The organism is Nostoc sp. (assembly GCF_036917615.1).
Taxonomy (GTDB): domain Bacteria; phylum Cyanobacteriota; class Cyanobacteriia; order Cyanobacteriales; family Nostocaceae; genus Nostoc.
The window spans coordinates 1-57671 of the sequence record NZ_JBALCZ010000057.1 but is presented as its reverse complement, the minus strand read 5'-3'; the positions used below and the strand labels follow the sequence as shown (position 1 = coordinate 57671).

Genomic DNA, 57671 nt, shown 5'->3' with positions numbered 1-57671 from the left:
TTGGGTTTATTGGAAACTGGTGCTTGGCTAAAAAATGCCAGACATGCCAATCAATGTGCTGATTACTTAGAAAATCAACTATTAAACATAGAAGGTGTTGACTTGATGTTTCCTAGAGAAGCCAACGCCGTGTTTGTTAAATTACCAGAACAAGTCATTCACGCCTTAAAAGCAAAGAATTGGCAGTTTTATACATTTATTGGTGTGGGAGGAGTACGTTTTATGTGTTCTTGGAATACAACCAAATCAAGGATTGATGAATTGATTAGTGATATTAAAAACGCAAATATTTACAAAGATTAAAGTATGATAAACCAAAACTCTATTGAATAATTACAGGTAATTTAACACTCACGGTAGTACCTGTTAAGAGGTCAGAAGAAATTAACAGTTCCCCATTGTGAGCATTGACGATGCGTTTGGTAATGGCAAGCCCTAGCCCAGTGCCACAAGGTTTTGTGGAGAAGAATGGCACAGAAAGTTTGGCGAGAACTTCCGATGGAATTGGTTCGCCACCATTGTGGACATTAATGCAGACTTTATCTGGATGCGAACAGTCCACTTTCCACTTCACAACATCTCCTGGTGCAACTGCCTCACAAGCATTGCGGAGAATGTTGATAAATACTTGTTTAAGTTTGTCTTTATCCCCCAAAGTTTTTACCGTAGGCAACACCGGAATAAATTCAATTTGTCGTTCCAAAGCTTCTGGCATTTCACGAATGTATACCAGCAACTCATCAATGAATTCATTTACATCTAATTCACAAAGCTGCAATACTTGGGGCTTGGCGTAGAGCAAAATTTCACTCAGCAGACGTTCCAGACGACTAGCTTCGCTCAGTGCCAATGCTAATCGCTCTTGAGCAGATTCAGTCAGAATGGTTTTTCGGAAATATTTTAATCCCATAATCATTGTAGTCAAGGGATTACGAATTTCATGCACAATAATGGCAGCAAATTCACCAATAGCTGCCAGTCGTTCTTGTTCTAAAAGCTTGGCTTGGGCTGCTTGTAATTCTGCGGTACGTTTTTCAACCTCAGCTTCCAAAATATGATTAAATTGGCATTGTTGTTGATAAAGATGATAGTTGTCAATTGCTGTTGCAGCTCGTTCAGCAAACAATTTCACAATTTGAATGTCTTCTTTTTTAAAATCACGTGGTTGGTGATTAAATGAACAGATAGTACCAATCACTTCACTTTCAGCAGTCCGCAATGGTATCCCTAAATATGCACAATAACCTTCTGGAGCCTGTCCATACTCTGGGTGTTTTTGAGCATCTTCTACTGCTAATGAGTGATCCATTTGGATAACAGTGCCAGTTAGTAAACCATGTAGTGAATAAACATGTTCGCCCTCACACATTTCAACACTACTCGCTAGAACAGTTTCAAACCCCTCTTGGCAAAAGGTAACAACTGTCCAATCAACTCCAATAAGTTCGCTGACTCCGCAGGCAATATTGTGCAAATAGTTACCCAGTTCGCCAGTTCGATAGTTCAAAGAAGACAAACGTGCTATAATTTGCCGCTCACGCTGCCAAGTTTGGTTGTGCAACAATATTTCGTCATCACTGGTTTTGCTCATGGATGCCTATTGCATGGGTTATAAAAATAATTTTAAAAATCAACTGGATAGTTATTTGGGCTACGCTGCACTAGTTTGATAGAAAGATTTTACTAGAGACATATGCTATTTGCATACAACAAACTGATGAATTTTTACTTGATTAAATGTAAATTTATACAACAATTAGATAGGCAAGAATAAGTTGTGTGATTGTGAGTAAAGTCAAACAATCTCAGAGCATTACGTAGGCATAGCCTGTTGTAGATATGGCTTGACTTCAGTCTGCTCTATTTACGATGATATTGGCAGCTGCTCCAAGATACGGTCTTGAGATTATTCTGCCGTCTGCTGAATCTTCACAGGTATAAATATAACTTGCGTGCGATCGCACTTATACACCAAACAACAGTGCTGGAAAGTCTGAGAAGAATCAAGAAATTCCTATTGCTGAAGTTATAGAATTTGCCAAATTATCTGAGTAGCTTCTCCCCAGGCTTTTCAGCATTATAATAATGCTTAGAATAAATCAGGTATGTCAAAATTATAGATCTGCAATCAAGCAAAACCATTAAAAGAAAAATTCTCTCTTTTGAAATTTAAAAAGGGCTTTTTGGTAAGAGATGCTGATAATCACACAATGCGGATTATGGAGAAATGATATTAAGTGTTATCTCAGAACTATTCCGTTCAATAAATACAGCTAGACTAAATTACTTCTCCATATATAGCTACAGGGTCAATCATTAAATCAACTTGCCCTAAAAAAGCTTGAAACAATTCCTTTGGGTCAAACTGCCCAACAATGCCAGGAAAATTAGTTGATTTCAATGACCGTTTAGCAGTAAATCCTACTATGGTGACTTCTACATCGCCTGAGAGTACATATCTTGCTCTCAGTTGATTAAGTGTCATACAAAGATGATTAGGCTCAAGAGATGCACATAGGTTTAAACCATTAACTTGCATACTAATAGTTAACGGACCCATATAAAAGGTTCGAGTCAGTTGAGCGATTCCCTTCAGCCTATTTTTATCGTTACCCCAAGCCAGACGCGCTTGCTGGTCAAAGGTACTCCACAAAATATCAGGTTGTTCCAACATTTTAATTACTGACTCCCAATCAAAGAAGCGTGCTACTCCTGTAATTTTGATTAAATGGGGGCAGGGTTGCGGAAATAAGTTTCCTTTTACGACTTCGTGTAATAAACCAGCATCAATTAAATCTTTTTCTAACACTAAATAAAGATTATCGTGTTCTGCTTTATCTTGAGATAAGGTTTGTAAAGACTCAAATTTTACAGTCGAGCCTCCTTCTTTAAGGCTTTTCTTTTGACTATTTTTATTATTTCTTTTACCAGTAACAGCACCAACAAACCCTTTAGCTCCTAAACTCCCCTCCGCTTCGTTTGAAGATTCTCGAACTTCTTCTGTATAATTTTCAATTGGGTTATCTATATTAGTCTCATTAATACTTTCTAAGAGATGTCGCACTTGTGGCAGTCCATCAGAAACTTGAGCAGTATAAGAGAAAAGACGATTTCTATCTAAGTAAATGAAGTGCCTTAGATTAGTAACGTTTCCACCTCCGAGCAAGTTGTTGCCGTTTTCTGTCATTTTCAGCCTCTAACGTCTTTCTTCGTTCTACTTGGTCTTTTTCAGCTTGTTGACTATGAGAATCTAGATTATCAGATTCTAATTTTTCAAATTCTGTACTGTTACTGAGGATGTTTATAACCTTATTAGTAACCTCAGCGATTTGACAGATTGCTTCGTCAATCTGTTGTTCTGAATTGCTCGAATCTGTAGACTTAGAGTCAGCCACGGAAGCTACTTATTTTACAACCTACTCTTAGTCTATACCTATTTCTTATATACCTCACTCACTGTTGTAACTTATATAGATTTTCACTTTGGCTTAAGCCATTTATGAAAAATTATAGTACATTTGCACTTCTTGGCTGTACTTTCCTTTACACTGTGTCATATTTTACAGGATATTTTCAGCTTCTCTTTAGTAAACCCTTGTGAATATCTGTCTAGCTTGGTTTTGTAAAGTTCATCAACTATTGTTAAACATTATATTAAGGTATAAAAAAACAGCAAATACGAGAAAAATGTTGAATATGCGATCGCACTTGTGTTTAATTTAAGGTGAGTGCGATCGCTATGGTGTTGTAAAGCCTGGCTTTGGGATTAACGGAAAATTGCGCTATTATCAACTCTTAATACCACTCTTAGCACAGTAGAGGATTCATAATCGATAATCCAGATATTGATCGCCAAAAAAAGTGTTGATTTATGTGTATAGAATTTGGGCGGGAAATCTGTGGCAATCTTGACACCGCAGAATCGCGGGAGTGGTTAGTTACTAACGGTATTGGTGGTTACGCCTCTGGAACTGTGGCAGGTTTATTGACCCGCCGCTATCACGGACTACTGGTAGCAGCATTGAACCCACCTCTAGGTCGCACCTTACTGCTGGCAAAACTAGATGAAACTGTGCTGTATGACACTCGCTCTTATTCTCTACAGACCAATCGTTGGGCTGATGGTACTATCAGTCCCCACGGTTATCAACATATTGAACGTTTTTCTTTGGAAAACACAATACCCGTATGGCGGTTTGCTGTTGCCGATGCTTTATTAGAAAAACGGGTGTGGATGCAACAAGGCGCTAACACAACTTATGTCCAATATACTCTGCGTCGTGCCACCCAACCGCTTAAGTTAACGTTCAAAGCAATGGTCAACTACCGTGATTATCACGGCGACACTCAAAGTAACGGTTGGCAGATGTCTGTTGAGCAGGTGGAACAGGGGATTTGTGTAACTGCTTATCCGGGCGCTGTACCACTGTATCTGTTGAGCGATGCCTACGGCGGTAAACTACATGGTAGTGCATCTGTTGCCCACAATTGGTATTATGGCTTTGACTTAGCAGTTGAACGCTATCGGGGATTGAGAGATAAAGAAGACCATCTCCACGCCGCCACCTTTGAAGTTACACTGAATCCTGGGGAAGCGATCGCATTTGTAGCCAGCACAGAAAAACAACCAAATCTTAATGGCGAAGCTGCACTTAAGTTACGTCGCGCTCAAGAGCAGAAGCTAACAGGACTTTGGAATAGTAACCGACCCCTCAACACTAAGGAATCACCGAGCTGGATCAACCACCTAATACTAGCTGCTGACCAGTTTATTGTTAACCGCCCAGTACCAGAAGACCCTCACGGTAAAACCATCATTGCTGGTTATCACTGGTTTAGCGACTGGGGACGCGACACAATGATTAGTCTCCCTGGTTTGACAATTTCAACTGGTCGCCCAGAGGTAGCACGCTCAATTCTTCGCACCTTTGCCAGATACGTAGACCAGGGAATGTTGCCGAATCGCTTTCCCGATGCAGGTGAGCAACCAGAATATAATACTGTCGATGCCACTCTCTGGTACTTTGAAGCAGTCCGCGCCTACTACAGCGCTACGGACGATGATAATTTGCTTGGTGAACTCTTTCCAATACTTGCAGACATCATTAATTGGCACTGTCGCGGTACACGCTACAACATCCACCTCGATCCAGCCGATGGCTTACTTTATGCAGGCGTTACAGGTGTACAACTGACCTGGATGGATGCCAAAGTTGACGATTGGGTAGTTACGCCCCGAATTGGCAAACCGATTGAAGTTAATGCCCTGTGGTATAATGCTCTACGGACAATGGCAAAGTTTGCCCGTCAGCTTGGTAAACCACACCAAGAATATGAGGCGATCGCAGACCGGGCTAAGTATAGATTTTCTCGCTTCTGGAATGACCAGACAGGTTATTGCTATGACGTTATAGACAGTCCTGATGGTGATGATGCGGCGTTGCGTCCTAACCAAATATTTGCTGTTTCATTACCAGAAAGTCCGCTAACACCTGCCCAGCAAAAGAGTGTGGTGGAAGCTTGCGGACGAGTGCTGCTGACCTCTCATGGATTGCGATCGCTTGCCCCCAATCATCCCCAATTTCAGGGTAAATACGGAGGCAATCAGTATCAACGTGATGGAGCTTATCACCAAGGGACAGTTTGGGGTTGGTTGTTGGGGCCGTTCGTCTTAGCACACCTGCGCGTCTACAAAAATCCTGAACAGGCTCGTCAATTTTTGGAACCAATGGCTAATCATCTCACTGCACACGGTCTTGGTAGTCTCAGTGAAATTTTTGATGGTGATGCTCCGATGACTCCACGGGGATGTATTGCCCAAGCATGGACAGTGGCAGAGGTTTTGCGTGCTTGGTTGGCGACGGAGAGTTGATGCAATGTTGGTATCAATCAAAACTCTCACTAAAAATACTTCTCCACCTGAGGTTCTTCTAATATTGCTTCTACAAACTGCGATTCTAGAAACAGTTCTGAAACTAACTTTATGCGGCTATTGTACTGCAAGATTAACGAGTTTTTTAGCTCTATGAGACCAACCAGAAAACTGTAGATCCGTGTAGGAAAGACGCGAAAGACCGTTTGCCCATTGGAGTGGAGCAGGCAAGCGACTAGGTTGGTAGGAGAGTGTGGCTGAATGGCAAAGGGTGGTGAGAAGTAAAGCTATATCTGATGAGCTATGCCCGTTAGGATTGATTGGTGTGCGAAATTTTACTGGTGTTGTTAGTACGCCGTGCTGTGGCGAGGTACAAGGATATAGAGCAGTAAAGTCCAATGATTCTTCAAGAATAATTGTTGTACCTGGTTGGGGTTCAACAGGAGCGCAGTGAATTAGAGGAGAGCCAGATTTTGAGTATTCAATAAGCGTAAAATCATGGTTGGACAAAGCTTTATAGTAAGAGTCTAAGAATTCTTTATGTGGTCTAAGTCCATCACGAATCAGGTAGAGATGACGATCGGCTTCAAGCGATTCCGCTTTGGAAGTAATCCATGATAAACCCTCACGCAGCACCTCTAAGGGAAGAGTTTCATCCTTGTCCTTTATGGCCCGCCAGTAAGCTTGTAAACTGCCCTCTGGATTGGTAAGTGCGATCGCTAAGATTTTTCCCTTATTTAGTCCACCTCTGCCGAGATCAAGTCCGACAAACCAGCTACGGCGAAAGTTTGGGAAGCTATCGGGTTCTGTGATAAAGATGCTCCCGTTAGCTTTTGCAAGAATGGCAATAGCGAGTCCATGCCTTGAGTAAAGAGGATTAGATGCGATCGAGCATAGTTGGAAAGCTGCTTTCTCTGAGTCAAGATACTTTAGCCAATTGATAGCTGCGTCGGGGGGACGAACTCCCTTTCTGCCGTCAAGAGGTACTAAAACAACAGGTTGCCCTTGTGAGGAGTTAGCTAAGAAAGCTTCAATTCCATCGCCACTTTTCAAGTCTTCAAGGGAAGCATTACAGTGCCAGTCATGAAGGACACCGACTACCAGTCTTCCAATTTCAAGAGCTTTAATAGAGTCGTGGACACTAGACGAAAGAACCCCAAGCCTCACTGATGCTGGTACTGCGGCTTTACCATATCTTACTGCATTCAACAAATTCTTTGATAGCCCTGGATTCTGTACAATTTGAGCTAGGGAGTGGGAACAGTTACCAAAGTGGTAGGATACGTTGGTGGCGTGATGGACTACTTTGTAGTCGCTGTGGCGCTTAAGTTGCGTCCCAACAAGAGAACGGTTCAAAAACTCAGTCAGCCTTTCTATGCCGCCAATCATCGCCTGGTGGCGCAAGACATCAGGATACTTACCTTTAGAGAAAAGCTCATCAGTGGAAAAAAAAGTTGGGAATTTTGACCCAGGCTCAAAGACTAAACGAGTGAAAGTGATACCAACCAATGTCTCTTCTTCGCTTGTTTAAAGGCTACCTTTTGGAGTTCGTAACCATTGCGGCAGGTATAGTTCGAGTCTGGAACTTTGATCTCTGGTTCAGTAGGATTCCAAACTCGTAACGAAGTGTTACGAATATCGTAGCGGTAAGGACATTCAACTTTTTCAAGGCATCTCTCAAGAACTTCCCTCCACTCATCTGGTTTAGAGATTCCGGGCAGTCGGTAACATTCCCAAACGGGGACATGTTCATTCATTGCAGTCCTCCACTTCCATAACAACTTTTGACCAAACTAGAGCAAGGTTCATTAGGTAGAGGATTGATTTGCTCTTTTTTTCCCATTGGCTGAAAAGAATAGGAGGATGTGCAAAGCGATTTCGGATATCATTCAGACTGAAAAGAATTGATATGGGTCTGATTGTTGGGTCGAAAATCACGTTTTCATCCCTTGCCCTTTTAATAAGGTTATAGAAGTCTGTGTGAGGATCTTCATCCCCAACGATTTTGATAAGCTGGTTTTTTAGAAATTCGTGAGTCTCGTTGACAAAATCCGCCGGACGACTAAGGGGTTTGTGTTTGTTTAACCAATCGCAAAATGACTTCTTCTCACCAGTTGTTGAGCAAGCTATTATAACTAGTGCTTTTTCAAGTAACTCAACCTCTTTCTGTTTAGTCAGGAGGTTAAGGAATTCAGGAAGAACCTCAACTGGCTCAGTCTTTGCTGTTTGTTGAGTAGATGACTCAAGGTTGTTAAGTAATTTAGTTGCTTCTTCCTGAGTTCCGCGCAATTCTTCAAGTGTCCGATTTTGGTTGGCTGCATCATCTCTAAGGGACTCAAGCATCACCCGAATTTCTTCAAGTTCGCTGTGAATCTTGCCTTGACTTTCGCCAATATCGCCAAAAGAACGAATCTCTTCTAAAAGGTGATCCTCCAACTCGTCATTATCTAGTTTTTTCTCAGGCGGCTTAATACCAGGGGGACGTTGAGTCTTTGACCGGCGGATATCGAATTTATCGGCATCACTCTCAAACTCTTCGAGGAGGGCTTCGTAGGTGGGTTGATCTTTAGGGTAAACCCATAGCTTTCGATTTCCGTCCCATTGTCGTCCAGGAATTTTCTTAGCCCGATCGCGGTTTTCAGGGTGAATACGGACAAGGAAATGTGTATCATCCTCAAAAACCTCAATTGGACTTTGCTGTCCAGGGTTCGTGTTGAAAGGCATAATTATATTAATAGAAGCAAGCTACCCTCAAGTATTCCCAAATTAATGCAGAGTTTAACAGGCAAGTTAAGAGCTAACTATTTTACCAAGAGCCTAAAGACAGCAGAATAATTACCGAAAATTTGAAAATTTCTGGATATCAAAACTTAATAGAGATTTTACCTGAATCTATCCTGTATTTTATTTACCAATTTTCCTATAAATTTTTCATCAAAAACTCACCCCTATCTTGAGTAAAAACGGGATACTTAAGATAGCAAATTAACTAAAGTGCCATTCTACACAGGGTGATATCATGACAAATCTAACTCAAGAAGAAATCAGATTAGCAGAAGCCCTAACTCACAAAGCTCATTGGCGTAGATGGGGGCCATATTTAAGCGATCGCCAATGGGGAACGGTGCGCGAAGACTACAGCGCCAATGGTACAGCCTGGGACTACTTCACCCATGATCAGGCTCGTTCTCGCGCCTACCGTTGGGGTGAAGATGGGATTGCTGGTATTTCTGACAATCATCAACGGCTTTGTTTTGCGATCGCCCTTTGGAATGGCGAAGATTCTATTCTCAAAGAAAGAATTTTTGGTCTAAGTGGTAGTGAAGGTAATCATGGAGAAGATGTTAAGGAATATTACTTTTATCTAGACAATACCCCTACCCATTCCTACATGAAAGCACTTTATAAATATCCCCAAAAAGCCTTTCCCTACTCCCAATTAGTTGCAGAAAATCAACGGAGAAATCATCAAGATCCAGAATTTGAATTACTAGATACAGGTGTATTTGATGAAAATCGCTACTTTGATGTATTCATTGAATATGCTAAGGATTCTGCTGAAGATATTCTCATTCAAATTAAAGTAGTTAACCGAGGCCCAGAAGCAAAGACACTGCACCTGTTACCTACTCTCTGGTTTCGTAATACTTGGTCTTGGAATGGGGATACCAGCAAACCTACTTTAAAAGAGGTCGAATCGGGTAATGGCTTTCATGTAGTTGAGGTGTTTCATCCAACTTTAGGTCAAAGGTGGCTGTATTGTCAGGACGCAAACGAAATTCTCTTTACAGAAAACGAGACAAATTCTCAGCGTTTATTTGGCTCTCCTAATTCATCTGCCTATGTAAAAGATGGCATTAATGACTACATAGTTCAGGGTAAAAAAGAGGCAGTCAATCCAAATAAAATTGGCACCAAAGCATCTGCTGATTATTTGTTAACAGTCGGTGCAGGCGAAACTCAAATTGTGAAATTACGATTGAGTGATATACCCGATTTAGGTAAGCCATTTGGCAAAGAATTTGATAAAACATTTTCTGAACAACAACAAGAAGCAAATAATTTTTATCAGCGCGTTACGCCATTTGACCTCAGTGAAGATATGCGAAATGTGCAGCGACAAGCATTTGCTGGAATGCTCTGGAGTAAACAATATTATCACTATATTATAGAGGAGTGGCTGAAGGGCGATCGCAATACACCAGCGCCACCTCCAGAACGCGAAGAAGGCAGAAATCGGGAATGGTTCCATCTCTACAATAAAGATATTCTTTCTATGCCTGACAAATGGGAATATCCTTGGTTTGCGGCTTGGGATTTGGCATTTCATACTATTCCTTTGGCAATGATTGACCCCGATTTTGCTAAGTATCAGTTGGATGTTTTAACACGGGAATGGTATATGCATCCTAATGGGCAAATTCCTGCCTATGAATGGGCATTTGGTGATGTTAATCCCCCTGTTCATGCTTGGGCAACTTGGCGGATTTACAAGATTGAACAGAAGATATATGGACGAGCAGATCGACAGTTTTTAGAACGGGTGTTTCAAAAGCTGATGCTCAATTTCACTTGGTGGGTAAATCGCAAAGATGCTGAGGGTAAAAACATCTTTCAAGGAGGATTTCTCGGTTTAGATAATATTGGTGTATTTGACCGCAGCACAGCTTTACCTACAGGCGGATACATCAACCAATCTGATGGTACTAGTTGGATGGGGATGTATTGTTTAAATATGTTAGCGATCGCTCTAGAATTAGCAAAGACTAATCCTGTTTACGAAGACATTGCTAGCAAGTTTTTTGAGCATTTCCTTTACATTGCCGATGCGATGAATAAAATTGGCAAAATGGAAGCCAGTTTGTGGGATGATTCAGATGAATTTTACTACGATATGCTGCACCTAGCTGAACGAGAAATTCCTTTAAAAGTAAGATCAATAGTAGGATTAATTCCTCTGTTTGCCCTTGAAACTATTGAACCAGATACTTTAAAAATGCTTCCTGGTTTTAAAAAGCGATTGGAATGGTTCATCGAAAACCGTCCTGATTTGCGGCAAAATGTGGCTTGTATGCAAACACCAGGAGTGGGTGCGAGGAAATTACTGGCGATTGTTTCCAGAGATAAGCTCAGAAGTATTCTGCAAAAAATGCTGGATGAAAGCGAGTTTTTTAGCCCTTACGGCATTCGGGCAGTTTCTAGATTTCATGCTGAAAATCCCTATATTTTTGATGTCAAGGGTTCACAATTTCGGGTAGATTATGAACCGGCTGAATCTAGTAGTGGTTTATTTGGTGGTAATTCTAACTGGCGCGGCCCTGTTTGGTTTCCAGTGAATTTCATCTTAATTGAATCTCTACAAAAGTTTCATTATTATCTAGGAGACGATTTCAAAGTTGAATGTCCTACAGGTTCTGGTCAAATGATGACACTTTGGGAAGTTGCATCAGAATTATCTCAAAGGTTAACCAGAATTTTCTTACAAAATCCCTCTGGTCAACGTCCTGTTTATGGTGGAATACAAAAGTTTCAAAATGATCCACACTGGCAAAATTTGATTTTGTTCCATGAGTATTTTCATGGCGATAATGGAGCCGGAATTGGAGCTAGTCATCAAACTGGCTGGACAGGTTTAGTTGCGAAATTAATCCAGCAATGTGGTGAATATGAAACACAGGATCAAGAACCAAAAATAGAGAAGGATAAAGAAGCGATCGCTTTAACATAAAAATATCCAAACCTGATCCTCCCTAATTCTCCTTAGGAGGGAATTAGAGCAAGCCGAGGATCTGGGAGCGAGTGCGGTCTTCTCCCTACAGCCCGCAGGGCTGTAGGGAGAACGAGCATTTGGGGGTTTCTTCCATGAGCGACTGGCGTGGATTGGGGGATCTCTCCGGGCCCAAATATCACTAACACCAAAGATATTGAATTAAAGCAGACAAATAAATTGAGGACTGCTATTATTCTCTAAAATATACTATCAGTCTTCAAGAGCAAGAATTACTTTCAGCCCCTGCGTTCAAACAAGAGTACAAAGGTTAACCAGACAGTAGTATAAATTTTAAGGTAATTCTCAGCGGAAATTAATTTAATTATTAGTAAATGCATTTACATTATTATTATAGAAAGATTTGCAAAGTTGTGAGGACGATGAAGTAAAAATATTTAGCAATCTTTTTGGAACGGCTGCCCTTTTCACTGTAGGTATGCAACACAGGTAAGTTAATGTAAGCTATAACTAAAGATGTCGCGGTTAACAGTAACTTGACATTTAGCACTTTGATTTTATTGATAAAGCCTTCTTCAACACCTAATACGCAACCATAACAGTGAAGCAAATCATCAAGTTTTGGATAAATTTAGACCCATTTTCCTTACAGTCACGCCTCACGGTTGGTATCGTAGGATTTTCAGCTTTGGTATTAGGTAGTCTCGCTACATGGACTAGTTGGAAAATGCAGCGAATTTTAGTTGATAGTCATAAGAATAATATAGAACAAATCGCCAAGCGCTTGCCGCAAGATGTGCAAATTTATAGTGAAATGATGCAAACTGAAACTGGATTGCAAAAGGCTATTAATAATCTGACAAATCCCAATACATTCTTATGGCTAAAAAGTCATGATAATAAAATTTTAGTAAAATCTGCAACTTTGGATTTATTATCTGATACTACGGTAGCTGAGTTAATGTCCCTGACTAAGATGCCGATTAAACCACAAGTTTACAAAGTAAACCAAAGCTACTTTGTTTTATGCGGTAGTTCTGTGCAAGTACAGGGTAAGTTACTCGGTGAGTTATTTGTAGTAAAGGATATTACCCACGAACAGAGAATGTTTGTGGTAATGGTGCAGAGTTTAGGTATTACTAGTGTTTTGGCAATTATTGTTTTAACTGCTGCGATCGCATTTTATATCAAGCGTTCTCTGCAACCTCTGCGCCAGCTAAATCAAATGGCTTCTGTGATTTCTGCTGAAGATTTAGGACAAGCACAGTTATATCTTGATAATGCACCCAGCGAAGTTAAAGAATTAGCTCAAACCTTAACCATGCTGTTATCCCGTCTCTCCCAATCATGGGAGCAAGAGCGACAATTTGTGAGTAATGTTTCTCACGAGTTACGTACACCCTTGACAATTGTACATGGTTATTTACAAAGCGTCTTGCGAAAGCAGAATAACTTAACCCAAAGCCAACAAGAAGCTTTAGAAACTGCTGCATCGGAAGCTGAACGCACTATCCGCCTGCTACAAGATTTACTTGATTTGGCACGAGCAGATAGTGGTTACTTATATTTTCAAATTAAATCTTATGTGCTGAATGACTTGGTTGAAGAAGTTGTCATGATGGCAGAAAAATATAGCGATCGCAAAATTACAATCGAGTCAAATCTTTATCCAATTGAGATAAAAGCAGACTACAGTCGCTTCAAACAAGTATTATTGAATTTGATTGATAATGCTATTAAGTATTCTGAAGCTGATACACCCGTAATTTTTAAGTTAAATCAGTTTCAAGACAAGGCAATTATTCAAGTTTGTGACAACGGTTATGGCATTCCTTTGCAACACCAAGCACGGATATTTGAGAGATTTTACCGCGTAGATGAATCCCGCTCTCATGCTACTGGGGGTTGTGGTTTGGGTTTATCGATTGTCAAGACACTTATAGAAGGTATGGGGGGTAGTGTAAGTGTGCAATCAAAGTTAGGGGAAGGGAGTACGTTTACAATCAGTTTACCTACATATAAGAGTTCCATCTGACTTTGTAGAGAAATTCTTAGGTCTTGCAGTATTAAATGATTTGGTTGCAGACATGGTGCAAATGACAGAGAAATTTGAGCATGGGGCAATCAATTTGGAAGTCGCCCCGTTTCCTGTGAGAATAAAGGCAGACTGGAATCAACTCATGCACGTATTAAGCCATTTAATTGCTAATGCAGTAAAATACTCGGATGCAGGCGAGCTAGTTACCTTGCAACTCATTCAGGCTAATGGTTGGGCAGTGATTCAACTTAGAGACAAGGGTGATGCATTCCCATATCGGAGCAGTCTCGCATTTTTGAACCCTTTTACCGAGTTAATCCTTCCCGCACTCGTTCGACTGGCAAAGCAGGCTTGGGTTTATCTATTGTGAAATCACCTAGCCGAAGGTATGGGAGGCAAAGTTGCCGTCCTTTCAGAGCCAGGTTATGGTAGCACTTTTATTCTGAAATTACCTGCTTTAGGAGCAAAAATATGACAGCACATATCCTTTTGGTGGAAGATGAAGTCAAACTGGCGCGATTTGTCGAATTAGAACTTAGTAGCGAAGGATACCAAGTAAGTGTAGCCCATGATGGCATCGCTGGTCTAACCCTAGCGCGAGACTCATCGCCAGATTTAGCGATTCTGGATTGGATGCTACCCGGCCTGACAGGTTTGGAAATTTGTCGCCGTTTGCGAGCAACAGGCAGTACAGTACCAGTGATTTTGTTGACAGCAAAAGATGAAGTGAGCGATCGCGTCGCAGGATTAGATGCAGGAGCCGATGATTATGTGGTTAAGCCCTTCAGCATTGAGGAACTACTAGCTAGAATTCGCGCCCATCTCCGCCGCACGCAAGAAACAGACGAGGATTTGTTGCAATTTGAAGATTTAAGCTTAAATCGCCGCACCCGTGAAGTATTTCGGGGTAAACGAAGCATTGAGTTAACAGCAAAAGAGTTTGACTTATTAGAATATCTCCTTTCACATCCCCGTCAGGTGTTTACTAGAGACCAAATTCTAGAGAAAGTTTGGGGTTACGACTTCATGGGTGATTCTAATATTATTGAGGTTTATATCCGTTATTTGCGACTTAAGTTAGAAGAAAATAAAGAAAAGCGTTTGATTCATACAGTCCGTGGTGTAGGCTATGCATTGCGGGAGCAATCGTTATGACTTGGTGATTTCAACAAAAAGCAACATATTAAAGACAAAAGAGGATTATGAATAAAAAATGGGCTGTTAAACGACTAACAATAAATCTCACAAGCGAGGAAATGAAGAAACTTGAACGCTACTGTGCTTTGACAGGAAGGCCAGCAACAGATGTAATTCGAGAATTGCTCCGAGCTCTTGAGGTTGACAATACTGAAAACTCGGAGATGGAAGCAGCAGACTCAACACTAACAGTTGGCAGTTGGTCAAAATCACAGTAACTATCCACTCGAATATCCCGCCAAATCTCAGAAATCTGCTACCCTGATATTGCTCCCCCCTAACCCACGCCAGTCGCTCCACTTGGGGAGACCCCTGTTCCCGCGCTGGCTCCCCTTAAAAAGGGGGGAACCGGAATCAAAGTCCCCCAATTTATCGGGCGATTTAGAGGGATCTATAACGTTTTGCTACCGACAAGAGGACTTTTCAAACATCCTCTAATATTAAGTCGGGATCTAAGCATTTGAAAATTACGAATTACGAATAAGATTGACATCTCTTGTTATCTTCAACATTTTATTTCCACCTGGCTGTAGTTCGTATTCAACCTTTTCAATATCTATCTTGTAACCCCTTGAAGTGTAATGTTTTACTATTTCATCTAAATGTTGTGAATGTTTCCACATTAAAGTTATTAGGGGAAATATTCTGATTTCTTTAGCAATACGCAGCATCTCCCATACAGAATCTAGGTGAAAGTTGTAATCAAGATGGTCTGAATATAAAAACAATAATCAGGGCATGACCAATAGACACTTCAAGTATGCCAGAAATTGAACAAAACTTTTCTAAGTTTTGCAGATTTAAATCATGCCCAGCGTTCACTCCTAAACCAATTTCCTGAGCCTTTTTTGTTGCTTTTTGGTAGTCTTGAAATACAGACTCTACATTGCCATTACGAAAAGCTGTAGCATAAGGTTCTGTATATAGCTCAATGCGATCGCCTCCAATCTCTTTAGCACGTTTAATTTGAGTTAAATCAGTATCCATAAATAAGCTGACTCGAACTCCGAGGTCTTTTAGCTCTCGAATGATTGGTCTGAGCCAAGAGCCATCTGTAGCCAGATCCCACCCGTGGTCTGATGTGAAAGCATCTGGGGCATCGGGAACTAAAGTACACTGGGTTGGTTTGATTTTTCGGACTATCTCTAAAAATTGAGGTGACGGATTACCTTCTATGTTGAACTCAACAGTCAATATCTGCGCCAGTGCATCGACATCTTCGGGCTTGATATGTCGTTGGTCTGGGCGTGGGTGAACTGTGATTCCCTGTGCGCCAGCTTTAATGCAGGTAGAAGCCGCTTCAATCACACTCGGTCTACCAAAATTTCGAGCATTCCTGAGTAAAGCGACTTTGTTAAGGTTAACGCTGAGATTGGTCATACTGCAAATATGTTAGAGTTTGTTATTTACCGTCGGGTAATGGATTTGATAACACCATATCTTTACGCAATTTGAGATTTTGAATGCGAGTATCTTCGGCAGGTGGCACATCCTTTTGAGCAAAGGGAATTTGCTTAAAGTTAGCAGCCAGATATTCTGCTAATGCATCTTGCTCAGAACCATCAGCAGCAAAGGTGGCTAAACCTGTGCGTTTGCTCTTATCAGCATCTTTTGATGTCAAATCAACCACTTCTGTTTTGGGAAAAGGATACCCATCACCACCAGTTGCGAGGAAATTGAGGGTAACAGTGCGGAAGATGCGATTAGGGTCACCCACTAACTCTGCATTTTTAACTACTACATCAATAATTTTGCCTTTCCCATCTTTGATAGCAAGGGACTTGACACGCTTACCTGCTGGCAAGTCGGGGTTAAAGCTAAAGGCTAATCCCGCTACTTGAGGAAAACTGCCAGGGGTAGCACCGGGTGCTATGGCTGCTACACTATGTTCAATCACCGCCAGTAGTTCTGTTGCACTCAAGGTAACTAAAGTCAAGCCATTGTTGAACCGTAAAGCATTGGTGATATCAAGTTGGGAAATTTCTTTTTCTTTTTTACCTGCCACAGGATTTGCTTGGGGTGGCAATTTGATAACATCCTGTGAGCGAGTCGAACCTGCGGGAAAGGTATATATACCAATGTTGTCACGAATACCACCGCCATTTTTGATGGAAATGACAGTTTTAGGATCATATCGCTTGGCGATCGCTAAATTAGCTTCGGCTGTCAAATCCCCTAAATTGGTTTCTTGGGTGCGGACATCACCCCGCCAGGCGTTAAGGAAGACGTTGGTTTTCCCAAAAATCTGACCATCTTGGGCAATAATCACTTTTTTAAGTGCTTCTGTAATGGCGACAATTTTGGGGTCGGGTTTTCCGCCGATAGCTGCTACACCTTGGGAATCAGTAGCATAAGCACCGCTGATTTTAGAGTCAATACTAAACGGAATAATCACTCCATTGGCATCAAAGTTAATTACTAGACGACCAACATAGCGATAGTTACCATCAGTATTAACTATGGCTATCGGATTACCATCTGCTGCTTTTTTGAGGATTGGATAAGTTCCAGCAGATTTATCACCCACTCGCAGACGGTCTGTTTTGTCAGCTAGTAAGGTATTGGAACCACCAGCAACAATAATATCTACTCCCTTGAGTAATCCTGCTAGCTTTTGCTCAATCGCAATTTGCTGCATATGCGCCAACAGAATGACTTTATTAATCTCTGGGTTTTTTGTCAGCAATGTATCAACAGAAGTTTGAATTTCAGCAGCTAAGGCAGCGATGTCTGCGGCATCACGGTCATTAAATTTTTTAGGCAACACAGTCACACCTCCGGGAGAAGAAATAGTCCGCAGTGTCGGAGTTGTCGCCCCAACTACACCAATTTTTTCACCATTGACGGTAATGATGGTGCTACGAGCAATCTTATGAGGAATTTTACTTGCCTCTTGTCCATCAGCAGTGACTAATTTTGCCAGGTCTTTATCAGTGCTGAAGTCTAGATTCGTGCTGAGATAAGGAAATTTTGTGCCTGGGTAATCTTCTTTAGGTTGGATTAAGTCGGCAACAAGACTCGTACCCAAGTCAAATTCATGATTACCAAATGCGATCGCACCAAAACCAAGAGCATTTAGAATTAAGATATCTCCTCTTCCCTGTCCACCAAACACTGTGTCACTGGCAAAGAAGAAGGGGCTGGGAATATAGGCATCTCCAGATGAAAGGATTAAGGTATTAGGATAATCAGGCTTGCCATCACGATTTGCATCCTGATTTTTGAGTGCATTCAACACCGCAGAAAAGTTCGGTGCATCTTTCAGCGCCGGAACACCTGCTTCTTGGTCGGAAGTATGTAAAAGTTGCAGTGTGAATCCAGGCTTAGGTGCTGTTCTGACTTGCGCTACACCAATACTGGTTCCTACAAAGAACAACATACCAAATATAACTAGCAAACTTAACTGGGTAGCACTTAAATCTCGGCTGTTAAGCGTACCGAAAAATCGATTTTTGGAATTTAACAAAGGCATAATAACTTTTAGAATTCATTATTAGTGAATAATTTTCTGGTTGAAACAAACCAGAAACATAATTTCGAGACTTACAATTAGAAAAGTATTTAACTTGAAGAATGGTCGAATATCTTCTAGTTTTATATTTCGGATTTTATTACTTTTTAATATTGAATGTAAAGTCTCACTCCATATTTACTCACGATAACCTAATATACTTTAAAAATCCAATAATAAATATTTCATAAGCTAATTTCAATATTCATCTTCAGGACTGTATTCAGAAGCATCTGGTTGCAAATGTGGTTGTGCAGCAATAAAGGCTGGATGACATATACATGATTTGTAGATTTTACGAATAGTTGGATATCGGTCTAAAGAGTATTTAAATCGTTCGGCATTATAAACTTGAGGTATGAGGAATGCATCTGCGATCGTTGGTTCGTCATTATAACAAAAACTGCCGCAAAATTTACCGCTTACTAGAATATCTTCGATTGCGTTTAAGCCTTCCCCTAGCCAGTGGTGATACCAATTGATTTTCTTTGCATGATTTAAACCTATTGGTGAGGTAAGATACTTACGAACTCTCATAATGCTCAAAGGATGAATATCACAGCCGATTAAAAGCGCAATCTGCCGTGTATAAGCTCATGCTCTGTGATGCAATAAACGATACCAAGTAGAAGAGATTAATTAAATCAAAGCTAGTAACCTAAACCACATGTAGTTTACATAATCTGAAATTGTACCTTTCTTGTGGAGTGGGCGTCTCGCCCATCCAATATATGCTTTGGTTTTTGTGGAACAGCTTAGTGAGTTAGCGTAGTCTTCTCCCTTCGCGCAGCGTCTCGTAGAGAAGGGAAAAGACCAAGGGCGATAGCGCAGCCTCCTCTCTACCTTGGTCTGCGCCAACGAGTTTGCTTTCGCGCAGGATAAGCGGCTCTAGCCCTTGACAACCTTATATAGAGTGGTAAATCGCTTACTACGAACAAAAACTTTATTTTACATTTAATTAGGTCTACCTACTTAGCGATGATTACTCTTCAGCCTAATTTGTAATTAAAAAATTACGAATTACGAATTATTCACTTTGCCTTGCCAAACAATTTTCTTAACTTTGATTTCTTTCGGGATCAATTTAATTTTGTAGAAGGTATCTGCAACCTCTTGTTGTTTAGTAATCACTTCATCTGTGAGAGGAAGTACATCATACTCACGCCGCTTTTCTGCTATTTCTAACACAGGAGCATCTATACCCAAAGCAGGGGAAAGAAATTTAGCAACTTCACTAGGATTATTCTTTGCCCAGTTACTAACTTCCTTGACCTGATCTAAAACTATTTTTAAGGCATCCGGCTTGGCATCAACAAAAGATTTTGCAGCCAGATAATAACCACGATTGGGAGCTAATCCCGTCGCATCTGCTAAAGTACGTGCGCCTGTTGCTGCTTCTGCTGCGGCTAAGTAAGGGTCCCAAATTGCCCAAGCATCAACGTTTTTTCTCTCAAATACAGCACGAGCATCGGCAGGAGTGAGAGTTACTCGTTGGATGTCACTGTACTGTACTCCTGCCTTTTCCAGTGCTTTCACCAATAGGTAGTTAGCATTAGAACCTTTGGCAAAAGCAATTTTTTTGCCCTTGAGTTCAGCTACACTTTTAATCGGTGAATCCTTGGGCACCAGGATAGCTTCAGCCTTGGGACTCCAAGGATCGTAGGCAACATAAACCAAAGGAACACCCCCAGCTTGAGCAAATATAGGTGGTGATTCTCCGGTATAGCCAAAATCAATACTGCCTGCATTCAATGCCTCTAGGAGTGGGGGGCCAGCCGGAAATTCTGACCAAGTTACCGAAGATCCTGAAGCTGCAAAAGCTTTCTCTAATTCCCCTCTCGCCTTCAGTGCATAGAGGACAGTTGACGCTTTCTGGTAACCTATGTGAACTGTAGTGCCGCTAGCTGCTGGACTGGGATTAGTTGTCTGTTGTGTGCCAGAGTTGTTGCTTGCGCTTGGAGAACAAGCAGAGACAGCCAAAGTTAAACTAAGTCCCACTGCAAATAGTATAGAAAAGCTGCGGATTCTTCGTTGTTGGAACCTTTGGAGGAAGGCGAACGCAATGCCCAAAAATCGACTTGGAGATAATTTAGTTAACATCATCACTCTGCTTTCAGGATAAATTAATATCAGACTTCAGCAAACCTACGGCATAACTCCGGCAAGTTTATTGATTTACCGTATGATTAGAGAATGATAAAAATATCACATAGTTAAGGCTAAAAAGCAAGTTTATTCGCTGAATAAAAAATTTTCTTTAAAGCTATGGCTGTTGGTGTCAAATCTAAACCCAATCGGATCACAAAGCACGCGATGACAGATAATATTCTTCAACAACAAATTGAGTACTATCGCGCTAGAGCCAAGGAATATGATCAGTGGTTCTATAGGAAAGGACGCTACGATCGCGGTATCGAAAACAATCAGCGCTGGTTTAATGAAGTAGCTGTTATCAAAAATACATTACACCAAATTGGCGTAGTGGATGATATTTTAGAGTTAGCATGTGGAACAGGTATCTGGACGCAGGAGCTTTTAAATATCGGTAAAAAAATTACTGCGATCGATGCCTCTGAAGAAGTGATTACAATTAATCGCTCGAAATTAAATTTACTGAGTGTTGAATATTACATTAAGGATTTATTTTCATGGCAACCTGACACTGAATATGATTTAGTTTTCTTTGCCTTTTGGCTCTCTCATGTGCCGCCAAAATTACTCGATTCATTTTTGACGAAAGTTTATCAATCTGTTCGCGTTGGTGGACAAGTATTTATCATTGACTCTTTCTTTGAACCGACATCCACGGCTAACAATCATATCCTTGAAGACGACGGAAACATATATAAAACCCGTAAGTTAAATAATGACCAAGAGTTTCAGATTTTCAAAATTTTTTATCAGCCAGATGAACTTAAGGATAAGCTAAAAAAAGCAGGTTTTGAGGCTGAGGTGAAGGTGACAGATAACTATTTTATTTATGCACAGGGGAAAAAGGTTTAGCAGATAGCTCACAGACTTCTGACACACTCTTGAGAGGATGTCTCAGAAGTATTAAATATTTGCTGATCCCCCCACTCCCCACGCCTTCGAGTCACTTCTCTTCTTAGGCTGCGCCCTAAGCGTAGCTATGCCGCAGGCTTTACGTGAATGCGCTACTAGTAATAGTTTCTCATAAAAGTTGGTATGGGGCGATCGCTATTTGACACCAGAAGAAAAGGCACAAAAGTTAGGACGATATTTGCGAGCGATGCTTACAGCATAAATTGCGATCGCACACGATGATTTTCTTTGGCGTGACTATTCACAAAAAAGATTGATACGCTTATTTGTTTGGCTAATGTGTACGCTGAATAAATTCAGAGTTTCGTGTTTCATTACCGTTATAAATAGATGCGGTTGCCACACTCAAAGGAGTTTTTAGATGAACATTATCTGGCTGTTGTTGACGGTGGCGTTAGGGCTGGGGTTAATCTATATTTTTAGTGCCCGCCGCTACCAATCGAGTGATTCTGTTACTCTTGCCTACGATCAATGGACTCAAGACGGCATCCTGGAGTTTTATTGGGGAGAGCATATTCACCTTGGTCATTACGGTTCCCCCCTCATGCCAAAGATTTTCGTGCTGCCAAGGTAGACTTTGTGCATGAAATGGTGTGTTGAACACCCTCTAAGCGTTTGGTGTATACAAAAAACTTTTCAGACATTCTATGAAGCTAAGTACTCATGCTTGAGCATGTATATATATTGGTAATAGCTATACAGATGACTTCTGTGGAGCTAAAGGTGTAGAAATGAAATGTATTTTGATTGATAGCGAACAACCTTATCTAGAGCTAGATGAACAGACAGTTGAAGACCTTTTAAAAATGGAAAATAGACTATTGATTGATCAATCTTAGTTAACTATGATTGCCGAGTAAGCACAATAAAATACACTAGCTGCCTAATAGACAGTTTGCAATGCAAATTATTAAAGTATTAACCAGAGTTTATCTTAATCCTGTAGACTTGGATGAAGCGATCGCTTTCTATGAAAACCTCTTTACAGAAAAATGTTGGTTGTGGTTTCAATATTCCGAGGCTGAGTTGGAACTCGCAGGTGTGGGTTCTATTCTTTTAATTGCTGGTTCAGCAGAAGCACTCTCTCCATTTAAGAGTACACACGCAACATTTCTGGTTGACTCACTCAATGATTTTAAAGAAGCACTTATTCAGCAGGGTGCAGTAATTCTGGTGGAACCTAACAAAGTTCCCACCGGAGTCAATATGCGAGCCATGCATCCTGATGGAACCATTATTGAGTATGTTGAGTTTGCATAATTAATTTTTAGCCCAAAAAGGATCTGCTGTGAAGGCTGTAATTAGACTAGCTAATGAAAGTGATGCTTTAAAAATGCTGGCAATTTATGCGCCAGTTGTCCGGGAAACTTCAATTTCCTTTGAAATAGAGCCTCCCAGCGAAACTGAATTTCAGCAACGCATCCAGAATTATCAACAGCAGATGCCTTGGCTAGTGTGTGAAATTAACAGTGAACTTCTAGGCTATGCCTATGCTACTCCCTACCGGACTCGTGCCGCTTACCAATGGTCTGTGGAATCATCTGTGTACGTAAATGTTGAGCATCACAGAAAAGGAGTTGCGAAGGCTTTGTACACTTCCCTTTTTGGGTTGCTGCAACTCCAAGGATATTACAACGTTTTTGCTGCGATTGCTTTGCCTAATCCTGCAAGTGTCGCTGTGCATGAGGCTGTTGGTTTTTCGCCTGTAGGTGTATTTCGCAGAGTTGGGTATAAATTTAGTGAGTGGCACGATGTCGGATGGTGGCAACTATCTCTGCAACAAGAGCTACCCCTACCCGTAAATTCACCTCTTTCTTTACTAGAAGTTCAAAAATCGGCTCTGTGGAATGAAGCTTTAAGAAGTGGACTCTTGCTACTTCGCGTTTAACTTGGTGTTGCCATTAACTACTAACATTTGTATATAATTTTACATAAATTTATCGGCAATAGGACATTCTGATACCAGCCATACACAGAAAACTCAACCATGAAGAAACATTCCTTAATTGCTCTTATTCTCATTCCTGTCTTATCGGGGTTAGCTAGCGTGGCTTCATTGCAAGCCCGTCCTAAGCCAACTGCAGGGACAAAACCTCAAGTTCATCAAGTTTCTTCCCAAAAAGTGGAAACAATCAAAGGTTTGTTAGTTAAGCGTCTTCCTGGTTCAATCATTCCTATTGATGGACTTGATGATTTAATCGCCAAATCAGACCTCATTGTTATTGAGAAGACAGACAAGTCTGTTGCTGAAGCACGACCGATCATTGGCAAGGATCACGAAGGATTTATTACTACGGCTGTTTCAGAAGTCCCTTTTAAGGTGAACAAAGTCTTTAAGGGAGACTCATCCCTCAAAGAAATTTGTCTTGGACAGCAAGCGGCTGTAGTTCAAGAAAACGGGAAATCCTACATTCGAGTGTTTGATGAATACACCCCATTAGAACCTGGCAAAAAATACGTATTGTTCCTTCGTAAAGGGATCGATACGGGTGAAGGATTGTATTTCCCAAGTGGCGTAATGTATGGCAAATATAATGTCGATGGAGGTGACGCAAAAGAAGATGCAGCATTTGATGACCCAACGTTCAAGGCTATCAAAAAAGCTGTGAAAAATCGGTTCAAAGAGTGAGTGTGACCAAACCCTGACAAATTTTGAGTTTGGTCACATACCCCTAATCAGGGCAAACACATCTTATTTACTAATAAAAACTAAAGGAAATTTCAAAATAACATAGATAATTGTAAAATTTAATAGAAAAATGAATAAAATGATTTAATTGTTTAAAATTGTAATTAACTTGTCTCAGGTTAAATCACTATTCAGTAATACTAAAAACTTTAATATTTAGGTATGTAAAAATATGTTTATCTAGAGAAAAACTAAAATATTTTTGCAAAATATTAATTGAATATTTTGCTATATTACTTTAAGCTAACGCTAACACTGTTGCTAAATAGTTATTATCCATCGCGGCGAGGAACTGTTTATTTTTTGTTCCACATTTGACACGTTCCTCTTCATTTAAAAGATTAACTGCAATTTGCCGCAAGAGTGCAAAATTCTGGGGAGCATTATATTTTATAATCCGGCAATCATCTTCTCTTAACTCTAACTTCCCACTCATAATGATTATCATTACTAGAATCGGTAATATTTAATTCCTCAAAGTCACGTCTGAATAGGGTCTTGGTCAATTCCACTCAAATCCTGGCTCGTCAATATTTAGATGCGTTTGCCCTGATGACAAGCCTCTTCCCCGTGAAAACGAGGTGCCAAATAAAACGAGCGAGATTGAGCAAACAAATCTGTTCGGCGAAGTGACATATCGCTTTTATCGATGGAATGCAGTATACGATACTACAACCTATATCAACCTCTTAAACACTTACTCTGGTCATAGAAATTTAGATAGGATTACCAGAGAACGTTTTTTTCATAAGATTGCTGAGTTAATTGATACCAAATTTAATGGTCAGATTATTAAAGGTTATTTAACTACCTTATACTTAGCCCACCTATTGTAGTCTTCTTACAAATCAAAACATATTTGCAGACATGAGAAAATTAGGAGATGGTGAAAGCATCATTTTCGATTGAGACGATACGCTAATTGTCGAGGTGGCAGTTGTAGAAGCAGCTTTGTTGGCAACCTGTGAGCGATCGCAGCAAAAATACGGCACCAATACTCAAAAGTTTTACCATGTGATTATTGTACGTTTGAACTAATCTAAGTTAACGTCAGTTAGATAACCTCTCCTACCCAGCCTCTTTCCCCTACGAGGGGGGAGCAATGAAATAATCGGCTTTTTAAGCCTCTCTCCTAGAAGGAGACAGGTTTGGAGAGCGAAAAGTTTGAGCGCCGACTGACGGCGTAGATGCCCGAAGGGCGGCTTGCCGTAGGCATCAAAGCTTTTCAAGAGAGGTCAAATTCCAGCCATCGAACTCACGTTAAGTTAAATAAAGTTAGGCGAGCGCGGCTTCCTGAACTGCAACTTTGCTAAACTGATTTACCGGACGGGGTAAACCAAGATTCTCGCGCAGGGTTCGTGCTTCATACTCTGTGCGGAACAAACCCCGACGTTGCAGTTCAGGAATTACCAAGTCTACGAACTCATCCAATCCTCCCGGTAACCAGGGCGGCATGATGTTGAATCCATCTGCCCCGCCATTAACAAACCAATCTTCTAGCTGATCGGCAATCTGTTCTGGTGTGCCCAGAATTTGACGATGCCCACGCGCTCCAGCTATCCATAAATACAGTTGTCGAATCGTTAAATTCTCTCTGTGAGCCAGGTCAATCAAAAGTTGCTGACGGCTTCTGCCGCCGTTAGTCTCTGGTAGATCCGGCAACGGCCCGTCCAACGGATAGCTGGACAGGTCAAATCCACCGATCATTGAGCCAAGCAAATTTAAGCCGACCACTGGATCGATCAACTCCTGAATCTGATCGAATTTGTCCTTAGCTTTCTGCTCAGTGACAGGGAATACACCAGGCATAATCTTCAGATGGTCTGGTGAGCGCCCATATTGAGCCAGTCTCCCCTTCACATCTGTATAAAACGCCTGAGCTTCTGCCAAGGTCTGCTGGGCAGTCAAGCAATTTTGGATTTTAGACTTCGGCTACGCTCAGTCGAACGATTTTAGATTTTAGATTGACCCCAGCAATCAAGTCAGGCGATGCACTGACTCGGATTTCTCACAAGTAGAAAAAATCTGTTCATAGAATCTTGATAGCAGAGATTTTTTGATACCACATCAATTTGAATTGAGTAAAAAGAAGTAACTACGTAGAAATTTTTAGAGTTTAGCTAAATAAGTTACTTGAATATTTTTTAAACAGTAATAAAAATCATATGTTTACAGAATTAGATATGTCAAAATCAGGCTAGGATACAACCCAACCCCAAAAGTGTAATACAGGAGTTGATGATTTGGGATTTTAACCAGGATGCTCCCGCATCTGTAAACGCCTATAAGCAGTTGCAAAGATATCTTGGCAGTTTTTGATCCCTATTTTTTATGAATTTGTGAGAAATCCGGGTTAAGCTACCGGGAAACCGGGAACCCCACCCATAATTCGGATTGGGTGGGGATATTCTAGGTTGAGCTAATAGCTGGCGACTGAATACTTACATCAATCATTATGTGCTGAACATCGAGTTAGTGTCATTTCGTCATTATGCAATCTGAGCTATTGCTAAGGAAACGGTATCATTTATAGACGGGCCGGCAAAGGTTGAAAAATCGCTATACTCGCCCGGGCCAAATGTTCCACCAACACCACTACCGTCTTCGTTTGACCTTAAATCCCATGTACCAGAAATAACTTTAGCTGATGATATGGAATTATTGAACTTGTCGGTAAATTGATACTGCTGACCGGCACTGTCAGCAGTAACGCTCAAAGAGTCTCCCTGAAAATTTGCATCCGTATATACTATAATTTGAGCACCACCCTGAATGGTAGCAGCCTGTTCACAAGTAAGGTCTTGAAAATTTCCAGCCAAGTTAATCTTGTTCATACCTACTTCGTGGTTGTTGATGTTGGACATTGTTTTTCTCCTTGAGATTAGATTTGCGTTGGAACTGAAGGTTAAGCTTATTTGCCCTCCTTCTAATTCTTAATTGGTGCAAGTGAAATCAACTTATTCACTTTTTAAAGATTGCTGCACGCCGTTTCTCTTTGCGAGAAACGGCGAATCCCCCACTGGGTACTATATAAGTAGGTGGGCAGAAAAATTGACACCTATTGTAACGAAAAGTTAAGCACTATCACCCCGCACGAGAATCTCAACATTACTCCAACTGCTGCGTATTTATGTAATCACTCGTTGTAATTATTCTAACGCTCCACTAGAACACCAATTCAGTAATCCTGGAAGAACCTCTTCCCCAACCCCTCTTTGAGGCCAAGAGGGGACTTTTGCTCCCCCTTCCCTTGTAGGGAAGGGGGCTGGGGGGTTAGGTTTTTGATTACTGAATCGATGCTCTAGTGGGATTTAAACAAAAATTAAGCCCAAATGTAGCCTAAACTAGCGATATTCGCAGCAAACACGTCACAGATTATGAGTCAACCAATCAAAAAATCGACTCATCCATAGCTGTTCTAAAGGCTTCTAAAGCTTCAGTAAAAGTGTTCAAAGGTTTGGAAGCCCACCTTCGTCTCAGACCCCCAGTCATCTGATGCCAAAGGATAAAAGTATAGGCACAAAAAACCAAGATAAAATGTCGAAGTAGGCTTCTTTTATTTTGTTTAAGTCCCGCTATCGGAGACGCTGCGCGAACGGTGATTTTGAATTGCTTACACAGGTTGTGGTTTGAGTAAATCTGTTTTGGTAACAAATTCACTAAATGTACTTGCAACTTGCTGCGGTAATGCCAACGCCGGAGTTTGTAATGGCAAGTGAGGAAACACTAATTCCGCGACTCGATAGGCTTCTTCAAGATGGGGATATCCTGAGAAAACGAAGGTATCAATTCCTAAATTTGCATATTCCAGCATTCGCGCTGCAACTGTCTCTGGATCTCCGACTAAGGCAGTCCCAGCACCTCCACGCACTAAGCCAACACCTGCCCATAAGTTGGGGCTAATTTCTAAGTTTTTGCGATTACCATTGTGCAGTTGGGCCATGCGGCGTTGTCCCTCTGATTCAGATTGAGCAAACCGTTGATGTGCGGCAGCGATCGTCTGATCATTCACATACTGAATCAGTTCATTAGCTGCATCCCAAGCTTTTTGCGTAGTTTCACGCACTATAACGTGCATCCGAATCCCAAAGCGGACTGTTCTACCTTGTTCTGCTGCTAATTGGCGTACCTTTGCAATCTTTTGGGCAACTTGATCTGGTGGTTCACCCCAAGTTAAATACACATCAATGTGTTTGGCAGCAACTTGGAGAGCAGCATCTGAAGAACCACCAAAATATAAAGTGGGATAAGGCTTTTGTACAGGAGGAAATTGGAGTTTTGCACCTTGAACTTTCAGATGACGACCATTGAAGGTTACTTCATCACCTTGCATGAGCGATCGCCAAATTGTCAAAAACTCATCAGTGAGTTCATAACGCTGATCATGATCTAAGAAAATCCCATCTTTAGCAAGTTCTTTTGTGTCACCACCAGTGACAACATTCAGAATAATTCGACCGTTAGAAATCTGGTCAAAAGTAGCAGCCATCCGAACAGCCAAGGAAGGCGACATAATTGCCGGACGAAAGGCTACAAGAAATCGCAAGCGTTCCGTAATAGGGTTTTTAATATCGGGAGTGCGGGTGATTGTTGGTTCTCCACCGCCGGGAGTTGAGTTGGGAATACCGCCACCATAGAAGGAAGCTGTAACTTTGATATCTGGTAAAGTGGCAGCTAGGTAAACGACATGACCACCAAAGCAGAAACCAATGGAGCCGATGCCTAAGGGCAAGCCGCTTCGCGTCAACGCATCTCCTTGCACATTTAGTAAGGTTCTTAAATAGGCAATCGCTGCCTTAATATCACTTAATATTTCATCTGCTGTTGTCTGCTCCTTATACCCTCTTCCTTGCTGGATATCTTCAGGGGTGTATCCACCCTCGTAACCGGGGGCGGTGCGTTGAAATAAAGTCGGAGCGTAGGCGTAGCCCGTCGTAGACATCGCAACATATCCCTGTTTGGCAAATTATCTCAGCAACTTCCCGAATGTGAATATTGACGCCAAAAATTTCCTGAATCACGATAACAGCTGGGAAGGTTCCCTCTTTTGCTGGTTCAGCTAAATAAGCATCAATTTGCAAATCTCCGTTAGGGACTTTAACTTCAGCGGTACGAATTTCTGTGTTTGTCATCTTAGAGATTAGCCTGTAATTGCTTTGAGGACGCGATGTTTTATGGTAAGTTTTTTACTATATTACTTAAAATTTACCGACCTACCGTAGTTTAAAGAGTAGTATTTCACAAACAATGTGTAAAGGCAAGTCCTTTGATTTAGAGATGTAGATGAATATCAGACCATACCAAGAATCTGATGCTGAATCAGTCAGTGCTCTGTGGGATGAGGTGTTTCCTAATAACCCGTCGCACAGCAGCCCAAAATTGGTAATCAGTCAGAAGCTTGCTATACAGCCTGAGTTGTTTTTCGTTACGGAGATTAACTCTGTAATTGTAGGCACTATAATGGCAGGATATGATGGGCATCGCGGTTGGTTATACACAGTTGCGGTCAGTCCTCAGTATCAACGGCAGGGTATTGGTAGCAAGCTAGTGGGGCACGCAGAGAGTGTATTGGTAGCGATGGGATGCCTGAAAATCAATCTCCAAGTTCGTGTTTCCAATGCAGAAGTAGTTGAGTTTTATAGAAAACTTGGCTATCTCGTTGAAGAACGCATCAGTATGGGAAAGCTTGTCGCATAGGTTTTTGGCGAGTTGGAACAGAAAAACTTTACAAAAACGCCAGTATTACTGCAAAAGGTGATTGTAGCTTTGCCAAATTTAACCCAAACTAGGAGAAAAATTTATGAAGCTTGATGCAGTTCATCATATTCAAGTAACCTATCCTCTTGAGGTGGAGGATGCAATGCTGTCTTTCTACAGCAAAGTTTTGGGACTGACTGAAATTCCTCGACCTGAGGTAATGAAAAACGATTCAGGAGCGTGGTATTTGCTAGGAAACATTGAATTGCATGTCAGTAGAGAGAAAAACGCCAATAATCAAGCATCTAGACGACATTTTTGTTTCCAAGTTGATAACTTGAGCGCCTTTGAGGAACACTTAAAAGGGCATGGGGTAGAAATTATTCCCGATCAACGACCACTTCCAGGATGTGTGCGGTTTTTCCTCCGCGATCCCGGTGGGAATCGTATAGAGATTGCAGAGTTCGTAAAGAGTACTTTTGCACAGCTACAAGCAGAGGAGTTGCTATTAGAAAGACATTCAGCAACGGTGTCTTAAGCACCAAGATGACTCGAAGCACGCCAGTTGTTACCCGGCTTTAAACCTTCTGGTGAACGTCTACAAAAGCTTTATTTTCTGCTAGTCCGCGTAGGCAAACTAATTAATTATCTGGATTAAATCCCCAGCTACTCATTCTCGGTATTCTTTTCGGATTCACGGATATTGAAAGCAGTATGGCACTGTAAAAACTGTTGAATGTCGCGTGTGTAGAAAAGAAGCCGTTTGAACTTGTGGTCAATTTGAGGGAAGTTGAAGGTTTTTACAACATCGATAAGGCTATTTTCAGTAATACCATTATGGAAGATGGAAGTATTTGGTACGACAGTTCCTGCTCACATGGTTGCAAAGCTTTCCACAGTTTCAAAATAAATCACCTTTTATTCGTCTGATTAATCCCGGATTTCTCTTTTCATCTTTCCCTGCCCCCTGCTAAACATTTCTATCAAAATTAAAGTGAAACGCTATCAGGGGGGGTGACTTTCTGGCTTAGGCATTCACTTATGCTGCAATTGTCTCCATCTGCTGAGAACTTTTCTGCAACATCGGGGCAATTATATCAGCGGGAACAGGACAACTGAAGTAGAAACCCTGACCTTCATGACATCCCTGCATTTTTAGGTAATCAAGCTGTTCTTGGGTTTCCACACCCTCTGCCGTGATGTTCAGCCGCAGGCTCTTTGCTAGCGCAATAATCGCATTGGTGACGGCGGCGCTATCAGGATTGGACATGACATCCTTTACAAATGACTGATCAATCTTGAGCATGTTCACAGGAAATCGCTTCAAATAGTTCAGGGAGGAATAACCAGTACCGAAGTCGTCTAGAGCCAACCATATACCCAGTTCTCGTAATTGTTTTAAGGTTTTAACTGATCGCTCAATATCAGCCATCAAGAAGCTTTCCGTCACTTCCAGTTCCAGGTAAGATGCTTTGAGTCCAGTCTCCTCAAGAATTTGGCTGACGACTTTAACCAGATTCGGTTGTTCAAACTGTCGAGCTGACAGATTCACAGATACTCGAATTGGGGTAAATCCAGCAAGCTGCCAAGCACGGTTTTGGGCACAAGCAGTTTGCAAGACCCATTGATCAATTGGCACGATCAAACCATTGGCTTCTGCAATCGGAATAAACTTTGCTGGAGAAATCAAACCTAAGGTAGGATGTTGCCAGCGAATCAACGCTTCCATAGCTATAACTTGTCCACTGTGTAAATCAATCAGAGGTTGATAATAAACCAGCATTTCGTGCCGCCCAAGCGCCCCATGTAATTCATTTTCTAAACTCAGTCGCTCCTGCAACTGAGCATTAATTTCCGGCGAATAGAATTGGTATTGGCTACGCCCTCTCTGCTTCGCCTGGTACAGTGCCATGTGAGCCTGTTGCAAGATTTGATCTACGCTATTACGATCATTTAGGCCATTAATTGTGATGCCGATGCTGGCGGTGATATGAATCGAGTTACCCTCTAAAGAAAAGGGTTTGCTCAGGGTACTCGATAGCAGATGAGATAGCTGAATCACACTTTCAAAAGAAACAAGGTCTATTCGAGCAAGGACAAATTCATCTCCCCTCAAATGGGCAAGAATATCTGTTTGCGCTATGCAGGTTGATAACCTCTGAGCAACTGCTCTTAACAACAAATTTGTTATCTTATGCTCTAACCCATGACTGATACCAGTGAAATCATCAATAGCCAGCAAAAAGACAGCTACAAGGCGCTGGTTATTTTCAGGTTGGGATAGAGTCTGATGGAGGCGATCGCAGAATAAATCACGATTGGGTAATCCAGTTAGATCATCATAATTAGTGATGTAGTGAATTAACTGATCTAATTTGTGAAGAGTTTGTGAAGTATCCGCCATCAATGTACCCGCTTCATCAGCAAATTCTGTGGGCAGTTCCGGTAGGGTTTTGGTGTTCAGATAGTTTTGCAATGCAGCAGATGTCAAAAGAACCGGTTTGAGAAGGTGGTGTAGCGCGTAGAGGGTGACACCCGTACCCGCTAGCGTAGCCAACAGAGCAACGGTCATAACTCGCACCGCCATCTCCAAGGAATAGGAGTTTGAGATCAGGAAACTCAAGAGTAAGGTCAAAAGTGGTACATGAGTGCCCAAAAATGCCACCAACATGATTTTAGCGGTGTAACTTTTCTTGAGCCATCGGAAATGAGCTAGGAACGAGTACAGGTAGAGCTTGTGATTGAGCTTCATAAATTCTGTTCGATAGTTGGCAAATTAGTTCCGAGCTATCCTGACAAAAGAGTATTTTTGATTCACAATCCAATGGAATTAGCTCTCATGGAACCCAACCTTAATCAGGTTATATATTATGCTTCCCAATATAGTTTTATACTTAATATCTATAACGATAAAGTTTCTGTAAAGCTTATTCTCCAAACAATTTCACAAATCAAGCTTTTTTGTATTAATTGTTACATAATTCTAGTTATTAGTTTGTTTTAACGTGATAGAAAAGCAAAAGTAATCACAGATTATTTCAGGCTATAGCCACAAAAGAGCAAATTTGTAATTTGCTCTAACACCTTTAATGCTGTTAATGAACCTCGAATCAATCGAGTAGCAGCAAGGGGTTGTCGAAGCATTCCCATCGCTAAAGGAAAAGGGTTTAGGGAGCCATCAGAGTTAATTGCTGGTGTGAGATCAGGGATATTATGCTGACAATCGTCGCTGACTACTCGCAGCATTGCCACGGCCACCCCAGCCGCATTGAAAAACTCTAGAGCGGTAAATCCTTCCATATCAACAACATCAGCCGCCAAAGTCTCACCTAAACGGCGTTTTTCGGCGGCAGACCAAATCACGCGATCGCTTGTCAATGCCTTGACTAATGATACTTTTTCTGATATATAAGAGTGCAATTGTGCTGTAAAAGTGCGATCGCATTCTTGCTGCTTCCCCTGATAAACACAATCTTGATACAGCACAATATCACTAACTGTGTGGCGATCGCTCAAGCTGCCACATATACCCATAATCAGCACCCTGGATTTTGGAGCCAGAAATTGTCCATTTCCTGGGGATTGTTCCAGATATTTGAGTAAAGGCTTCATCCCAACAGGTATGGCTACTATCGTTGGGATGGAGCCAGTAACGCCGCTTAATCCGCGACACACAGCTTTATATTCTGCTCCCTGAGGTACCAGAATTGTATTGATGGGCAAAAAATTAGGCATTAGCCCTCTTGAGAGTTTCAAGTTTGCGTTTGGGTATTAACTTAAGGGTACCCAGAGCGATGCTGGCAAGTCTGGGCAGTAATTGCGGTTGGAGTAGTCGGGGATTATACTTGCTCATCCGGCGCTGATTTTTCAATAGACAAATGCTGAGAAATTTTTCAGAATAATTCCTTATGTTCGCCAGAACCAAGTTTGATTTCTCAAGTTCCATTCTGGATGAAAAATTTTGCTATATTCTGAGTGACAATAAGTAATATTGCCGTTTGGTGGTGACCAAAACTCGCAAACCGAAGGCGATTGCTGCTGCCAGTACTAAGCTAACATGCATAAGAGTGCATATTAGCAATTGCCAAAAGGCTGGCTAGGATTGTGTTTTGGAATTTTGAATTGCTTAATAATTGTGTCAGCCAGACGATAATTTTCCCAGATGGTAAAGTCTAATAACTCAAAATCCGCACGAGAAATCTTCAATATTTCCAAATTGGCGATTCAATTTTCGTGGCTGACGGTGAGTTTTTGGATTGCGGTAACGGTAGCTGGTGTTCTGGCTTTCAGTTCCCTAAAGTATGCCTTGTTTCCAGATATTACCTTTCCCGTGGTGGTTGTGAATGCTACAGCCCCGCTGACAACTGCTCTGGATACAGAGGCGAAGCTCACCAAACCCTTGGAAGAACGCCTCCACTCTCTAGAAGGACTGGAGAATATCCGCTCATCCACCTATCCTGGTCAAACTGCTGTTAGTCTTTCTTTTGCCGTTGGGACGAATTTAGAAACATCAACCAAAAAGGTTGAAACTGCCCTCAAGCAGTTGACTTTGCCTCAGGGAGCAACTGACAAAATTATTCCCCTGAATCTAAATGAGTCAGCCGCCATTAGCTATGCCATAGAGAGTCCGACGCGGAATCTCAAAGATTTGACGAAGTTAGCTCAAGATGAGATTGTGAGTGCGATCGCTAAACTACCAGGAGTCCTGAAAGTCTCACTATTAGGGGTTGGTGCTACAACTCCTTTGCTAAATCCAGCGAATGCGAGTGCAGTTACTCTTACCCAAACCGGGGCAACATTAGTGCGGTTTAACGGTGAAGATGCACTCGCATTTCAGGTAATCAAACGCGGTAGTGCTAACACGTTGGAAGTAGTGAGTCGAGTTGAGAAAGAAGTTCAAAGGCTACGCTCTACCCTCAAGGATGTCAAACTCACCTTAGCTGCCACCCAAGCAGAATATATCCGCCAAGCCACCCAGTCAACAATCGATGCTTTGCTAGAAGCAGTCATCTTGTCGATAGTGGTAATTTTTCCTTTTTTGTGGAATTGGCGGGCAACTCTGATCTCTGCCTTGGCGATTCCGACGTCTATTTTGGCGACATTTATCGTCATGGCAATTTTTGGTTTCAACTTGGAGACAATCACGTTGCTGGCTTTAGCTTTGGTGATTGGTAGTATTGTTGATGATGCGATCGTGGATGTGGAAAACATCATGCGACACGTTGAAGATGGGGAAACTCCTCGCCAAGCCGCGCTTTTAGCGACAAATGAGATTGGGTTGACAGTCACCGCCGCCACTTTGACAGCAGTAGCGGTTTTTCTACCCATAGGTTTGATGGGTGGGGTAATCGGTCAGTTCTTTAAGCCTTTCGGGATCACCGTTTCAGCGGCGATGCTTGCTTCGATGCTAGTTGCTCGAACTTTATCTCCAGTTCTGGCTATCTATTGGCTGAAACCTAAATCCTCGCTCTCCCCGCGTCGGGAAGCAAAAATCTGGGTGGCGTTTAGCCAATCTTACAGAAACTTGCTGAGTTGGTCTTTGAGTCACCGCAAGATAGTTATCGGGTTAGCTGTACTCAGCTTCATTGCCGGTATAGTGCTGATTCCACTAATTCCCAAAGGGTTTATTCCCAAACTCGATCGCGGCGAATTTAATATTGCTTATACGGCTCCTTTACCGAGTATCCCCGATTTGGGTAGAGGGGGACAAGGAGGACAAGGAGGACAAGGGAGCGATATTCCCAGTCGCCAGTCGCCAGTGCCCAATGCCCAATTCCCCATTCCCAATCCTTTAAATAATTCTCTTGAGGTTGCTAAGAAACTAGAAAATGTAGTCAGAAAATCACCGGCAGTTGAAACGGTATTTACCACTGTTGGTTCTCGTGAAGGTGAGCCGAACAAAGGCATACTGTATGTGAAGCTCAAGAAAGACCGCAAAATCACAACTGCGGAACTACAAGACCAATTGCGCTCCTCCTTACCCGCTCTTTCTGGGGTAACTACCAGTGTTGAAGACATTCAATTTGTTGATTCCGGTGGTCAAAAACCCCTGCAAATAGCATTACAAGGTGATAATCTCCAAGCTCTGAGCAAAGCAGTCAAAGCGATTAAACAAAGGATTCAGAGACTACCGGGATTTGCCGATGTCACAGTTACAGGTGAAACAAATCCACAGGGTACGATTTTTCAGATCGAGCGTCTGAATAATCAGCGGGTGGCCTATGTCAGTGCTAATCTTGGCAAGGATCTATCCTTGGGCGATGCTACTGACAAAGTGGTAGCTGAAACTAAGGCAGTGTTACCCTCTAATGTTTCCTTAAATTTAGGAGGAGACTCTGCTAGCCAAGGTGAGGTTTTTAGCAGTTTCGGCAGTACTTTGGCTCTATCTGCCCTGTGTATTGTTGTGGTACTAATTTTGCTGTTCAAAAGCTGGGTAGACCCTCTGGTGATTGGTGTCTCTTTGCCCTTGGCACTGGTGGGGGCAATGTTGGCGCTACTAATCACCAAGAGCGACTTTGGCATGATCTCACTGATCGGCTTCGTCTTTTTGCTGGGACTAGCCAATAAAAATGCTATTTTGCTTGTGGATTATATCAACCAGTTACGCAGTGCTGGCTTAGAGCGCACCGAGGCGATCCTCAAGACCGGAATAGTGCGCCTCAGACCAATTATGATGACCACTGCCTCCACTATCTTAGGGATGCTACCGATCGCCTTAGGTTTGGGTGCTGGTTCCGAATTGCGATCGCCTATGGCTGTAGCGATCGCTGGTGGACTCGTGACTTCCACTATCCTCAGTTTGATTGTTGTGCCGGTAGTTTACACCATATTGGATGATTGGTTTCCTCGGTTTAAAAAGAGGGGGACAAATTGATGCAGGTTTTTGTTACGGGGGGTACGGGTTTTATTGGTGCCCACTTGGTACGGTTGTTGCTGCAACAGGGTTACACAGTCAAAGCGCTGGTACGCTCAAGCAGCAATTTGGAGAATCTACGCGGTCTGGAGGTGGAAATTGTCAAAGGCGATTTGAATTCACCAAATCTCTGGCAACAGATGGGAGGTTGTCAATACCTATTTCATGTGGCAGCCCATTATTCGCTGTGGCAATCAGACCGGGAGTTACTGTACCGTCACAATGTCCTGGGTACGCGCAATGTGTTAGCAGCAGCTCGCAAAGCTAACATTGAGCGCACCGTCTACACGAGTTCAGTGGCAGCAATTGGGGTAGGATCATCTGGTCAAGTCGTCGATGAAACACATCAGAGTCCCTTAGAAAAGTTGGTGGGTGACTATAAAAAGTCTAAGTTTCTGGCTGAACAAGAAGCCATACAAGCCGTTGCTACAGGTCAGGAGGTAGTTATTGTCAATCCCAGCAGCCCGATTGGCTCGTTGGATATCAAACCTACCCCTACGGGTGATATAATACTGCGGTTTTTACGACGGCAAATGCCCTTTTACTTGGATACTGGTCTAAATTTTATCGATGTGCGGGATGTGGCATGGGGGCATTTACTGGCCTTGCAGCGGGGTAAATCAGGCGATCGCTATATCTTAGGTCACCAAAACCTCAGTCTAAAGCAACTGCTAGAACAACTGGCCGATATCACAGGTCTGTCGACACCTCAACGAACTGTACCCGCTTGGTTACCTCTTAGTGTTGCCTGGGTTGATGAAAAGATTCTCGCACCCTTGGGGAAATTGCCCTCAGTCCCATTGGATGGCGTTCGGATGGCAAAACAACCTATGTATTATGATGCCGCCAAGGCTGTACGAGAGTTGGGTCTGCCCCAATCTTCGCTGAAGGCGGCACTCAAAGATGCTGTGGATTGGTTTGTGACTCAGGGGTATGTCAACCCCTCTTGGGAATTCAAAATTCAAAATTCAAAATTAAAGACCCCCACAGATAAATCTTGGGGCTGAAAACGTGGTGTTTTGATCAACAGAGGAGTAATAGAATGGCAGTTAATCTACAACAAGCTATAGATATTGGAAAGTATCTTGTGACTCAACGTCTTTTAGGACGTAAACGCTTCCCCTTAGTATTGATGTTGGAACCTCTTTTTCGGTGTAATCTAGCCTGTACTGGTTGTGGCAAGATTCAACATCCAAAGGAAATTTTAAAGCAAAATCTCACCCCAGAACAATGCTTTACCGCAGTGGAAGAGTGCGGCGCGCCGGTTGTCTCAATTCCTGGGGGAGAACCTTTGCTGCATCCCCAGATTGATCAGATTGTTCGGGGATTAATTGAGCGTAAGAAATATATTTACTTGTGTACCAATGGTTTGTTATTAGAAAAGAGCCTGGATAAGTTTCAACCTTCCCCTTACCTGACTTTTAGCGTTCATTTAGATGGGATGCGGGAGTTGCACGATCAGTGTGTAGATCGCAAAGGTGTTTTTGATATTGCTGTCAAAGCTATTCGCGCCGCTAAAGCTAAAGGCTTTCGTGTCACCACTAACACGACTATCTTTGAGGGTACTCAACCCAAAGATATGCAAGAGTTCTTCGACTTTCTGGAAACACTAAATACTGACGGGATGATGATTTCTCCCGGCTACAGTTACGAGTGGGCACCAGATCAAGATCATTTTCTCCACCGAGAACAAACCCGCGCCCTGTTCCGGGAAATTCTGGCTCCCGTGAAAGCTGGTGAGAAAAACTGGAACTTCAATCATAATCCGCTGTTCTTAGATTTTCTCACTGGTGAGAAGGACTACGAATGCACCCCTTGGGGTAGCCCTAGTTATAGCGTTCTCGGTTGGCAAAAACCTTGCTATCTGCTGAACGAAGGTTATTACTCTACCTTCAAGGAATTACTCGCACAAACTGACTGGAGTCAATACGGCCAGAAGAGTGGTAATCCCAAGTGTGCTGATTGTATGGTTCACTGCGGCTACGAACCCACCGCCGCAATGGATGCAATGCAACCGCAAAATATGGCGCGTGCCCTTGGCAGTGTGTTTGGCAGAAATTAAGTAAGTGGGCGTGAATAATTAAAGGTTTGTAGTCAGGGCTGGAGCTGCTTACTACCAGCCAATTTAATCCAATTTACATTGCGTAACATAGATTCATTTATTCCTGCCGACTTATTAGATAGTAAATGCTACATTTTAAAGGGTGCGATGCCTACGGCGGGCTACGCCAACGCACCCTTTAAATTTTGCTCAGACTAGTACCGTAAGACGGAAGTCAAAAGTCACTCATTCAAAAGTATTATAAAATAACCTCTTTAGGGCTTTTCAATGGTCTGCTTATTTACGCCGTGCTGTACTAGAATCTGCCCACCAACATGCAGTAAGGGCAAAAAGAGGATGCTTTTTTAGAGAGATCGCGACAGTTCTCTGAGCTAACTTCTGTGAAATTCATCAGGAAAAATACTCATGCCATTTGTATCTGTTCGTGATTTGCAAATGTATTATGAGATTCGTGGCAAAGGTCAACGCCTGCTCAGTATTAGTGGTACTGGAAGTGACTTACGCCGCTTACCCACTATTTTTGAATCACCGCTTGGTCAACACTTTGAAATCCTAGCTTACGATCAGCGCGGTCTTGGTCAAACTTCAAAACCCGATATTCCCTACACCGTAGCAGATTACGCCGCTGATGCTGAGTCTTTGCTCAATGCAGTCGGGTGGGAGAACTGCCATGTTATAGGGATTTCCTTTGGGGGTATGGTAGCCCAAGAGTTGGCACTGCGCTATCCGCACCGCGTTGAACGTCTTGTTTTGGCGTGTAGTAGCAGTGGCGGTGCTGCTGGGTCGTCATATCCACTGCATGAACTCATGAACCTCCCGATTGAGGAAGTGGCTTATCGGCAGGTAACAATTGCCGATACTCGTTGGCAAGACCAGGCTTGGCTCTTTAGCCGAACTAGACAATTTCAGGAACTACTGAAGCAGACACTGGCAGCTTCTAAAGAGGGTGCAGAAGAACCAAGTTGTCAAGTTGGCCGTCTTCGGCAGCTTGAGGCTCGTGCTGGTCACGATACGTATGATCGACTTTCTGATCTGCATGTTCCTGTGTATATCTGCGGCGGTCGTTATGATGGTATATCTCCTCCTGGCAATCTTCGGGCAAAACACAAACAGATACCCGGTGCGTATTTAGAGTTCTTCGAGGGCGGTCATCGCTTTCTTTACCAAGACCCCCAAGCATTCGAGCGCGTTATAGCCTTTCTCCAAAATAAATTCGATTAGAGATTATCGCATTCTTATAGGACTAGCCCTTTCAAGGTGACTCAAAAAATCTCTTTTTTTTCTTTGCGCTACGGGCAGGTTGCTCAAGTCGGGAAACCCGCCCACGCAACTGCCCTCCTCTGTGCCTCTGTGGTTTAAAAGTAATTTATTTAACCACATAGTTCGCCGAGAACACAGAGGTAAGAGATTATAGAGGAATTTCTTTTAGAGAATTTTTACCCACCTTGAAAGGGGTAGTCCTATCTTAAAGGGATTTCCCAGAAATAAATTATCCCATCTTTTGGCTCAAAGAGAAGTCAATACGGTTCGGTTAGCTTGTTGCTCACTCGAAGATCCCCGTATCAGCGTAGATACTTAGTGCCACAAGCCAGAAGGAATACTGCTTATTTCATCGGCTTTTTAACCTTTTTCAACTGCTATGGTTATTTCTGCGGTGCTGTACTAACTTCTCATAACTACAGATAAAAGAAAAAAAGATGTTAACTTTTGTAAACTAAATTAACAAACATCATAATAATTTGTAATAGATAATGATGCAGCAGCATTGTATAAAGAGAACTTGGAAGTAAAAAACAACATCTTAATCAGGTTTTCCAGTCGTTCACATAAGTATGAAGTTTTTTAACAAAAGTTTTAATCTGAAAGCCTGGAGATCGTAAACTTATTTCTTGGATGTCTGTTTTAAACCTTTCGCAACTCGTCAGGCAGTGCTGACATCAAAAATAAACTGAACCATTCAGTTTTGAGTCCAATTCTTCTTAGCTAAGCAAATTAGGAGATTTAACGCAATGGTTTTAGATGCATTTGCAAAAGTAGTTTCCCAAGCTGATACACGTGGGGAATATCTCTCCGATGCACAATTGGATGCTTTGAGCGAACTAGTCAAAGAAGGTAACAAGCGTACAGATGCTGTTAACCGTATTACCAGCAATGCGTCTGCTCTTGTTGCTGCTGCAGCTCGTGATTTGTGGGCAGAACAACCCCAATTGATCACTCCCGGTGGTAATGCTTACACCAGCCGTCGCGCCGCTGCTTGCATCAGAGATTTGGACATCATTCTTCGCTATATCACCTATGCTATCTTTGCTGGCGATTCCAGCGTGCTAGATGACCGTGCCCTAAATGGATTGCGGGAAACCTATTTAGCATTGGGAACTCCAGGAGGGTCAGTTGCTGTTGGTATTCAGAAGCTGAAACAAGCTTCCCTGGCCATTGTCAACGATACAAACAACATCACCAGAGGAGATTGTAGCGCTCTGTCATCTGAAATAGCTAGCTATTTTGATCGTGCTGCTGCTGCTGTGGCTTAAGCCAAGCATTGCTGATGTTGACTAAATAATTGTCCATAGGACAAAACAAAATTTCAACCATAAAGTTTGTGAAAGGGAAATACCAAAATGACAAAAACACCTCTAACTGAAGCAATTGCATCGGCTGATTCTCAAGGGCGCTATCTCAGCAGCACCGAGATTCAAGTTGCTTTTGGTCGCTTCCGCCAAGCGCCAGCTAGCTTACAAGCAGCAAAAGCCTTGAGCGCCAATGCTCAACGGTTGAGCGAAGGTGCAGCTCAAGCGGTGTATAACAAATACCCTTACACCACTCAGCAACAAGGCCCCAACTTCGCGGCTGATTCACGCGGTAAAGGCAAGTGTGTACGTGATGTCGGCTACTACTTGCGGATTATCACATACGCATTAGTTGTAGGTGGCACAGGTCCCTTGGATGATTTCTTGATTTCTGGCTTGGCTGAAATCAACCGGACTTTTGATCTGTCTCCTAGCTGGTACATTGAAGCCCTCAAGTACATCAAAGCTAACCACGGTCTAAGCGGTGATCCAGGTGTTGAAGCAAATTCTTACATCGACTATGTAATCAATACTCTGAGCTAGAGTGTTTCTTTAGCCCGGAGAGGAAATCAGCTCTTATGACAAGTAAGTTCTATGAGTTGTTTTCCTCTCCGGGCAGTTTTATTTTCAAAAGACTGTTAAAAAACTAGAAAAAATTTTTCTAAAAAGTTTTCAGTTTTGCAGTTAAAACTGAGGAGGTTAAAGATGGCAGCTTTGGGACAAGCAGCAAGACTAGGGATTGGACCATTTGAAAACTCATCACTGGTAGAACTACGTCCGGATAGAACAGAAGCGGATGTGGCAGTGATTATCCGGGCGGCTTACCGTCAGGTTTTGGGTAATGCATATCTACTAGAAGGAGAGGGTCTAGAGAGTGCGGAATCACTGTTGCAGCAAGGTGAAATCTCAGTTCGGGGATTTGTGCTAGCCATTGCTCAGTCGGAACTGTATCGGGATAAGTTTTTCCACTCCAATTCCCAAACTCGGTTTATCGAGTTGAATTATAAGCATTTATTGGGGCGTGCCCCTGAAGATGAGTCAGAGATTTCGTACCATGTTGAGCTTTACAACTCACAAGGTTATGAAGCTGAGATTAATTCCTACATTGACTCATTAGAATATCAAGAGAACTTTGGCGAAAATATTGTGCCCTACTATCGAGGCTTTAAAAGCCAAGTAGGACAGAAAAATGTGGGATATAGCCGACTGTTCCAACTATATCGAGGTTATGCCAATAGCGATCGCGCTCAAGGACAAAAACAAGGACGGCTAACCTGGGAAGTGGCTAAGAATCTAGCTTCACCCATTTACCCAGTCTCCGCCGGAGCCTTAACAGGTCTGTCTACAGGTGGTCGCGGGGAAACATACCGCATTAGAGTATTACAAGCAGCTTCCCCGAACTCAGCTGTCGTGCGGCGGGGTACTGCGGAATTGATCGTCCCCTACGAACAACTTTCTAGTAAATTGCAGCAGTTAAATCGCAAGGGCAGTAAGGTTATTAGCATTACAGCCGTATAAATAGGGAATCGGGAATTAACTGAGGAGTTAGGAATTGGGAGTGAGGAGTTATGAGTGAGGAGTTAGAAGTTATGAGTTTTAAATTCCTAACTCTACCCTAATCTTAACTCCTAACTCTTAATTCCTAACTCCTAACTTTTCCCAACTACCAATTACAAAAGGAAAATTATCAATGGCTATCACAACAGCCGCTTCCCGTCTGGGAACGGAACCTTTTAGCGATCAGTCTCCTGTGGAATTGCGTCCCAATGCAACCAAAGAAGACATTGAGAGAGTAATTGCTGCCGTCTATCGTCAGGTGTTAGGCAACAACTACATATTGGCATCTGATCGCCTTATAAGTGCTGAATCTATCCTGCGTGATGGAAAAAATACAGTGCAAGAGTTTGTGCGTCAAGTAGCTAAATCGGAACTGTACAAATCCAAGTTTTTCTACGACAATTTCCAAACTCGCGTCATCGAACTCAACTATAAACATTTGTTGGGTCGTGCCCCTTATGATGAGTCTGATGTGGTTTATCACTTGGACTTGTATCAAACCAAGGGATATGAAGCCGACATTGATTCTTACATTGATTCACCAGAGTATCAATCTAACTTTGGTGAAAATATTGTGCCTTACTATCGCGGGTTTGAAACCCAAATAGGACAGAAAACTGTAGGATTTAGCCGGATATTCCAACTTTATCGCGGTTATGCCAGTAGCGACACCTCCCAACTCAAAGGCAAGTCCTCCCGCCTAGCCAGCGAACTAGGTCGCAATAGTGCATCTGTCGTTGTTCCTCCCTCCGGTGGCCCCTCAGGCTTTTCATACGTTGCTTCTGAAAGAGGCGTTACCCCTAACAGTACTTTCGGTGGTGCAGGAACTTTTGGTAAAGAAGGCAGACTCTACCGCATTGAAGTGGCAGGCGTTTTTGGAGCTGGATATCCTAGCACCCGCCGTGTCAATCAGGCTGTAATTATACCATATGAAGAGCTATCTAGTTACTTCCAGAGAGTGGTAAAACAAGGTGGCAAAATAGCCAGTGTGAAACCACTTTAGTGTCATTTGTCAATGGTCATTAGTCATTAGTCATTAGTCATTGGTGAGCCAGTGCGGTGTTCTCCCAACGCAAAGGAGCGTCTCCAAGAGTTTGGGAGACGATGCCGCGCATAGCGCAGCCTCTTGTCTACCTTGGGCTATGCCAACGACTCCTCGAGCGTCACCCGAAGGGTGATTATTAAGGACAAAAGACTAATGACAATTTAGAATTTTGATTAGAATTTGGAATTGATTTATTATGCTAGGACAAATCAGTAGTAGAACTAGTAATCGCTACTTTCGGTATGAAGTAGTGGGTCTGCGCCAAAGCGAAGAAACCGAAAAAACTAACTATCCCATTCGTTCTAGTGCCACTGTGTTTTTCACAGTACCTGAGAACCGGATGAATAAAGAAATGCAGCGGATTACTCGCTTGGGTGGCAAAATAGTCAGCATTCAGCTATTGAACGCTGAGGCTAAAACAGATAGCGGACACAGCAATCCTCCTTCTTCCTAATGAATTCCAGTCCGCATAAATTTGAAGATTTATCACCGACAGGTGACTTTGCCAATGGTGAATCTTTAACAGTAGAGCAAGCGATCGCTAATCTTGAGAGTGCAGATTTAGGCTTGCGATTTTATGCTGCCTGGTGGTTGGGTAGGTTTCGGATAGGTGAAGCAGCTGCGGTTACAGGATTGATCGCAGCCCTAGAGGATGAAGCCGATAGGACACCGGAAGGCGGATATCCTCTACGGCGGAATGCAGCTAGGGCCTTAGGGAAACTAGGCGATCGCCAGGCAGTATCACCTTTAATTGCGTGTTTAGACTGCTCAGATTTTTATGTACGGGAAGCGGCGGCACAATCCTTAGAGATGCTGGGTGATCCGGTTTGTATTCCTGCTCTGATCAAGCTATTACAAGTAGGTTTGCAGGGAGAGCAGCTCATCTCAAAGCAGCCTGATTTATCTCAACCCTACGACGCTATTTTAGAAACCTTGGGAAGTTTGAGGGGGACTGAGTTCATCCCTTTAGTAAAGCCATTCTTAGAGCATCCAATCGAATTGGTGCAATATGCTGCTGCACGAGCTATGTATCAATTAACCCAAGAACCAGTTTATGGAGAACGGTTGGTAAAAGCTTTGGCGGGAGAGAGATTGCAATTGCGTCGAGCCGTGTTAGCAGATTTGGGAGCGATTGGCTATCTACCCGCAGCAGATGCGATCGCCCAGACTCTTGCCGAAAATAGCCTGAAGTTAATTTCTCTTAAAGGATTACTAGAATATCAAGTTAACCACACAGCAACAAGCACTTTCTCAGCAGGTGCGATTAAAGTGATGAATTTGATGGACTCGCTGTTGTAGTCCTAAGTTCTAGATGAGGAGTTGTCATTAATACGTTATAACCAAATGTTTGCCACACATAAACCCCTAACCCAACTGTAAAATCAGGGCTAGGGGGTTTATGTATGATGTCAGCTACGGATAACTTAAGCTACAATTGGCTGACGACTAATGACCCATGAAAAATTATTATGAATAACAGTGATCTTGCCCAAATATTGATCCGTGCTGTGAAAGAAGCAGACTCCTCGGATCGCTTATTAGATGCAGTTCAAGAGTTAGCAGCAGCTGGTATAGAGGAAGCTATTCCCACTCTGATTGCAGCTTTGGGCTACAACAATCCAGGGGCGGCGGTGGCAGCGGTAGATGGACTGATTGCGATCGGAGAAGTCGCAGTGCAGCCACTATTGGAACTAATTGATGACTACAACTATGGTGCTAGAGCCTGGGCTATTCGTGCCTTAGCGGGAATTGGCGATATCCGGGCACTGGATACTTTGTTGGAGGCAGCAAAAAATGATTTTTCCTTAAGTGTGCGGCGGGCAGCTGCCAGGGGATTAGGCACTTTGCACTGGCATCAAGTACCGCCTGAGAAACTAGAATCTGTTCAGATTCAGGTATTAGAGGCGCTATTATTAATTTCTCAAGAGCCAGAGTGGATAGTGCGCTATGCGGCAGTGACGAGTTTAGAAACACTAGCCATTGCAATAGCAGTCACTTTACCTGATCAAGCGTCACGGATTACAAAGCAACTTCAGCAAATGCTCAATACAGATGTTGATCTGGGGGTTCGCACCCGTGTAAAGTTTGCACAGGAAAAAATTCAGCAGCAACAACATCAAGAACAACATCAAGAAATGTTTGCACCTAAAATAAAGCTACAAGACACTGAAGTGCCGGAAGTGCCTCATCGTGGTGGTGGCAGACGTTAAGCAATTCAAAATTTATCGCCGATTCCAATTGCATAAAATATAAGTGTGTCGTAGGGGCGCATGGCTGTGCATTGGTGTCAACTTAACGTTAAAAGGGCGGTTATAAACCAATACGCTTGGATTAAGGATAATTGTAGGTTGGGTTTCACTGGCGTTCAACCCAACCTACATTCATAGATTTTATTATAAGTAATCACCCGAAATTGATATTACATCCAAATGATAATAACTGTAAAACTAACCAGACAATAAAGACTGAATTTCTCCCTGGATATTGCCACGCGCAGATCGTTCAGCGAACTCTGACATTAAAGGCGTAAAGTAGATATGCGATCGCTGTAAAAATTGCTCTAAAACCTGCCGACGACCTGTGATATACTCTGCTTCTGCCACCCAGGCATATTCCTGGCGAATGGCATGGGCGTATTCTGGATATTGGACTAGGTTAGTAGCCAAAATCGCTAAATCTGCATCAAGTAGAACTTGGCTATCACAGTCATCCACCGCAGCTTGGTGGTCTTTAGTATTCAGAATCAGACGTATGACAATAGTTATGGTACTTTTTGGAATACCCAAATTACTCAGCAACTCAAAAGCATAGTCTGCGCTTCGTTGTTCATTATCTTGAGCTTGAGTGTCATAGACTACATCGTGAAACCAGGCAGCTAGTTGAACAGCAGCTAGGTTGTTGGTGTAGCCTTGCAAAATCTGAATTGTGCTGAGGACGTGAGCAATGTGTTTGAGTGTATGGTAGTAGCGACCAGGGGTAGAGTAAGCTGCAACCAAGCGATTAAAGGCTTTCTCAGCCGCTATCTGGTCAACACCAAAGGGTTGGAGTGTGTGTTGCCAGTTAGAAAATAAAATATCCATAAAGTTTTCTCTAGGCATAGAGTGAGTATACCCATTCTTAATATTGGAAAAAACAAGTACATCCTGTTAAAACGACAGGTGGAAGACGCAATCATAGAAGAGGTAAGGGAAAATCCTTCCCTGATGCCCAATTATCCCTGTCCCCAAAAATTCTGATGGTCGAAAGCCACCGCTTAGAATTCTCTTGCTGTCAGACTTCAATTTCACCTTCAAAAACCACTACTACAATGGGCGCGTAAATCCAGCTAGCATCTCAATTAACCAGCTTGAGGCAAAATCCTCTTGTTAAAGGTAGGCAAACTGACGCCACAGTTTACTAGATATGGTGACAGCTAAATGAAAGCGTCAAAATAGAAGAGACAGGCTTTGTACAAAAAGCCTTGCCTTGATTAACGGAGTTTATTATCAGTGGTATTACAAGTACAAACAAGCACCTACGAAGCTAAAACCCAAGAAATTGCTAAACAACTTCTAGCAGCAATGCAAGAAAATCGTTCGTTTTTTTCTTCTCTGCGGGATCAAATGCGCTGGGATGATAAATTACTAGCTTGGGCGATGAGTAATCCTGGGTTGCGGGTACAACTATTTCGCTTTATAGATACGTTACCTGCTTTGCACAGTAAATCAGAAATTGCCTCACATTTACAAGAATATTTAGGAGATGAGTCTGTAGAATTACCGGCAGCTTTGAAGGGGATGCTAAACTTTGCTAACCCCGACTCTATGCCAGGACAAGTTGCTGCAACAACTGTTGGTACAGCGGTTGAAACTCTTGCTCATAAATATATTTCTGGGGAAAATATTAAACAAGTCATCAAAACAGTTGAACGACTGCGAAAAGAGAAAATGGCTTTCACCATCGACTTACTTGGTGAAGCAGTAATTACCGAACCCGAAGCCCAGTCTTATCTAGAACGCTATCTAGAATTAATCCAACAACTGGTGGAAGCATCGAAGAATTGGACAGCTATCCCGGCTATTGATGAGGCTGATGGCGAACCAATCCCAAAAGTTCAGGTTTCTGTAAAGTTAACCGCATTTTATTCCCAATTTGACCCTCTAGATGCTAAAGGTAGTGAGGAGCGAGTTAGCGATCGCATTCGTATTCTCTTACGTCGTGCCAAAGAATTAGGCGCATCTGTGCATTTTGATATGGAACAGTATGCCTATAAAGACATAACTCTCAGCATCCTGAAAAAACTGTTACTAGAAGAAGAGTTTCGGCAACGCACAGATATTGGCATGACAATTCAAGCATATCTGCGTGATAGTGAACAAGATACCAAAGACCTAATTTCTTGGTTGAAAGAGCGCGGTTATCCCCTGACAATCCGCTTGGTGAAAGGTGCATATTGGGATCAAGAAACTATCAAAGCAGCGCAAAAGCATTGGTCACAGCCAGTTTACAACGACAAAGCCGCAACTGATGCTAACTTTGAAACGATCACTCAGTTATTGCTAGAAAATCATCAATATGTGTATTCTGCTATTGGTAGCCATAATGTGCGATCGCACGCTCGCGCCATTGCCATAGCTGAAAGTTTAAATGTCCCTCGCCGTCGCTTTGAATTGCAAGTCCTCTACGGCATGGGTGATAAGGTAGCAAAGGCATTGGTTGACAGGGGTTATCGGGTGAGAGTTTACTGTCCTTACGGTGAATTATTACCTGGGATGGCATATTTAATTCGTCGGTTATTAGAAAATACGGCTAATAGTTCTTTTTTACGGCAAAATATGGAAAATCGACCGATTGAAGAATTATTAGCGCCGCCGATTGTCAAAGAGGAAAAGAACTCTTTAACTCCTAACTCCTCACTCCTAACTCCTCACTCTTCCTTCCTTGGTGCTGCTGATACCGATTACGCCCAAGAAGAGGTGAGAACGAAAGCGGCGCAAGCTTTCCAAAGCGTTCGTCAACAGTTAGGTAGAACTTATTTGCCGCTGATTGATGGGGAGTATGTTAATACGGCGGAATTTGTTGATTCTCTCAATCCTTCTAATTTCAGTCAGGTAGTTGGTAAAGTTGGATTCATCAGCGTTGAACAGGCTCAACAGGCGATGCAAGCTGCTAAAGCGGCATTTCCTGCATGGAGGAAAACACCAGCTAAACAACGGGCTGATATTTTGCGGAAAGCCGGTGATTTGATGGAACTCCGCCGCGCTGAACTTTCAGTTTGGATAGTTTTGGAAGTTGGGAAACCAGTTAAGGAAGCTGATGGAGAGGTTTCCGAGGCGATAGACTTCTGTCGATACTACGCTGAGGAGATAGAACGGTTAGATAAAGGTGTGAATTACGACATTCCTGGTGAAAATAATCGTTATATTTACCAGCCACGAGGCATTGCTGTGGTAATTTCTCCCTGGAATTTCCCGCTAGCGATCGCTTGTGGAATGACTGTTGCAGCTTTAGTTTCAGGCAATTGCACTCTCCTGAAACCTGCGGAAACATCTTCTGTAATCGCTGCAAAACTCACAGAAATCTTAGTAGATGCTGGTTTTCCCAAAGGTGTATTTCAATACGTACCTGGGAAGGGTTCGCAAGTCGGCGCTTACTTGGTAAATCATCCAGACACTCATGTAATTGCTTTTACGGGTTCCCAGGAAGTCGGCTGTAGAATTTATGCAGAGGCGGCAACTTTGAAACCTGGGCAAAAGCATATGAAGCGCGTGATTGCAGAAATGGGCGGCAAGAATGCGATTATTGTGGATGAAAGTGCTGATTTAGACCAAGCAGTTGTGGGAGTAGTGCAGTCGGCATTTGGTTACAGTGGCCAAAAATGTTCTGCTGCTTCCAGGGTGATTGTGCTAGAACCAATTTATGATACTTTCGTACAACGGTTGGCACAAGCGACAAAATCCTTGAACATTGGGGAAGCAGAGTTACCAAGTACACAAGTTGGGCCGGTAATTGATGCCAATGCCCGCGATCGCATCCGCGAGTATATTGAGAAGGGTAAAGCAGAAGCAGAAGTGGCGTTGGAATTACCAGCACCCGAACAAGGATATTTTATCGGGCCAGTCATCTTTAGTGAAGTATCGCCAAATGCGGTAATTTCCCAGGAAGAAATTTTTGGCCCTGTGGTAGCGGTAATTCGGGTGAAGGATTTCCAGGAAGCGTTAGCAGTCGCCAATGGTACAAACTACGCCTTAACTGGCGGACTTTACTCTAGAACACCTTCGCACATTCAGCAGGCGCAGACAGAATTTGAAGTCGGGAATTTGTACATCAACCGCAATATTACAGGAGCGATCGTTGGACGGCAACCCTTTGGTGGATTCAAACTTTCTGGAGTAGGTTCTAAAGCAGGTGGCCCTGATTACCTCCTGCAATTCCTGGAACCACGCGCAGTGACAGAAAATATTCAGCGCCAAGGTTTTGCACCAATTGAAGGCGCAGATTAAACTATAGAAAAAGGTGGGGAAAAACCCACCTTTTTTTGATATACTAACCGCAGACATAGTTTGATGAGTAATTTAGTCATAAAAGTTGCTGATTTACCTGAAGAATTTCCAGCGATCGCAGCAATTAGAAAATCAGTTTTTCAGGAAGAACAAGGGGTAGATCCCGCTTTAGAGTTTGATGGCGAAGATGAAATATCTCAGCATTTGATTGCTTATTTAGATGAGAAAGCTGTGGGTACTACCAGAATTAGATATTTAGATGACAAAACTGCCAAGATAGAAAGATTTGCTGTTTTATCTACAGCTAGAGGGCAAGGTATTGGTAAAAAAATTATGATAAAAGCACTAGAGGTTATAGCTAATAAAAATATTCCAGAAGTTGTGATTCATGCCCAAGAGTATATAAAAGTTTTGTACCAAAAATTGGACTTTGTAGAAGAGGGACAAATATTTAAAGAAGCTGGTATTCCCCATCTGAAAATGAGAAAAGTTTTCCCTTTAGTATGATGTAGGATTGCTATATCGATTGGTTTATTAATAGTATTTTCATTCATAAATTGAATGTGAGATGCTATTATAGGCATCTCACATTTCCAGAATTTCTTATTTTTCTCTGGCTGGAATCATGAAGCGCTGATCACGATTAAACAACCACAAAATTGTTTTCGGTTAGTGACAATCGATAAAATAGTTGTGCAAATTTTACCTGAGTAAATGCACCCGCACTGCCATCTTGGTCAAAGTACAATGCACCTGTAATGTCATCATAGATAAATCGCTGAACGCTAGTGGTTGCAGATGTTCCGATGGTAAACTGACTTGTCTTAAGCAAACCTGGTGATAACCCGCCACCAAAACCAGCAGCCGATACCTGAATATATTCATTACTTGTGTTGAAGTCATAAAGACTATCAACGCCTTCATTGTAACTATTGAAACGAAAGGTATCAGCACCATTCCCTCCATAGATGGCATCATTATCTTTTCCACCTATCAGGATATCACTCCCAGCGCCACCGTTTAGGGTGTTATGGCCTGACGCGCCAGAGGCAGAGAGGAAATCATTGCCATTGCCACCATCAAGTAAATTATTACCTGTTGAATAGTTAACATTCAAGATATCGTTACCAGCGCCACCGTTGAGGATGTTATTACCTGATGTGGTCCGATAGTATCCTAATGTGTCGTCAAAGTAGCCGGAGGCAAAGAGATAATCATTGTCATCGCCCCCATCCAACAGGTTATCACCTGTTGAACCGTCAACATCCAAGCTATCGTTACCAGTACCACCGTTGAGGATGTTATTCCCCTCACCACCAATGAGAGTATCATTTCCCGTGCCACCACGCAGCAGATCATCGCCACTCTTGCCGTCGATGCGGTCATTACCCCCTTGACCATTGATGACATCATTTGAGTTGTCAAAGCCGCTAACATTATTGTTCAGGTCGTTAAGGAAGGTGACTATGTTCTTGTTGAAGATAGTGGTTTGAGTGGAGTTGGCATTGAAGACATCAAAGCTGTCGAGAGGGCTAGTTTGTCCATCAAACAGGATATTCCCAATGCCTGGTCTTGTTTCAGAAGCTTTTAGGTTATCTAAGTTTTCTAGTTTGAAGTTTGTTAGGATAACTTTTCCACCATCTGCCCGTTCAAAGCTGATTTCTAGATTACTGCCATTCTGGGTAAGCAGCAGATTTTCGGCAGTCAAGTTGAAACCTTGGAATTTGATGGTATCCGCTTCAGCAATGACTGCTGCTGTTAGGTTTGTACCCTTACCCACACCACCGAAATCGGTGATGGTATCAGTGTCCTCGTTCAAGTAATCGATGTTGTAAACAAATTTATCCTTACCACCACCACCTGTCAGGGTGTCGTCGCCCTCGTTAGCTGTGATAGTATCATTGCCTGCAAGACCTTTAATCGTGTCCGCGCTGTTAGTACCCAGTAGGGTATCATTACCGTTGGTTCCAATGATATTTGCCATAACTTTTATCTTCCTGAATCGATTTTTTCAGTAACTTAAGTTCTCAACCTGCTGTTTGTGCTGTTTTCAGGCACAATAAACTCGCTGAAAGTTGACGCTTTCAGCAATATTTAAAGTCATCCTTGAGAGTTACCAATTTTTCCCAAAGATTCACTCTCTGAGTAGCTTGTAAGTAACACTTATCCAACTATCTAGGACTATCTAAGTCTTAGGCACTGTACAAATTTATGAGCGTGTGAATTTAGCAAAATAGGTCATTTCAGGCTTTTCTAAACTATCTTTGATTCAATACCTAAGTAGGTGGGTGTGAAAATTCATAACTATGTTATTGCGAACGGAGCGAAGCGAAGTGAAACAATCGCAAGGGTTTAGAGTATTTTACATTTTGTTATATAGTTAGGTTTATTTGAGCCAACCTACTTATTGCTGAAAAAGCATCGAAAGATCAAGCTTGAATAGCTTAAATTCCAACTTCATCTTTGGTTTTTTGTCAATGTGTAAGTCTTACTATCTTGAAAATAGGGAATAGTTCACAAAAGATAGGCAAAGGGATTTTCATGCTCCTGTTGTGGGCTATTGCCCGTGGATATCTAGCTTGAAAATACAAAACATCTAAATAACCTTGAGAATAACTATATACTAATTATTTACTAAGATGTCCATGACTTCAAGAGACATGTTTGGATATTCTTCATATTATTTGGGGATAAATGTATATATAAATACTTACTTTTATGTAATCCTGAAATTTTTATATTGATTGCAGCGATGTCCGAGTTGGGCTACGCCTAAGGGATGACGAAGATCAAGTTATGGCTTGGCATCATTCTACAATACCTCTTTGGGACTAAAAATATGAATGCGATCGCCTAGCGTCTAAGAGGAGCCACGACTTACGCAAACAATAACCGAAAAGAAAGATTTTCCGGTAGAGGCAATTCATGAATTTCCCCTAGAGTTCAAATATCGTGTCAATCTTGACTCTAATTGCACTACCCCAATAGGTTTGAGAAGATAGTCGTTAGCACCAGCTTGCAGAATCGAAAGTTTCTCTTCTGAAAGTTCACTAAAGCCCATCATTACCACCTGGATATCTTGCAAAGAAGGCTCTTGCTGGAGAATATTTAGCAAATCCCAGCCACTAGCATTACCTGTTAACTGGACATCCAAGAAAATTAAATCTGGTTGGAGGTTTTGCACCTCTTCCAAAAATTTATTTCCGTTATCTATCAACTTAACTTGGTAGCCAATTGTCTGGAGATAATCTTGCAATACTATGCCAGTATTTTCCTTTTCTTCTACAAGTAAAATGATTTGATTTTGGGGAGTAGCTGGGCAGGATGTTGCTCCCTTATCTGCCTCATCTGCCTCATCTGTCTGAACTCTCGGATGCACTGGATTTGGTAAAAACAGAGTGAACTGACTACCCTTTCCCAAAGTCGATGTAAAAGTCACATCTCCACCATGCAAACGCGCTAATTTACGTGTTAAAGCTAAACCCAAACCAGTGCCTTCGTACTGCCGATTTAACCGACTGTCAAGCTGTTTAAACGGTTCAAATAGAAATTGAAACTGATTTGAGTCTATACCAATTCCAGTATCTGAAACTGTAAACGTTATCCCTTGCGGTACTTTTTTGACTACCAGCGATACCTGACCGGCTGGGGTGAATTTAATCGCATTGGTGAGCAGGTTGAGTAGCATTTGCTTGATGCGTCGGTCATCAGCAATGCAAATATCCGCTTCTAAGTCAATTTCATGTGTGAGTTGCAATCCCTTTTCTAAGGCGCGATCGCGCACTGTCCATATGGCATAATTACATATCTCTAATACTGGCAAAGGTGACAGCGACAGTTCCTCTTTGCCTGCTTCTACCTTAGATAAATCAAGGATATCGTTAATCAGTGCCAGTAGGTGTTCACCACTACTATATATAGAATTTACATATTCGTTCTGCTTTTCATTGAGTGAGCCAACTATTTCTTGTTGCAGCAACTGCGATAAACCCATAATCGCATTCAGAGGCGTCCGCAGCTCATGGCTCATGGTTGCTAAAAATTCACTTTTTGCCCGACTAGCAGTTTCTGCTGCTTCTTGAGAGGCACGCAGTTTCAACTCTGTCTGCTTGCGTTCAGTAATGTCCTCAATCATCGCTAGAAAAAACTCAGGTTCACCATTGCTGCCTGGTATAACAGAAACAGAGATATGAGTCCAAACTAAGCTACCATTTTGATGCAGGCAGCGTCTTTCCATCTCAATGCGATGTCTTTCGACAAGCTGTTCCTGATGTTCAAAGGGTTGGAAGCCGACCCGAGAAATTCTCTCTAAGTCTGTGCGAATTCCTGACACCAGTTGTTTGTAAAGTTTTAAATCCCCCCTTTGTGTGGAAATGTAATCTATAAAGCGCTTGCCGTATAGCTCTTCTTGGCTATATCCGAAAATTTCGCACAGCGCCAAATTAGTATCGACTATCTGCGCTTTCATATCTATAAGTCCAATGCCGATAGAGGAACGCTCAAAAATCGCGCGGAATTGTGCCTCACTCTGTCGCAGTGCTGACTGTACGACGTTTCGCTCGTTCGCTTCTATAGCCAGCGTCACGAAATCCCCAATCGAGCCAGCAAAAGTCTCTTCCTCCAAAGTCCATTGGCGAGCTTCGCCTATGTGTTCGTGACACACTACGCCCACCAAATGTCCCTCTAGCCAAATTGGTACATCTAGCAGGGATGTGATGCCCAATCCAGAAAGATAAGACTCGGATAATTCTTGGGTTCTTGTATCGTTTCTGGCATCATGTGCAGCAATGCTACGTTCTTCTTCTAAAGCCTGGAAATAAGCCAGATAATTTGTTTTTAAAAGCGAGTTACCAAAGGTATGCTCCTTAGTGCTCATATCATATAAATCGATGCATTCAATTTTTGAACGTTCTTCATTATATAACCACACCCCAACTCGCTCGACTAACAGGGTCTGAGCAGCAGTTTCTGTGATTTCTCTTAACGCCGCATTCAGATTACCTTGCTGAAATGTCTTGTTCCTTGCCAATTGGACCAGCGTCTGGCTTTGTTTTCGCCGACTATTTTCTCTGATTTGTAAAGCCTCTTGGGCCTGCTTATGCTCTGTAATATCTCTAGCCAACACCACGTGCATTAGTTGCCCTCAAGAAGAAATAATTTTGCCTTGCAGTTCTACGGAAAATGTAAAACCGTCTTTGTATAACTACAATTACTTCATCGGGTTTTTCATAACCGGAAAGTATTTTTTTTTCTAATCAAATTTTATAATTCTGGATAACGAGTTCTAAACTAAATTTTGCTAATCACTTCTATTACATCATGCCCGTGATTTTTGCCAGGGGATAATTAGCATTTAAAATAATTCTACTATCAAGTAATTCTACTACCAAGTAATTCTTCTATCAAGTAGTATAGGACTAATATTTGATTTTTGAAAGACACCCTACAAGACTACTGAGATTTTTTCAAAAACAATTTACGATTCCTATATATAAGATTCGTATCTGATTTTTGAAAGACATTTAGGGTGGGCAATGCTCACCCTACACTTAAGCTGTAAATGTACGGAATTTTTTCAAAAATCAAACTCTCACGCCACTTGCTCCCAAAGGGAAACCCCATGTGCGGCATCGTCTCCCCTTGTTTACGAGACGATGCCGTGCATGGGAGAAGACCGCGCTGACTCACAATTTGGTTGAGGTTTGAATCCCCATCAAAGTTGTCCCAGTCCCTAATTCCTAATCGCCAGTTCAATTTCTTGCTTAGTGCTGACTACGAAAACACCCTTGATTCTCCTAGAGAAAGATGCCTAAAGACTTAAATTTTGCCAAAATTAAGGTGACGGCAGCTTTTGTGGAGGTGGAGCGATGACGGATAGTAATGTGAGAATTGTTTCCCTGATTCCCGGTGGAACAGAGATTTTAGCGACACTAGGGTTGGTTGATGCTATTGTGGGGCGATCGCACGAATGCGATTACCCTCCAGAAATTCAAAATCGCCCCATTTGTACCGAAGCACGCTTAAACTCCAATGCCTCCAGCAGTCAAATTCATGATCAGGTGAACGATTTATTGCAATCTGCTCTCAGTATTTATCAAATCAAAACAGATGTTTTAGAGCAGTTGCAGCCTACCCACATTCTCACTCAAGACCAGTGCGATGTTTGTGCTGTCAGCTTAGAGGAAGTTGAAAAGGCAGTTGCCACACTCATTGACAGTAAACCCCAGATTATTTCTTTACAACCCAATATTCTCCAGGATGTTTGGGCTGACATTGAGCGAGTCGGCAACACCTTTGGCGTAGACTCGGTAAAAGTCATAGAAAATTTAGAAGCTCGCGTCAAAATTTGTCAGCAAAGAATCCAAGGACTTTCTTTACATGAAGTGCCTAGTGTCGCCTGTATCGAGTGGACTGATCCTTTGATGGTGGCTGCAAATTGGATTCCGGAATTAGTTAACTTAGCAGGAGGACATTCTCTATTTTGCGTTACAGGTCAGCCTTCTCCTACCTTGCCGTGGGAAACACTATTAACAACTAATCCAGATGTAATTGTTTTTATGCTTTGTGGCTTTGATTTAAATCGCACTCGCGAAGAAGCCAATTTGTTAACTCAACGTTCAGACTGGGAAAAACTGCACGCTACCGAAACTGGTAGGGTATACATCACTGATGGCAATTCTTATTTCAATCGTCCAGGGCCACGACTGGTGGATTCTCTAGAAATTTTGGCAGAAATTTTGCATCCAGAAATTTTTCAATACGGCTACAAAGGAACCGGTTGGGAAGCTTTATAATTTAGCTGAATGTGCAAACTAGATGATTTAGTTACGGTGTTTGTTCAGAATCTGCCGATGGTTTATTGTTAAATAACAGCAGGCGTGCAGCGAGTATGGCAAATCCCACAGCAGCGATCGCTTTTAACAAGCGTGTAGGTAATAATTCTGCTACTGCTCCCCCTGCTAATGCTCCCAAAAGGCTTGTCAACAGCAGTGCGCCTGCTGCTCCAAAAAATACTGCCCGCAGAGAATTACAACGCCCTGAAAGTGCGATCGCTGCTAGCTGACTTTTGTCACCCAATTCTGATAAAAAAACCGTAATAAAGCTCAGTCCTAAAAGATGCCAATCCATATAATTAAGGGAAGAGTGGGGAGTTTTCTAATGACTAATGACTAATGACTAATGACTAATGACTAATGACTAATGACTAATGACTAATGACTAATGACTAATGACTAATGACTAATGACTAA

General features: G+C 42.3%; 47 protein-coding genes and 4 pseudogenes (1 of these 51 running past the window's edge). 29 read left to right on the top strand and 22 right to left on the bottom strand.

The window, feature by feature from the left end:
- Positions 1-303, top strand: partial view of a threonine aldolase family protein gene (locus tag V7K85_RS19010; RefSeq protein WP_334815466.1) — the 3' end only. It extends 744 nt beyond the left edge of the window; 303 of the gene's 1047 nt are visible here — the last part of the coding sequence; its start codon lies beyond the left edge, outside the window; it ends in the stop codon at positions 301-303.
- A 19-nt stretch (positions 304-322) separates the two neighbouring features.
- Here the strand turns inward: V7K85_RS19010 and V7K85_RS19005 are convergent, their stop codons facing one another.
- The 3 genes from V7K85_RS19005 to V7K85_RS18995 all read right to left on the bottom strand — a co-directional run bounded on the left by V7K85_RS19005 (position 323) and on the right by V7K85_RS18995 (position 3395).
- The gene (locus tag V7K85_RS19005; RefSeq protein ID WP_334815464.1) at positions 323-1591 is read right to left on the bottom strand and encodes a GAF domain-containing sensor histidine kinase; all 1269 of its coding nucleotides are present in this window, start codon (positions 1589-1591) and stop codon (positions 323-325) included.
- Positions 1592-2278: 687 nt separating this feature from the next.
- Positions 2279-3187, bottom strand: coding sequence for a DUF6414 family protein (locus V7K85_RS19000; RefSeq protein WP_334815462.1), 909 nt, complete (start codon positions 3185-3187; stop codon positions 2279-2281).
- On the bottom strand, positions 3141-3395 hold the full coding sequence (locus V7K85_RS18995) for a hypothetical protein (RefSeq protein ID WP_334815460.1): 255 nt from the start codon (positions 3393-3395) through the stop codon (positions 3141-3143). Before V7K85_RS18995 ends, V7K85_RS19000 begins: the two co-directional genes overlap by 47 nt.
- Positions 3396-3871: 476 nt before the next feature.
- Here V7K85_RS18995 and V7K85_RS18990 point away from each other — a divergent pair, with 476 nt between their 5' ends.
- Positions 3872-5872, top strand: a complete 2001-nt coding sequence (locus V7K85_RS18990) for an amylo-alpha-1,6-glucosidase (protein ID WP_334815458.1) — start codon at positions 3872-3874, stop codon at positions 5870-5872.
- Positions 5873-5989: 117 nt separating this feature from the next.
- On the opposite strand, the gene V7K85_RS18985 is transcribed toward V7K85_RS18990, so the two are convergent.
- From V7K85_RS18985 to V7K85_RS18975, 3 genes are read right to left on the bottom strand one after another with little or no spacing between them, the layout of a single operon-like run.
- Positions 5990-7381, bottom strand: a complete 1392-nt coding sequence (locus V7K85_RS18985; protein WP_334815456.1) for a hypothetical protein — start codon at positions 7379-7381, stop codon at positions 5990-5992.
- Positions 7354-7629: a hypothetical protein gene (locus tag V7K85_RS18980; protein ID WP_334815455.1), complete on the bottom strand. Its 276-nt coding sequence runs from the start codon at positions 7627-7629 to the stop codon at positions 7354-7356. The genes V7K85_RS18985 and V7K85_RS18980 overlap by 28 nt, the downstream gene beginning before the upstream one ends.
- The gene (locus V7K85_RS18975) at positions 7622-8596 is read right to left on the bottom strand and encodes a hypothetical protein (protein WP_334815453.1); all 975 of its coding nucleotides are present in this window, start codon (positions 8594-8596) and stop codon (positions 7622-7624) included. Before V7K85_RS18975 ends, V7K85_RS18980 begins: the two co-directional genes overlap by 8 nt.
- A gap of 295 nt (positions 8597-8891) precedes the next feature.
- On the opposite strand from V7K85_RS18975, the gene V7K85_RS18970 reads away from it, so the two are divergent.
- From V7K85_RS18970 to V7K85_RS18950, 5 genes are all read left to right on the top strand, one after another.
- Positions 8892-11600 carry an MGH1-like glycoside hydrolase domain-containing protein gene (locus V7K85_RS18970; RefSeq protein WP_334815451.1) on the top strand — a complete coding sequence of 903 codons (2709 nt, stop codon included), beginning with the start codon at positions 8892-8894 and terminating at the stop codon, positions 11598-11600.
- Positions 11601-12201: 601 nt separating this feature from the next.
- Positions 12202-13635 carry a sensor histidine kinase gene (locus V7K85_RS18965; RefSeq protein WP_334815449.1) on the top strand — a complete coding sequence of 478 codons (1434 nt, stop codon included), beginning with the start codon at positions 12202-12204 and terminating at the stop codon, positions 13633-13635.
- Positions 13636-13905: 270 nt separating this feature from the next.
- Positions 13906-14070: an ATP-binding protein gene (locus tag V7K85_RS18960; protein ID WP_334815620.1), complete on the top strand. Its 165-nt coding sequence runs from the start codon at positions 13906-13908 to the stop codon at positions 14068-14070.
- 39 nt (positions 14071-14109) lie between these two features.
- Positions 14110-14793 carry a response regulator transcription factor gene (locus V7K85_RS18955; protein ID WP_334815447.1) on the top strand — a complete coding sequence of 228 codons (684 nt, stop codon included), beginning with the start codon at positions 14110-14112 and terminating at the stop codon, positions 14791-14793.
- 47 nt (positions 14794-14840) lie between these two features.
- Entirely contained in the window at positions 14841-15053 is a 213-nt protein-coding gene (locus V7K85_RS18950; RefSeq protein ID WP_334815445.1) for a ribbon-helix-helix protein, CopG family, read from the top strand.
- A gap of 484 nt (positions 15054-15537) precedes the next feature.
- Here V7K85_RS18950 and V7K85_RS18945 read toward each other — a convergent pair whose 3' ends face one another.
- The 4 genes from V7K85_RS18945 to V7K85_RS18930 all read right to left on the bottom strand — a co-directional run bounded on the left by V7K85_RS18945 (position 15538) and on the right by V7K85_RS18930 (position 20446).
- Entirely contained in the window at positions 15538-16215 is a 678-nt protein-coding gene (locus V7K85_RS18945; protein WP_334815443.1) for a pyridoxine 5'-phosphate synthase, read from the bottom strand.
- Positions 16216-16237: 22 nt separating this feature from the next.
- On the bottom strand, positions 16238-18307 hold the full coding sequence (locus V7K85_RS18940; protein WP_334815441.1) for a 5'-nucleotidase C-terminal domain-containing protein: 2070 nt from the start codon (positions 18305-18307) through the stop codon (positions 16238-16240).
- Between the two features lie 237 nt (positions 18308-18544).
- Complete coding sequence (locus V7K85_RS18935) at positions 18545-18883, bottom strand: hypothetical protein (RefSeq protein WP_334815439.1); 339 nt, start codon at positions 18881-18883, stop codon at positions 18545-18547.
- A 483-nt stretch (positions 18884-19366) separates the two neighbouring features.
- On the bottom strand, positions 19367-20446 hold the full coding sequence (locus tag V7K85_RS18930) for a sulfonate ABC transporter substrate-binding protein (RefSeq protein WP_334815618.1): 1080 nt from the start codon (positions 20444-20446) through the stop codon (positions 19367-19369).
- A 213-nt stretch (positions 20447-20659) separates the two neighbouring features.
- Between V7K85_RS18930 and V7K85_RS18925 the strand changes: the two genes are divergently transcribed.
- The 5 genes and pseudogenes from V7K85_RS18925 (at position 20660) to V7K85_RS18905 (ending at position 24038) form a co-directional block, all read left to right on the top strand.
- On the top strand, positions 20660-21349 hold the full coding sequence (locus V7K85_RS18925) for a class I SAM-dependent methyltransferase (RefSeq protein ID WP_334815437.1): 690 nt from the start codon (positions 20660-20662) through the stop codon (positions 21347-21349).
- Positions 21350-21770: 421 nt separating this feature from the next.
- Positions 21771-22003: pseudogene (locus V7K85_RS18920) on the top strand (SAM-dependent methyltransferase); the annotation flags it as partial.
- A 306-nt stretch (positions 22004-22309) separates the two neighbouring features.
- The gene (locus V7K85_RS18915) at positions 22310-22669 is read left to right on the top strand and encodes a VOC family protein (protein ID WP_334815435.1); all 360 of its coding nucleotides are present in this window, start codon (positions 22310-22312) and stop codon (positions 22667-22669) included.
- Between the two features lie 28 nt (positions 22670-22697).
- Complete coding sequence (locus V7K85_RS18910; RefSeq protein ID WP_334815433.1) at positions 22698-23297, top strand: arsinothricin resistance N-acetyltransferase ArsN1 family B; 600 nt, start codon at positions 22698-22700, stop codon at positions 23295-23297.
- Positions 23298-23396: 99 nt separating this feature from the next.
- A complete protein-coding gene (locus V7K85_RS18905; RefSeq protein WP_334815431.1) occupies positions 23397-24038 on the top strand; it encodes a hypothetical protein in 642 nt (213 codons plus the stop codon).
- A gap of 298 nt (positions 24039-24336) precedes the next feature.
- Here the strand turns inward: V7K85_RS18905 and V7K85_RS18900 are convergent, their stop codons facing one another.
- Positions 24337-24534, bottom strand: coding sequence for a hypothetical protein (locus tag V7K85_RS18900; RefSeq protein ID WP_442940600.1), 198 nt, complete (start codon positions 24532-24534; stop codon positions 24337-24339).
- Between the two features lie 145 nt (positions 24535-24679).
- Here V7K85_RS18900 and V7K85_RS18895 point away from each other — a divergent pair, with 145 nt between their 5' ends.
- A complete protein-coding gene (locus V7K85_RS18895; RefSeq protein WP_334815430.1) occupies positions 24680-24934 on the top strand; it encodes a hypothetical protein in 255 nt (84 codons plus the stop codon).
- A gap of 439 nt (positions 24935-25373) precedes the next feature.
- Here V7K85_RS18895 and V7K85_RS18890 read toward each other — a convergent pair.
- The 5 genes and pseudogenes from V7K85_RS18890 to V7K85_RS18870 form a co-directional block, all read right to left on the bottom strand.
- A pseudogene (locus V7K85_RS18890) lies at positions 25374-26003 on the bottom strand (nitrilotriacetate monooxygenase); the annotation flags it as partial.
- Between the two features lie 584 nt (positions 26004-26587).
- Positions 26588-26962: a beta/gamma crystallin-related protein gene (locus V7K85_RS18885; protein WP_334815428.1), complete on the bottom strand. Its 375-nt coding sequence runs from the start codon at positions 26960-26962 to the stop codon at positions 26588-26590.
- Between the two features lie 458 nt (positions 26963-27420).
- Positions 27421-27677 (bottom strand): annotated as a pseudogene (locus V7K85_RS18880) (IS701 family transposase); the annotation flags it as partial.
- A 34-nt stretch (positions 27678-27711) separates the two neighbouring features.
- Positions 27712-29040, bottom strand: coding sequence for an alkanesulfonate monooxygenase (gene ssuD / locus V7K85_RS18875; RefSeq protein ID WP_334815426.1), 1329 nt, complete (start codon positions 29038-29040; stop codon positions 27712-27714).
- Complete coding sequence (locus tag V7K85_RS18870; RefSeq protein ID WP_334815424.1) at positions 28961-29230, bottom strand: dienelactone hydrolase family protein; 270 nt, start codon at positions 29228-29230, stop codon at positions 28961-28963. The genes ssuD and V7K85_RS18870 overlap by 80 nt, the downstream gene beginning before the upstream one ends.
- 151 nt (positions 29231-29381) lie before the next feature.
- Here V7K85_RS18870 and V7K85_RS18865 point away from each other — a divergent pair, with 151 nt between their 5' ends.
- The gene (locus tag V7K85_RS18865; RefSeq protein ID WP_334815423.1) at positions 29382-29795 is read left to right on the top strand and encodes a GNAT family acetyltransferase; all 414 of its coding nucleotides are present in this window, start codon (positions 29382-29384) and stop codon (positions 29793-29795) included.
- A gap of 103 nt (positions 29796-29898) precedes the next feature.
- On the top strand, positions 29899-30333 hold the full coding sequence (locus V7K85_RS18860; RefSeq protein ID WP_334815422.1) for a VOC family protein: 435 nt from the start codon (positions 29899-29901) through the stop codon (positions 30331-30333).
- 501 nt (positions 30334-30834) lie between these two features.
- Here V7K85_RS18860 and V7K85_RS18855 read toward each other — a convergent pair.
- A complete protein-coding gene (locus V7K85_RS18855; RefSeq protein WP_334815420.1) occupies positions 30835-32547 on the bottom strand; it encodes a putative bifunctional diguanylate cyclase/phosphodiesterase in 1713 nt (570 codons plus the stop codon).
- A gap of 281 nt (positions 32548-32828) precedes the next feature.
- Positions 32829-33530, bottom strand: a complete 702-nt coding sequence (locus V7K85_RS18850; protein WP_334815418.1) for a 5'-methylthioadenosine/S-adenosylhomocysteine nucleosidase family protein — start codon at positions 33528-33530, stop codon at positions 32829-32831.
- A 427-nt stretch (positions 33531-33957) separates the two neighbouring features.
- Between V7K85_RS18850 and V7K85_RS18845 the strand changes: the two genes are divergently transcribed.
- The 11 genes and pseudogenes from V7K85_RS18845 to V7K85_RS18795 all read left to right on the top strand — a co-directional run bounded on the left by V7K85_RS18845 (position 33958) and on the right by V7K85_RS18795 (position 46149).
- Positions 33958-36669, top strand: a complete 2712-nt coding sequence (locus V7K85_RS18845; protein ID WP_334815416.1) for an efflux RND transporter permease subunit — start codon at positions 33958-33960, stop codon at positions 36667-36669.
- Positions 36669-37715, top strand: coding sequence for a hopanoid-associated sugar epimerase (gene hpnA / locus V7K85_RS18840; protein ID WP_334815414.1), 1047 nt, complete (start codon positions 36669-36671; stop codon positions 37713-37715). Before V7K85_RS18845 ends, hpnA begins: the two co-directional genes overlap by 1 nt.
- Positions 37716-37750: 35 nt before the next feature.
- Positions 37751-38770 carry an adenosyl-hopene transferase HpnH gene (gene hpnH, locus V7K85_RS18835; RefSeq protein ID WP_334815413.1) on the top strand — a complete coding sequence of 340 codons (1020 nt, stop codon included), beginning with the start codon at positions 37751-37753 and terminating at the stop codon, positions 38768-38770.
- Positions 38771-39175: 405 nt separating this feature from the next.
- Positions 39176-39991, top strand: a complete 816-nt coding sequence (locus V7K85_RS18830) for an alpha/beta fold hydrolase (RefSeq protein ID WP_334815412.1) — start codon at positions 39176-39178, stop codon at positions 39989-39991.
- A gap of 788 nt (positions 39992-40779) precedes the next feature.
- Complete coding sequence (locus V7K85_RS18825) at positions 40780-41301, top strand: phycocyanin subunit beta (RefSeq protein ID WP_334815411.1); 522 nt, start codon at positions 40780-40782, stop codon at positions 41299-41301.
- An 87-nt stretch (positions 41302-41388) separates the two neighbouring features.
- Entirely contained in the window at positions 41389-41880 is a 492-nt protein-coding gene (cpcA, locus tag V7K85_RS18820; RefSeq protein WP_334815410.1) for a phycocyanin subunit alpha, read from the top strand.
- A 162-nt stretch (positions 41881-42042) separates the two neighbouring features.
- On the top strand, positions 42043-42855 hold the full coding sequence (locus V7K85_RS18815; RefSeq protein ID WP_334815408.1) for a phycobilisome linker polypeptide: 813 nt from the start codon (positions 42043-42045) through the stop codon (positions 42853-42855).
- 172 nt (positions 42856-43027) lie between these two features.
- Positions 43028-43897: a phycobilisome linker polypeptide gene (locus tag V7K85_RS18810; protein ID WP_334815406.1), complete on the top strand. Its 870-nt coding sequence runs from the start codon at positions 43028-43030 to the stop codon at positions 43895-43897.
- A 238-nt stretch (positions 43898-44135) separates the two neighbouring features.
- Positions 44136-44348 (top strand): annotated as a pseudogene (locus tag V7K85_RS18805) (phycobilisome linker polypeptide); the annotation flags it as partial.
- A gap of 44 nt (positions 44349-44392) precedes the next feature.
- Positions 44393-45238 (top strand): HEAT repeat domain-containing protein, encoded by an 846-nt coding sequence (locus tag V7K85_RS18800; protein WP_334815404.1) that lies wholly within the window; start codon positions 44393-44395, stop codon positions 45236-45238.
- 170 nt (positions 45239-45408) lie between these two features.
- Positions 45409-46149 carry a HEAT repeat domain-containing protein gene (locus V7K85_RS18795; RefSeq protein WP_334815402.1) on the top strand — a complete coding sequence of 247 codons (741 nt, stop codon included), beginning with the start codon at positions 45409-45411 and terminating at the stop codon, positions 46147-46149.
- Between the two features lie 237 nt (positions 46150-46386).
- On the opposite strand, the gene V7K85_RS18790 is transcribed toward V7K85_RS18795, so the two are convergent.
- Positions 46387-47037, bottom strand: coding sequence for an HD domain-containing protein (locus tag V7K85_RS18790; RefSeq protein WP_334815400.1), 651 nt, complete (start codon positions 47035-47037; stop codon positions 46387-46389).
- A gap of 390 nt (positions 47038-47427) precedes the next feature.
- Here V7K85_RS18790 and pruA point away from each other — a divergent pair, with 390 nt between their 5' ends.
- Positions 47428-50421: an L-glutamate gamma-semialdehyde dehydrogenase gene (gene pruA, locus V7K85_RS18785; protein ID WP_334815398.1), complete on the top strand. Its 2994-nt coding sequence runs from the start codon at positions 47428-47430 to the stop codon at positions 50419-50421.
- Between the two features lie 63 nt (positions 50422-50484).
- Entirely contained in the window at positions 50485-50928 is a 444-nt protein-coding gene (locus V7K85_RS18780; RefSeq protein WP_334815396.1) for a GNAT family N-acetyltransferase, read from the top strand.
- Between the two features lie 136 nt (positions 50929-51064).
- On the opposite strand, the gene V7K85_RS18775 is transcribed toward V7K85_RS18780, so the two are convergent.
- The gene (locus tag V7K85_RS18775) at positions 51065-52405 is read right to left on the bottom strand and encodes a calcium-binding protein (RefSeq protein ID WP_334815394.1); all 1341 of its coding nucleotides are present in this window, start codon (positions 52403-52405) and stop codon (positions 51065-51067) included.
- Positions 52406-53344: 939 nt separating this feature from the next.
- Positions 53345-55555, bottom strand: a complete 2211-nt coding sequence (locus tag V7K85_RS18770; protein WP_334815392.1) for a PAS domain S-box protein — start codon at positions 55553-55555, stop codon at positions 53345-53347.
- A 733-nt stretch (positions 55556-56288) separates the two neighbouring features.
- Between V7K85_RS18770 and V7K85_RS18765 the strand changes: the two genes are divergently transcribed.
- A complete protein-coding gene (locus tag V7K85_RS18765) occupies positions 56289-57215 on the top strand; it encodes a cobalamin-binding protein (protein WP_334815390.1) in 927 nt (308 codons plus the stop codon).
- A gap of 31 nt (positions 57216-57246) precedes the next feature.
- On the opposite strand, the gene V7K85_RS18760 is transcribed toward V7K85_RS18765, so the two are convergent.
- A complete protein-coding gene (locus tag V7K85_RS18760; protein WP_334815388.1) occupies positions 57247-57549 on the bottom strand; it encodes a TMEM165/GDT1 family protein in 303 nt (100 codons plus the stop codon).
- Positions 57550-57671: the final 122 nt, after the last annotated feature.

Coding starts and splice junctions, on each gene's coding strand:
- V7K85_RS19005 (WP_334815464.1), bottom strand. CDS start 1,591: ATGAGCAAAACCAGTGATGACGAAATATTGTTGCACAACCAAACTTGG.
- V7K85_RS19000 (WP_334815462.1), bottom strand. CDS start 3,187: ATGACAGAAAACGGCAACAACTTGCTCGGAGGTGGAAACGTTACTAAT.
- V7K85_RS18990 (WP_334815458.1), top strand. CDS start 3,872: ATGTGTATAGAATTTGGGCGGGAAATCTGTGGCAATCTTGACACCGCA.
- V7K85_RS18980 (WP_334815455.1), bottom strand. CDS start 7,629: ATGAATGAACATGTCCCCGTTTGGGAATGTTACCGACTGCCCGGAATC.
- V7K85_RS18975 (WP_334815453.1), bottom strand. CDS start 8,596: ATGCCTTTCAACACGAACCCTGGACAGCAAAGTCCAATTGAGGTTTTT.
- V7K85_RS18970 (WP_334815451.1), top strand. CDS start 8,892: ATGACAAATCTAACTCAAGAAGAAATCAGATTAGCAGAAGCCCTAACT.
- V7K85_RS18955 (WP_334815447.1), top strand. CDS start 14,110: ATGACAGCACATATCCTTTTGGTGGAAGATGAAGTCAAACTGGCGCGA.
- V7K85_RS18950 (WP_334815445.1), top strand. CDS start 14,841: ATGAATAAAAAATGGGCTGTTAAACGACTAACAATAAATCTCACAAGC.
- V7K85_RS18945 (WP_334815443.1), bottom strand. CDS start 16,215: ATGACCAATCTCAGCGTTAACCTTAACAAAGTCGCTTTACTCAGGAAT.
- V7K85_RS18940 (WP_334815441.1), bottom strand. CDS start 18,307: ATGCCTTTGTTAAATTCCAAAAATCGATTTTTCGGTACGCTTAACAGC.
- V7K85_RS18935 (WP_334815439.1), bottom strand. CDS start 18,883: ATGAGAGTTCGTAAGTATCTTACCTCACCAATAGGTTTAAATCATGCA.
- V7K85_RS18930 (WP_334815618.1), bottom strand. CDS start 20,446: ATGTTAACTAAATTATCTCCAAGTCGATTTTTGGGCATTGCGTTCGCC.
- V7K85_RS18925 (WP_334815437.1), top strand. CDS start 20,660: ATGACAGATAATATTCTTCAACAACAAATTGAGTACTATCGCGCTAGA.
- V7K85_RS18915 (WP_334815435.1), top strand. CDS start 22,310: ATGCAAATTATTAAAGTATTAACCAGAGTTTATCTTAATCCTGTAGAC.
- V7K85_RS18905 (WP_334815431.1), top strand. CDS start 23,397: ATGAAGAAACATTCCTTAATTGCTCTTATTCTCATTCCTGTCTTATCG.
- V7K85_RS18900 (WP_442940600.1), bottom strand. CDS start 24,534: ATGAGTGGGAAGTTAGAGTTAAGAGAAGATGATTGCCGGATTATAAAA.
- V7K85_RS18885 (WP_334815428.1), bottom strand. CDS start 26,962: ATGTCCAACATCAACAACCACGAAGTAGGTATGAACAAGATTAACTTG.
- ssuD (WP_334815426.1), bottom strand. CDS start 29,040: ATGTCTACGACGGGCTACGCCTACGCTCCGACTTTATTTCAACGCACC.
- V7K85_RS18870 (WP_334815424.1), bottom strand. CDS start 29,230: ATGACAAACACAGAAATTCGTACCGCTGAAGTTAAAGTCCCTAACGGA.
- V7K85_RS18865 (WP_334815423.1), top strand. CDS start 29,382: ATGAATATCAGACCATACCAAGAATCTGATGCTGAATCAGTCAGTGCT.
- V7K85_RS18860 (WP_334815422.1), top strand. CDS start 29,899: ATGAAGCTTGATGCAGTTCATCATATTCAAGTAACCTATCCTCTTGAG.
- V7K85_RS18855 (WP_334815420.1), bottom strand. CDS start 32,547: ATGAAGCTCAATCACAAGCTCTACCTGTACTCGTTCCTAGCTCATTTC.
- V7K85_RS18850 (WP_334815418.1), bottom strand. CDS start 33,530: ATGCCTAATTTTTTGCCCATCAATACAATTCTGGTACCTCAGGGAGCA.
- V7K85_RS18845 (WP_334815416.1), top strand. CDS start 33,958: ATGGTAAAGTCTAATAACTCAAAATCCGCACGAGAAATCTTCAATATT.
- hpnA (WP_334815414.1), top strand. CDS start 36,669: ATGCAGGTTTTTGTTACGGGGGGTACGGGTTTTATTGGTGCCCACTTG.
- hpnH (WP_334815413.1), top strand. CDS start 37,751: ATGGCAGTTAATCTACAACAAGCTATAGATATTGGAAAGTATCTTGTG.
- V7K85_RS18830 (WP_334815412.1), top strand. CDS start 39,176: ATGCCATTTGTATCTGTTCGTGATTTGCAAATGTATTATGAGATTCGT.
- V7K85_RS18825 (WP_334815411.1), top strand. CDS start 40,780: ATGGTTTTAGATGCATTTGCAAAAGTAGTTTCCCAAGCTGATACACGT.
- cpcA (WP_334815410.1), top strand. CDS start 41,389: ATGACAAAAACACCTCTAACTGAAGCAATTGCATCGGCTGATTCTCAA.
- V7K85_RS18815 (WP_334815408.1), top strand. CDS start 42,043: ATGGCAGCTTTGGGACAAGCAGCAAGACTAGGGATTGGACCATTTGAA.
- V7K85_RS18810 (WP_334815406.1), top strand. CDS start 43,028: ATGGCTATCACAACAGCCGCTTCCCGTCTGGGAACGGAACCTTTTAGC.
- V7K85_RS18800 (WP_334815404.1), top strand. CDS start 44,393: ATGAATTCCAGTCCGCATAAATTTGAAGATTTATCACCGACAGGTGAC.
- V7K85_RS18795 (WP_334815402.1), top strand. CDS start 45,409: ATGAATAACAGTGATCTTGCCCAAATATTGATCCGTGCTGTGAAAGAA.
- V7K85_RS18790 (WP_334815400.1), bottom strand. CDS start 47,037: ATGCCTAGAGAAAACTTTATGGATATTTTATTTTCTAACTGGCAACAC.
- V7K85_RS18780 (WP_334815396.1), top strand. CDS start 50,485: ATGAGTAATTTAGTCATAAAAGTTGCTGATTTACCTGAAGAATTTCCA.
- V7K85_RS18775 (WP_334815394.1), bottom strand. CDS start 52,405: ATGGCAAATATCATTGGAACCAACGGTAATGATACCCTACTGGGTACT.
- V7K85_RS18770 (WP_334815392.1), bottom strand. CDS start 55,555: ATGCACGTGGTGTTGGCTAGAGATATTACAGAGCATAAGCAGGCCCAA.
- V7K85_RS18765 (WP_334815390.1), top strand. CDS start 56,289: ATGACGGATAGTAATGTGAGAATTGTTTCCCTGATTCCCGGTGGAACA.
- V7K85_RS18760 (WP_334815388.1), bottom strand. CDS start 57,549: ATGGATTGGCATCTTTTAGGACTGAGCTTTATTACGGTTTTTTTATCA.